This window comes from Flavivirga rizhaonensis, from assembly GCF_004791695.1.
Taxonomy (GTDB): Bacteria; Bacteroidota; Bacteroidia; order Flavobacteriales; family Flavobacteriaceae; genus Flavivirga; species Flavivirga rizhaonensis.
This window is the reverse complement of the sequence record NZ_SRSO01000020.1, coordinates 1-57671: the sequence shown is the minus strand read 5'-3', so window position 1 is coordinate 57671 and position 57671 is coordinate 1. Positions and strand designations below refer to the sequence as shown.

General features: G+C 31.9%; 60 protein-coding genes and 1 tRNA gene (1 of these 61 running past the window's edge). 15 read left to right on the top strand and 46 right to left on the bottom strand.

The window, feature by feature from the left end; translation table 11 throughout:
• The 4 genes from EM932_RS14030 to EM932_RS14015 all read right to left on the bottom strand — a co-directional run.
• Window positions 1-412: the 5' portion of an arsenate reductase ArsC gene (locus EM932_RS14030; protein WP_135877822.1), read on the bottom strand. Its footprint begins 14 nt before the window's first position; the window shows 412 of its 426 coding nt (coding positions 1-412); the start codon lies at window positions 410-412; its stop codon lies off the left edge, out of view.
• A 137-nt stretch (window positions 413-549) separates the two neighbouring features.
• Entirely contained in the window at window positions 550-1041 is a 492-nt protein-coding gene (locus EM932_RS14025; protein ID WP_135877821.1) for a GNAT family N-acetyltransferase, read from the bottom strand.
• Window positions 1025-1522 carry a DUF6428 family protein gene (locus EM932_RS14020; protein ID WP_135877820.1) on the bottom strand — a complete coding sequence of 166 codons (498 nt, stop codon included), beginning with the start codon at window positions 1520-1522 and terminating at the stop codon, window positions 1025-1027. Before EM932_RS14020 ends, EM932_RS14025 begins: the two co-directional genes overlap by 17 nt.
• 137 nt (window positions 1523-1659) lie before the next feature.
• Window positions 1660-1983 carry an ArsR/SmtB family transcription factor gene (locus EM932_RS14015; RefSeq protein ID WP_135877860.1) on the bottom strand — a complete coding sequence of 108 codons (324 nt, stop codon included), beginning with the start codon at window positions 1981-1983 and terminating at the stop codon, window positions 1660-1662.
• A 99-nt stretch (window positions 1984-2082) separates the two neighbouring features.
• Here EM932_RS14015 and EM932_RS14010 point away from each other — a divergent pair, with 99 nt between their 5' ends.
• Window positions 2083-2445, top strand: a complete 363-nt coding sequence (locus EM932_RS14010) for a DUF805 domain-containing protein (protein ID WP_135877819.1) — start codon at window positions 2083-2085, stop codon at window positions 2443-2445.
• A gap of 150 nt (window positions 2446-2595) precedes the next feature.
• Here the strand turns inward: EM932_RS14010 and EM932_RS14005 are convergent, their stop codons facing one another.
• The 17 genes from EM932_RS14005 to EM932_RS13925 form a co-directional block, all read right to left on the bottom strand.
• Window positions 2596-3048: an NINE protein gene (locus EM932_RS14005; protein WP_135877818.1), complete on the bottom strand. Its 453-nt coding sequence runs from the start codon at window positions 3046-3048 to the stop codon at window positions 2596-2598.
• Between the two features lie 255 nt (window positions 3049-3303).
• Entirely contained in the window at window positions 3304-3759 is a 456-nt protein-coding gene (locus EM932_RS14000; protein WP_135877817.1) for a YtxH domain-containing protein, read from the bottom strand.
• Window positions 3760-3824: 65 nt separating this feature from the next.
• Window positions 3825-4583, bottom strand: coding sequence for a sulfite exporter TauE/SafE family protein (locus tag EM932_RS13995; protein ID WP_135877816.1), 759 nt, complete (start codon window positions 4581-4583; stop codon window positions 3825-3827).
• A 205-nt stretch (window positions 4584-4788) separates the two neighbouring features.
• The gene (locus EM932_RS13990; RefSeq protein ID WP_135877815.1) at window positions 4789-5175 is read right to left on the bottom strand and encodes a VOC family protein; all 387 of its coding nucleotides are present in this window, start codon (window positions 5173-5175) and stop codon (window positions 4789-4791) included.
• On the bottom strand, window positions 5172-5636 hold the full coding sequence (locus tag EM932_RS13985) for a DUF1801 domain-containing protein (RefSeq protein WP_135877814.1): 465 nt from the start codon (window positions 5634-5636) through the stop codon (window positions 5172-5174). The genes EM932_RS13990 and EM932_RS13985 overlap by 4 nt, the downstream gene beginning before the upstream one ends.
• A 4-nt stretch (window positions 5637-5640) precedes the next feature.
• Window positions 5641-6150 (bottom strand): DUF4199 domain-containing protein, encoded by a 510-nt coding sequence (locus tag EM932_RS13980; RefSeq protein ID WP_135877813.1) that lies wholly within the window; start codon window positions 6148-6150, stop codon window positions 5641-5643.
• A gap of 15 nt (window positions 6151-6165) precedes the next feature.
• The gene (locus EM932_RS13975) at window positions 6166-6537 is read right to left on the bottom strand and encodes a VOC family protein (RefSeq protein ID WP_135877812.1); all 372 of its coding nucleotides are present in this window, start codon (window positions 6535-6537) and stop codon (window positions 6166-6168) included.
• A 110-nt stretch (window positions 6538-6647) separates the two neighbouring features.
• Window positions 6648-7058, bottom strand: coding sequence for a response regulator transcription factor (locus EM932_RS13970; protein WP_135877811.1), 411 nt, complete (start codon window positions 7056-7058; stop codon window positions 6648-6650).
• A gap of 211 nt (window positions 7059-7269) precedes the next feature.
• The gene (locus EM932_RS13965) at window positions 7270-8226 is read right to left on the bottom strand and encodes a 2-hydroxyacid dehydrogenase (RefSeq protein ID WP_135877810.1); all 957 of its coding nucleotides are present in this window, start codon (window positions 8224-8226) and stop codon (window positions 7270-7272) included.
• Between the two features lie 115 nt (window positions 8227-8341).
• A complete protein-coding gene (gene mgtE / locus EM932_RS13960) occupies window positions 8342-9718 on the bottom strand; it encodes a magnesium transporter (protein WP_211344296.1) in 1377 nt (458 codons plus the stop codon).
• Between the two features lie 21 nt (window positions 9719-9739).
• Entirely contained in the window at window positions 9740-10534 is a 795-nt protein-coding gene (rsmA, locus tag EM932_RS13955) for a 16S rRNA (adenine(1518)-N(6)/adenine(1519)-N(6))-dimethyltransferase RsmA (protein WP_135877809.1), read from the bottom strand.
• Between the two features lie 165 nt (window positions 10535-10699).
• Entirely contained in the window at window positions 10700-11023 is a 324-nt protein-coding gene (locus EM932_RS13950; protein ID WP_135877808.1) for a DUF4286 family protein, read from the bottom strand.
• A gap of 3 nt (window positions 11024-11026) precedes the next feature.
• Window positions 11027-11539, bottom strand: a complete 513-nt coding sequence (locus EM932_RS13945) for a GNAT family N-acetyltransferase (protein WP_135877807.1) — start codon at window positions 11537-11539, stop codon at window positions 11027-11029.
• A gap of 2 nt (window positions 11540-11541) precedes the next feature.
• Entirely contained in the window at window positions 11542-13317 is a 1776-nt protein-coding gene (locus EM932_RS13940; protein WP_135877806.1) for a tetratricopeptide repeat protein, read from the bottom strand.
• 558 nt (window positions 13318-13875) lie between these two features.
• Window positions 13876-15147, bottom strand: a complete 1272-nt coding sequence (gene serS / locus EM932_RS13935; protein WP_135877805.1) for a serine--tRNA ligase — start codon at window positions 15145-15147, stop codon at window positions 13876-13878.
• A gap of 254 nt (window positions 15148-15401) precedes the next feature.
• Window positions 15402-16718, bottom strand: a complete 1317-nt coding sequence (locus tag EM932_RS13930) for an HTTM domain-containing protein (protein WP_135877804.1) — start codon at window positions 16716-16718, stop codon at window positions 15402-15404.
• Complete coding sequence (locus EM932_RS13925) at window positions 16711-17646, bottom strand: bifunctional riboflavin kinase/FAD synthetase (RefSeq protein WP_135877803.1); 936 nt, start codon at window positions 17644-17646, stop codon at window positions 16711-16713. The genes EM932_RS13930 and EM932_RS13925 overlap by 8 nt, the downstream gene beginning before the upstream one ends.
• Window positions 17647-17729: 83 nt before the next feature.
• Here EM932_RS13925 and EM932_RS13920 point away from each other — a divergent pair, with 83 nt between their 5' ends.
• The gene (locus tag EM932_RS13920; protein WP_135877802.1) at window positions 17730-21233 is read left to right on the top strand and encodes a zinc-dependent metalloprotease; all 3504 of its coding nucleotides are present in this window, start codon (window positions 17730-17732) and stop codon (window positions 21231-21233) included.
• A 122-nt stretch (window positions 21234-21355) separates the two neighbouring features.
• Here the strand turns inward: EM932_RS13920 and pth are convergent, their stop codons facing one another.
• From pth to EM932_RS13905, 3 genes are all read right to left on the bottom strand, one after another.
• Window positions 21356-21982, bottom strand: coding sequence for an aminoacyl-tRNA hydrolase (pth, locus tag EM932_RS13915; RefSeq protein WP_135877801.1), 627 nt, complete (start codon window positions 21980-21982; stop codon window positions 21356-21358).
• Between the two features lie 77 nt (window positions 21983-22059).
• Window positions 22060-22704, bottom strand: a complete 645-nt coding sequence (locus tag EM932_RS13910; protein ID WP_135877800.1) for a 50S ribosomal protein L25/general stress protein Ctc — start codon at window positions 22702-22704, stop codon at window positions 22060-22062.
• Window positions 22705-22772: 68 nt separating this feature from the next.
• Window positions 22773-23714 carry a ribose-phosphate pyrophosphokinase gene (locus tag EM932_RS13905; RefSeq protein WP_135877799.1) on the bottom strand — a complete coding sequence of 314 codons (942 nt, stop codon included), beginning with the start codon at window positions 23712-23714 and terminating at the stop codon, window positions 22773-22775.
• Window positions 23715-23921: 207 nt separating this feature from the next.
• On the opposite strand from EM932_RS13905, the gene EM932_RS13900 reads away from it, so the two are divergent.
• The 6 genes from EM932_RS13900 to EM932_RS13875 all read left to right on the top strand — a co-directional run bounded on the left by EM932_RS13900 (window position 23922) and on the right by EM932_RS13875 (window position 28011).
• Window positions 23922-24167 carry a GIY-YIG nuclease family protein gene (locus tag EM932_RS13900; protein ID WP_135877798.1) on the top strand — a complete coding sequence of 82 codons (246 nt, stop codon included), beginning with the start codon at window positions 23922-23924 and terminating at the stop codon, window positions 24165-24167.
• A gap of 28 nt (window positions 24168-24195) precedes the next feature.
• Window positions 24196-24277 (top strand) — tRNA-Leu (locus tag EM932_RS13895).
• Between the two features lie 592 nt (window positions 24278-24869).
• Entirely contained in the window at window positions 24870-25727 is an 858-nt protein-coding gene (locus EM932_RS13890; protein WP_135877797.1) for a YicC/YloC family endoribonuclease, read from the top strand.
• 23 nt (window positions 25728-25750) lie between these two features.
• A complete protein-coding gene (gene gmk / locus EM932_RS13885) occupies window positions 25751-26323 on the top strand; it encodes a guanylate kinase (RefSeq protein ID WP_135877796.1) in 573 nt (190 codons plus the stop codon).
• Between the two features lie 10 nt (window positions 26324-26333).
• Window positions 26334-26912, top strand: a complete 579-nt coding sequence (gene nadD / locus EM932_RS13880; protein ID WP_135877795.1) for a nicotinate (nicotinamide) nucleotide adenylyltransferase — start codon at window positions 26334-26336, stop codon at window positions 26910-26912.
• Window positions 26913-27081: 169 nt separating this feature from the next.
• Complete coding sequence (locus EM932_RS13875; RefSeq protein ID WP_135877794.1) at window positions 27082-28011, top strand: hypothetical protein; 930 nt, start codon at window positions 27082-27084, stop codon at window positions 28009-28011.
• 141 nt (window positions 28012-28152) lie between these two features.
• Here the strand turns inward: EM932_RS13875 and lysM are convergent, their stop codons facing one another.
• Both lysM and EM932_RS13865 read right to left on the bottom strand, forming a co-directional pair.
• Window positions 28153-28638, bottom strand: coding sequence for a peptidoglycan-binding protein LysM (gene lysM, locus EM932_RS13870; protein ID WP_135877793.1), 486 nt, complete (start codon window positions 28636-28638; stop codon window positions 28153-28155).
• A gap of 222 nt (window positions 28639-28860) precedes the next feature.
• Window positions 28861-29802: a nicotinic acid mononucleotide adenyltransferase gene (locus EM932_RS13865; RefSeq protein WP_135877792.1), complete on the bottom strand. Its 942-nt coding sequence runs from the start codon at window positions 29800-29802 to the stop codon at window positions 28861-28863.
• Between the two features lie 130 nt (window positions 29803-29932).
• Between EM932_RS13865 and EM932_RS13860 the strand changes: the two genes are divergently transcribed.
• Window positions 29933-30934, top strand: coding sequence for an NAD(P)H-dependent glycerol-3-phosphate dehydrogenase (locus EM932_RS13860; protein ID WP_135877791.1), 1002 nt, complete (start codon window positions 29933-29935; stop codon window positions 30932-30934).
• A gap of 124 nt (window positions 30935-31058) precedes the next feature.
• On the opposite strand, the gene EM932_RS13855 is transcribed toward EM932_RS13860, so the two are convergent.
• The 3 genes from EM932_RS13855 to EM932_RS13845 form a co-directional block, all read right to left on the bottom strand.
• On the bottom strand, window positions 31059-31454 hold the full coding sequence (locus tag EM932_RS13855; RefSeq protein WP_135877790.1) for a hypothetical protein: 396 nt from the start codon (window positions 31452-31454) through the stop codon (window positions 31059-31061).
• Window positions 31455-31567: 113 nt separating this feature from the next.
• Window positions 31568-32587, bottom strand: a complete 1020-nt coding sequence (pheS, locus tag EM932_RS13850; protein ID WP_135877789.1) for a phenylalanine--tRNA ligase subunit alpha — start codon at window positions 32585-32587, stop codon at window positions 31568-31570.
• Between the two features lie 151 nt (window positions 32588-32738).
• Entirely contained in the window at window positions 32739-33095 is a 357-nt protein-coding gene (locus tag EM932_RS13845) for a hypothetical protein (protein WP_135877788.1), read from the bottom strand.
• Between the two features lie 76 nt (window positions 33096-33171).
• On the opposite strand from EM932_RS13845, the gene EM932_RS13840 reads away from it, so the two are divergent.
• Entirely contained in the window at window positions 33172-33696 is a 525-nt protein-coding gene (locus tag EM932_RS13840) for a CvpA family protein (RefSeq protein ID WP_135877787.1), read from the top strand.
• Window position 33697: 1 nt separating this feature from the next.
• Here EM932_RS13840 and EM932_RS13835 read toward each other — a convergent pair whose 3' ends face one another.
• Entirely contained in the window at window positions 33698-34054 is a 357-nt protein-coding gene (locus EM932_RS13835; protein ID WP_135877786.1) for a hypothetical protein, read from the bottom strand.
• Between the two features lie 31 nt (window positions 34055-34085).
• Complete coding sequence (locus EM932_RS13830; RefSeq protein ID WP_135877785.1) at window positions 34086-34976, bottom strand: DUF6607 family protein; 891 nt, start codon at window positions 34974-34976, stop codon at window positions 34086-34088.
• A 104-nt stretch (window positions 34977-35080) separates the two neighbouring features.
• On the opposite strand from EM932_RS13830, the gene EM932_RS13825 reads away from it, so the two are divergent.
• The gene (locus EM932_RS13825; protein ID WP_135877784.1) at window positions 35081-37165 is read left to right on the top strand and encodes a TonB-dependent receptor plug domain-containing protein; all 2085 of its coding nucleotides are present in this window, start codon (window positions 35081-35083) and stop codon (window positions 37163-37165) included.
• Between the two features lie 13 nt (window positions 37166-37178).
• On the top strand, window positions 37179-37805 hold the full coding sequence (locus tag EM932_RS13820) for an HmuY family protein (RefSeq protein ID WP_135877783.1): 627 nt from the start codon (window positions 37179-37181) through the stop codon (window positions 37803-37805).
• A gap of 203 nt (window positions 37806-38008) precedes the next feature.
• Here the strand turns inward: EM932_RS13820 and EM932_RS13815 are convergent, their stop codons facing one another.
• The 15 genes from EM932_RS13815 to EM932_RS13745 form a co-directional block, all read right to left on the bottom strand.
• On the bottom strand, window positions 38009-39877 hold the full coding sequence (locus tag EM932_RS13815; protein ID WP_135877782.1) for a SulP family inorganic anion transporter: 1869 nt from the start codon (window positions 39875-39877) through the stop codon (window positions 38009-38011).
• Between the two features lie 96 nt (window positions 39878-39973).
• Window positions 39974-40657, bottom strand: a complete 684-nt coding sequence (locus EM932_RS13810) for a DUF2490 domain-containing protein (protein WP_135877781.1) — start codon at window positions 40655-40657, stop codon at window positions 39974-39976.
• 11 nt (window positions 40658-40668) lie between these two features.
• A complete protein-coding gene (locus EM932_RS13805) occupies window positions 40669-41298 on the bottom strand; it encodes a carbonic anhydrase family protein (RefSeq protein ID WP_135877780.1) in 630 nt (209 codons plus the stop codon).
• A gap of 30 nt (window positions 41299-41328) precedes the next feature.
• Window positions 41329-42162, bottom strand: coding sequence for a universal stress protein (locus EM932_RS13800; protein ID WP_135877779.1), 834 nt, complete (start codon window positions 42160-42162; stop codon window positions 41329-41331).
• Window positions 42163-42173: 11 nt separating this feature from the next.
• Complete coding sequence (locus EM932_RS13795; protein ID WP_135877778.1) at window positions 42174-43754, bottom strand: SulP family inorganic anion transporter; 1581 nt, start codon at window positions 43752-43754, stop codon at window positions 42174-42176.
• 82 nt (window positions 43755-43836) lie between these two features.
• Window positions 43837-44139 (bottom strand): hypothetical protein, encoded by a 303-nt coding sequence (locus EM932_RS13790; RefSeq protein WP_135877777.1) that lies wholly within the window; start codon window positions 44137-44139, stop codon window positions 43837-43839.
• A gap of 53 nt (window positions 44140-44192) precedes the next feature.
• Window positions 44193-44951 (bottom strand): SH3 domain-containing protein, encoded by a 759-nt coding sequence (locus EM932_RS13785; RefSeq protein WP_135877776.1) that lies wholly within the window; start codon window positions 44949-44951, stop codon window positions 44193-44195.
• 1 nt (window position 44952) lies between these two features.
• A complete protein-coding gene (locus EM932_RS13780) occupies window positions 44953-46731 on the bottom strand; it encodes a BatD family protein (RefSeq protein WP_135877775.1) in 1779 nt (592 codons plus the stop codon).
• Window positions 46732-46823: 92 nt separating this feature from the next.
• Complete coding sequence (locus EM932_RS13775; RefSeq protein ID WP_135877774.1) at window positions 46824-47657, bottom strand: tetratricopeptide repeat protein; 834 nt, start codon at window positions 47655-47657, stop codon at window positions 46824-46826.
• 88 nt (window positions 47658-47745) lie between these two features.
• Entirely contained in the window at window positions 47746-48783 is a 1038-nt protein-coding gene (locus tag EM932_RS13770) for a vWA domain-containing protein (RefSeq protein ID WP_135877773.1), read from the bottom strand.
• Between the two features lie 57 nt (window positions 48784-48840).
• A complete protein-coding gene (locus tag EM932_RS13765; RefSeq protein ID WP_135877772.1) occupies window positions 48841-49845 on the bottom strand; it encodes a vWA domain-containing protein in 1005 nt (334 codons plus the stop codon).
• Window positions 49845-51524 carry a BatD family protein gene (locus EM932_RS13760; RefSeq protein ID WP_135877771.1) on the bottom strand — a complete coding sequence of 560 codons (1680 nt, stop codon included), beginning with the start codon at window positions 51522-51524 and terminating at the stop codon, window positions 49845-49847. The genes EM932_RS13765 and EM932_RS13760 overlap by 1 nt, the downstream gene beginning before the upstream one ends.
• 43 nt (window positions 51525-51567) lie before the next feature.
• Window positions 51568-52434: a DUF58 domain-containing protein gene (locus tag EM932_RS13755; RefSeq protein WP_135877770.1), complete on the bottom strand. Its 867-nt coding sequence runs from the start codon at window positions 52432-52434 to the stop codon at window positions 51568-51570.
• Window positions 52435-52537: 103 nt separating this feature from the next.
• Window positions 52538-53539 carry an AAA family ATPase gene (locus tag EM932_RS13750; protein ID WP_135877769.1) on the bottom strand — a complete coding sequence of 334 codons (1002 nt, stop codon included), beginning with the start codon at window positions 53537-53539 and terminating at the stop codon, window positions 52538-52540.
• 189 nt (window positions 53540-53728) lie between these two features.
• Window positions 53729-54838, bottom strand: a complete 1110-nt coding sequence (locus EM932_RS13745; protein ID WP_135877768.1) for a DUF4382 domain-containing protein — start codon at window positions 54836-54838, stop codon at window positions 53729-53731.
• A 229-nt stretch (window positions 54839-55067) separates the two neighbouring features.
• On the opposite strand from EM932_RS13745, the gene EM932_RS13740 reads away from it, so the two are divergent.
• The 3 genes from EM932_RS13740 (at window position 55068) to EM932_RS13730 (ending at window position 57433) form a co-directional block, all read left to right on the top strand.
• Window positions 55068-55820, top strand: coding sequence for an SDR family NAD(P)-dependent oxidoreductase (locus EM932_RS13740; protein ID WP_135877767.1), 753 nt, complete (start codon window positions 55068-55070; stop codon window positions 55818-55820).
• A 61-nt stretch (window positions 55821-55881) separates the two neighbouring features.
• A complete protein-coding gene (locus EM932_RS13735; RefSeq protein ID WP_135877766.1) occupies window positions 55882-56271 on the top strand; it encodes a four helix bundle protein in 390 nt (129 codons plus the stop codon).
• 28 nt (window positions 56272-56299) lie between these two features.
• The gene (locus EM932_RS13730) at window positions 56300-57433 is read left to right on the top strand and encodes an ATP-binding protein (RefSeq protein ID WP_135877765.1); all 1134 of its coding nucleotides are present in this window, start codon (window positions 56300-56302) and stop codon (window positions 57431-57433) included.
• The last annotated feature ends 238 nt before the right edge of the window (window positions 57434-57671 follow it).

Below are 57671 nucleotides of genomic sequence, written 5' to 3'. Positions count from 1 at the left end.
ATTGCTCCACAAACTTCTTAAAATAGGTTTTTATTTCTTCTCGTGCTTTTAAAAATGCAGCATGCTTTTCATCATCTGTTCCTACTACTTTTGATGGATCGAAAAAATTATGATGCAAACGTAATGCCTTTTTACTTGGAATATAAGGGCAGTTTTCATTGGCATGATCGCATACCGTAACAATATAATCAAAATCTATATCGGCATATTCATCTACATGATTAGAGGTATGGTGATCGATATTTAATCCATCTTCTTTCATTATGGCTAAAGCTCCTGGGTTTAAACCATGGGTTTCTATCCCTGCACTATAAACGTTTACTGTTCTATTATCTAAAAAATGATTTAAATATCCATGTGCCATCTGGCTTCTACATGAATTCCCTGTGCACAATACTAAAATGTTTTTCATTCCTCTCTGTCTTTCAGACACCTCTCCAAAGGAGAGAAATCATAATTACTAATTAAATTTTTATTTAAAAATAAGTCTTTGTTCTCAGGTCTAATAGCGAAGCGGTCTTAAACCTTTTGTACTGTCTCGACCTAACATTAATCTATCTTACTACTTCTTCTTTCCAGAAAATGGTTGTCGTACCATTTTCCATTTAATTGTCCAACTTTTTCACGAATACCAATGACTCTAAACCCGCATTTTAAATGCAAATTGATACTGGCTATGTTCTCCGAAAAAATACTTGCTTGCAAGGTCCAAAACCCACTAGCTTCACTTTCTTCGATCAGTTTTTTTAGCAAGGTTTCACCTATATGGTTTCCTTTAAATGCCTTTGAAACATACACGCTTACCTCAGCAACCCCTTTATAAACATGTCGCTTTGAAACTGGCGATAATACTGCAAACCCTACAACACTTGTTTTCACTAAAGCAACTAATCTACAAACCGAAACATACTTTGCATCCCATTGTTGCCAATTAGGAACTTTCGTTTCAAAAGTAGCTATTCCGGTATTAATACCTTCTTGATAAATTTTTGAAACGGAATTCCAATCGCTTTTTGTTAATGGTCTAACAACAATTTCCATCTGGCGAACAACAAACTTCGGTCTCTTTCGACGCTGCTTCTGTAGGCTCTGGAACACCACATAGTTCTTTAGCTTTACAATCCGTTTTTTCGATGGCTAACTTAACTAATAAATTGTTTCCCCTTATTTCGAAATCGTTAACAAATAATTGTGCTGTATGAAATGTTGCATTACTATATTCAAACTTTACCTCAGCATCTAAATCATAGGACTTCATTTTTCCAACTTTGTTTAAAATAGCCAAGGCTTTATAAACAGACATGTATTCTGTTTTCCCTAATTCGTTTGGACTTTCCCAAAGTTGAATAATGGTTTCTTTCCAAGTATCAACTTGAGCTCCGCAATCAACAGAATCGATTGCCAAATGCTTCACTTCTGTTATATGGTAATTAGCTCCAACTAATAGGTTTGGTGCATATTCGAACAATAATGATTTATCCTGATTTTGCTCCAGTACTTTAAATAATTCTTGTGTTTTCATTTTTATTTAGATTTAGATTCCGTTTTATTCATTATCTCTCATTTTTATAATACTGAATTCATGAGTCTTATGGTTTTACGGGAATGCCGATTTCAACGAAAGTCTTGAGAAAAACCCCAAGAAACTATCCTTATTATTTAACAACAGTTTGATTTTGTTGTGTTAAAAAATAAATTTAACTGATTTTGAATGGTAGTCCATCGCTCAACATTAATACAATAGCACATGCTTTTACCTTCAACCTCGCCTTTTAACAATCCAATACTTTTCAGTTCCTTTAAATGCTGAGAAATAGTGGCTTGTGCTAATCCTATTTCTTCAACTAAATCGTTACATATACACGCGTTTTGATTGCTTATGTATTGTAAAATAGCCACTCTTGCAGGATGGCCTAAGACTTTAAAGAACTGAGCCAGATCGTTTTGTTTTTCGGTAAACATTTGAGTTTTGGTAATTCCCATTATTTTATTCATTTTATTTACATATTGCAATATTACGATAATATATTTAAATAAAAAAACTATATTTGAGACTTATTAACCCCAAAATCAACTATTATCATGAATTGGTATTTAAAAGTATTGAAGCAGTACGCAGATTTTTCTGGAAGAGCCAGACGAAAAGAATATTGGATGTTTTCCTTATTCAATCTAATTATTACTTACGGAATTATCTTTATATCAATAGGTTTAGAAATGCCTTCTTTATCTATTCTTAGTTCTATTTATTCTTTAGCAGTTTTAATTCCTTCAATCGCCGTTGGCGTAAGGAGAATGCATGATGCAGGTAAAAGCGGCTGGTTTTTACTAATTCCTATTTACAATTTAATTTTAGCTTGTACAGACAGTGAAGCTGGATCAAACAAATGGGGAGCAAATCCAAAGTCTGATGCTGAAGAAATTGACTTAATCGGTCAAGAATAATTTATTCAACTTGAGTCTTCCTGAATATAGGTTGACTGATTATAATAGATTAAAAAAAGCCTTCAAATTAAATTTGAAGGCTTTTTCTGTTATATATAAAAATTAGAGTTTATTTCTTACGAAACAAACTCTAATTATAAGTTTTTTCGATTAAAACCAAGGCTTTTGCCCTACTTGATAGGTGTTATAAAATTCTTCATCAGACTTAGTTAGGTATATAATACCTTCTATCAATCCTATAAGACCTGTTAACCCAGCTCCTAATCCGCAAGTTATAAATCCAAGAACAAATGTAACAACCAACATAATAATTCCTTCTTTATTATATCCTAAAATAAATTTATGTATTCCTAAAGGACCTAAAATAATAGCTAAAATACCAGCTAATACTTTTTTGTTTTCTCCTGTTACGTTATCAAAAGTTTCTTTAGCCCCATCAGCAAACTCAGAAGCAGATTCTTTAACATCTTCAAATGTTTCTTTGGCTTTTTCTTTGGCATCTTCTGCAAATTCTCCCGCTTTATCGGCTGCTTTTTTTGCACCGTCTTTAGCATCCCCTAACATATCGTTTAGATCATCGCTTAAATTTTTTTCGTCAGACATAATGTTTAATAATTTTTGGTTATGAACTCATTTAGACTTTTTCAATTTGCTAAAAAATTGCTATTTTCAGCTCTGTTTTTGTCTTTTTTTCCTTCCGTAGCTCTGCTATGCAACTCAAAAAAGTCTTCAACAGAGGCAAAAACTTCTAATTTTCGCTTAAATCCAAAAAGTCTAAATGAGTTCTATAAGATAAAGGTAATAAAAAAATAAATTCATTTATAAAATTGTTGTTTCAACTAACAATGTGTTTGTTACTTAATTGTTGTCAAAAATCTTTTTTATAAACCCTTTTGTTTTTTTAGATACTTCTGATAATGTTTCTTTTGTCTCTTCAGCAAATCCTTCCAATTTCTCACTAGTTTCATCTACAAATACTGTCGTTTTTTCAGCAACCTTCTCTAATGTCTCTCCAGCTTCTTCTGCAAATTCTTTGGCTTTAACCTTTGCCTCTGCATATTTTTCTTTGACTTCAATAGAGAGTTTTGCGCCTTTTTCTTTGGCTACTTCAGTAAAATCTTCTAATTTTTCGTTGGCTTCTTCCAAAAAATCATTCGTCTTTTCTTTTGTTTTATGGTAAATTTCTTTGGCTTCTGCTTTTAGTTTTTCGGCTTTATCGTTTACAGAGTCTTTACTATTATACGAATCGTCTTTTATAATTTCAGCTTCATAAACTTTATCTTTGGTTTGATTTTTTTTAGGCTCTTGAGACATAACTATTCATTTTTAATGTACGCTATCTATATGTCTGTCAACCTATAATAATGTTACAAGAAAGACTATCTAAATAACATAACAGCACCTCCCAGTGCAGTGACAATTAATATAAAACGTCTATAATTTATATTAGAAATTAATTTCACAATAGCAACACCTACAAAAAAACCAATGATTATTGCTGGAATTAAAACCGTGTTTAAAACAAGTGTTTCTTTGGTAACTGTTTTCCAGACAAAAAAGTGAAAGGGCAATTTAAATACGTTTATAATAAAAAACAGCCATGCAGCTGTTCCTATAAATTCATTTTTTGGTAAACGCATCGCCAAAAAATAAATATTAGAAATGGGCCCTGCTAAATTCCCAACCATGGTTGTAAAACCTGCTAAAAATCCAGCTCCAGTAGAAAACAATTTGTTTTTTGGAATATCTTTAGATGCTCTATTTTCTGTATAAAACATAATTATAACGGACACAATTATAATAACGGCCATGATTCTTTTGAATAGCACTTCAGAGATATCATTACCTACCCAAACACCAACTAAAACACCTATAATCATCCATGGCATCAATTTTTTTATATAACCCCATTGCGCATGCCTGTTATAATAGATTACTGCAAAAATATCTGCTACGATAAGCATAGGAAGTAAAACTCCTGTAGAGGCTTTCTCTCCAAAAACAAAAGCTAGTATGATTACGATTAAAATCCCAATCCCTTTAATTCCAGACTTGGATAAGCCTAATAAAAAAACTGCAAAACAAATAGCTATCCATTGTAATGCAGTTAAATTGTATGCTTCTAGTATTGAACTCATTTTGACTTTTTCTATTTCCTAAAAAATGGCTAAAATTCGTCCATATTTCGTTACTTTTTTTATATTTAGCAATACTACACCTTGCAAAAAGTGCCTCGTCTGAACAAATTTTATCTCATTTTCGGTTAAAAACAAAAAATCAAAATGAGTTCATTTCTAAATAAGTCAATTACTTATAATTAAGTTTATTCGGATGAGCGCTAAATTACAAAAATGCTGAGTCGATTGGTTCCCAAAGTTCTATTTTATTACCTTCTGGGTCAACAATCCATCCAAATTTGCCATATTCATACGCTTCAACTTTTCCTATAATAGTAACACCTTCTTCTTTTAAAACTTTTAATAGCTCAAGTAAATCTTCTACTCTAAAATTCATCATAAATTGTTTCTCGCTTGGCTCAAAATAAGATGTGTCTTCCTTAAAAGGAGACCATTGTGTAGTCCCTTCGCCTTCTATATCGTCTTTCCACTTAAATGTCCAACCATAGCTGTCTACCGGAATTCCTAGATGTTTACCATACCATGCTTTAAGCTTATCAGGATCTTTCGATTTAAAGAAAAATCCACCTAATCCTGTGACACGTTTTTTCATTTTTTTCTATTCTTTATGGCTGTTTCGTAAATATTAATCCATTCGTCTGCTTCAATTTTACCGGTTAGCTCTCCAATGAGTTCAAAAGGAATATCATTTATTTTTTTAAAACGAATACAGCTTTTTCCCATGTCCAGCTTATACTTACATTGTTTTGCGTACTCTGAAGTAAACCAATCCATCAGTTCTTTTTTTGAATAAAGCGCCATACTATAAACAGCTATAAAATTCTTTTGTGACGCTAAATTCATGAATGGTAAAGGTAATTTAGGATCACAATGGTAGCCATCTGGATATACTGAATGTGGGATAACATAACCTAGCATGCCATAATTCATTTGTTCTTCCATACCTTTTGGGAGGTTTTCTAAAATTTGTTGTCTTAATTTATTGATCGGTTCTTTTCTCTCTTCTGGTAATTCATCTAAATATTGTTGCGGCGTAGTGGCTTTTGATTGCATATTATTAGTTTTTGCGCTGTAAAATTAAGGATGATAATAAAGATATGATGATTCCAATTGCGAATACTATTGTAAACATAATTGCCCAAGTAAATATTGGATTTGCAAATAGTTCCATTTGCTCTTCTAATGCTGCTTTTTTTAATTCGAATTCATTTGCTGACAAAGTATTTTTCATGCCTTCCAAAGCATATGTTTTGTATTCAACAACAAAGTCAGGGTTTATCACAGTGACATAAACAACATCTAAAAGGCCTATTACTATGCCGGAAATTGCTGAAATCACCAATCCAATGAGCAATGCTCTTTTAAATGAAATAATACCACTATTTATTTGATCTCTAAAATGTTTTATTCCAAAAAACACGAAAGATAATGAGACCAAAATAGCTAGGTAACCGAGAATCTCTAAGATCGTAAAATCAACATTCCAATCGAAAAAATGTCCACCAATAAAAATGAACCCTCCTGTTATAGCCGAATAACCTCCAAATTTTTTAATTGTACTTAGCATAATTTCTATATTATATTAAACATGTTGATCGATTAAAACGGTATTACCATCTGGATCCATTATAACAAAACTTGCTGGTCCTTTAGTATTTTCATCTGCTTCGTTTTCAAATTTGATGTTTTTACTTTTTAAGTGTTTTTGAATATCTCGGACATCTGTAAACTCATCTAATTTATTCGCATTTTCATCCCACCCAGGGTTAAAGGTTAAGATATTATTCTCAAACATGCCTTGAAAAAGCCCTACTAAAGCATTCCCGTTTTTCATAATGAGATAATTTCTTTCTAAATCGCCAGCGAAAACCTTAAATCCAAGATTCTCATAAAATACTTTAGATACGTTGATATCTTTAACGCTTAAACTTACCGAAAATGCTCCTAATGTCATATTGTTGATTTTAAAAATTAATATTTGATCCTACAGGTATAAAATTACCAGCGATTGCTATAATCGGCCTCATACTAAAGTACCAAACACCTTATACTTTAGTCCTAAAGCTATAAAATCTTATGGTCTTTTGCAATTTGAATAGCTTGTGTACGTCTTTTTGCATTAAGTTTTACTAATAAATTGGAAACATGAGTTTTGATTGTACTTTCTGATAAAAATAATTTTTCCGCAATTTCTTTATTAGATAAACCTTCTGAAATGGCTTGAAGCACCTCATACTCGCGAGGGGTTATCTCCAATTCTTTAATTTTTTGATAATTTATGTTTTCTGAAGTATTTTGTGGCTTGTGCAGGCTTTTTTTATTAATATAAATACCAACAATAAAAAACACAATGGCAATAGCTATTATAATAAACTCTATTGAAGTTCCTCCCAGAATTAAAGAGTATTTACTAATTCTAAAAATGGTATAGAGCGCAACAATTAAAAGTGTAAAAACTAAAATAGTTTTTTTCATATACTAAATTTAACGAGTTAGATTTAAAAAATTGCTCATATTAAATTATTTGTATCTGATGAATACTTATCGACACCTTAAGTACTTCGGTTACGCTTAGCATAAACTAAAGTCGAAAGGTCATTAAAATCTATAAATTTAAATAGGTTTCGACTGCGCTCAACCTGACACTCAGTCTAAAATTAAAAGTTATTACTATAACCCGTTAAATTTAGCAAAAATTCACTTTAATTTTATCTACGATGGTTTGTGCTAATTTCTCTTTACTTTCAATAGTCCAGCCAGCTACATGTGGTGATAAAATAACGTTTTTCGAATCAATTAAATATTGAAAGGCTTCTGGCATTTCTGTAAGGTTTGATGTAGTATCTTTTTTAAATAGATTTTCAAATGAAGCTTTTTCGTATTCTAAAACATCAAGGCCTGCTCCTAGTATTTTTCCAGATTTTAAAGCTGAAACTAAATCTTTGGTTACTACGCTTTTGCCTCGTGCTGTATTTATTAACCAAAACGATTTTTTAAATTGATTGATAAATGCATTATCAATCATATTTATAGTTAATGGTGTTTCTGGCGTGTGCAAGCTTACTACATCTACTTTGTCTTGAAATTCTGCTAGTGATGCTTGTTTTGCATTTGCATCTCCTACACGCTCTTTAATATCGTAGCAAAGCACCTCTACATCAAAACCCCGTAACTTTTTGGAAAAAGCTTTTCCCATATTCCCGTATCCAATAATCCCTACCGTTTTTCCATCGAGTTCTATACCTCGGTTATCTTCACGTAACCATTCACCCTGTCTAACTTCTAAGTCTGCTTTGTTAAGCTTGTTAAATAATGATAATAACATCCCCAATGTGTGTTCTCCAACGGCATTTCTATTTCCTTCTGGTGCCGAAATTAGAGTTATTCCTTTTTTTTCGGCATAATTACAATCAATATTTTCTAATCCTGCACCTACTCTGCCTATAAATTTAAGGTTTGTTGCTGCATCTAAAAACTGTTTGTCTATAGTAAACCTACTTCGTAAAACAATCCCATCATAATCTTTAATCTTTGCTTCAATCGCTTCTTTTGATGATGTGTAATCTTCGTGATTTACAAATCCTAGATCGGTAAGCTGGTCGATCATTAATTCGTGATTGGTGTCTAAGTGAAGTATTTTCAAAATCTATTTTTTTGAATTTATTATTTAAGTGATTTCTCTCTGTATTTGAAAAGGATACACCAATTTAATTTACCAATAATTAAATATTTACGTTTTTGAGGCTTATGTTGGAATTTTAATTATAGATATTTATTATTAATTCAGCTATCCAAAAATAAAGAAGAATTCCTAAAATATCATTACTGGTTGTTATAAATGGTCCCGTTGCAATAGCAGGATCTACACCACGTTTGTTTAAGAATAACGGTACAAAAGTTCCTATTAAACCTGCTACAATTATGACAACTATTAATGAAATCGATATTGCTAATGCTTTGTCTAATTCTCCTTTGTAAAACCAAACAAATAAAAATAAAAAAATGGCTAGTATAACGCCATTTAGCGCGGCTAAAAGCATTTCCTTTATCAACCTACTGTTAATACTTCCTCTCAAATCATCATTAGCTAATCCCTGCACAATAATCGCGCTAGATTGTACACCAACATTACCTGCCATTGCTGCTATTAAAGGTGTAAAAAAGAAAAGGATGGCTTTTTCTTTAAATGATTCTTGAAAGCCTTCCATAATTAAAAAAGCCCCTACGCCTCCAACTAAGCCTAAAACTAGCCATGGTAAGCGCGCTCTGGTAAGTTCTAAAATACTGTCATCGGCTTCTACATCTTGTGTAATACCTGCTGCTAATTGATAATCTTTATCGGCTTCTTCTTTTAAAACATCTACAATATCATCAATGGTTATTCTTCCTAATAATGTTTGATTTTCGTCAACAACCGGAATGGCTTCTAAATCGTATTTTGCCATGACTTTAGCAACATCTTCAACATCTTCGTTTACTTCTACATAATCTACATTAGATATGTAGATATCTGCAATTTTTTTCTCGTTTTTGGCAACAATAAGATCTTTTAAGGAAAGGCGGCCTATGAGTTTATCTTGTTTATCAACGACATAAATAGAATGTACTCTGGTTACTTCTTTGGCTTGTCCTCTAATACGTCGTAAACAGCCTGCAACGGTCCAGGTTTCATAAACTTTTACGAGCTCTTTAGCCATAAGTCCACCTGCGGTATCTTCATCATAAGCCAAAAGTTCTGTGATTTCCGCCTTATGTTCTTCATCTTCAATTTTCGAGATAACTTCTTGTTGGCGTTCTTCCGGTAACTCAGAAATAATATCTGCTGCATCATCGGTATCTAACTCTTCAATTTCTTCAGCAATTTCTTTAGCAGAAAGATTTTTTAATACCTTTTCTCGATTGTCCTCGTCCAGTTCCATCAAGACATCTGAAGTCGTTTCAGAATCTAGAAGCTTTATAACATATACTGCGTCTTCTAAATTTAATTCATCTAAAACTTCAGCAATATCTGCGTAGTGAAACTCTTTTAAAAGCTTTTGTAGTTCTTTATCGTTTTGGTTTTCGACTAAACGTTCTACTTGCTCAATGAGTTCATCTGTAAGCTGAAATTGTATGTTTTCTTTTTCTTCTAACAAAAAAGGAAAATTTAAAAGGTTCTACACGTCTTTTTCAATCAATTGTGTGAGTTCGATAAATTCTTGAACATTTAATTGTTCTGGACGTTTGCCAAATATAACATTTGCTTTTAAATTATCGGATAAATTGAATGTTTTTAAACTGTTACGAAGTGTTTTTCTGCGTTGTTGGAATGCGGTTTTTACGACTCTAAAAAATAATGCATCGTCACAAGGTAACGTATAATCCTTTTTTCTGATAAGTCTTAATACGCCTGATTCTACTTTTGGCGGCGGATTAAAAACATCTGGTGGCACTGTAAATAAATATTCGGCATCATAATACGCTTGTGCTAAAACGGATAGAATTCCATAAACTTTACTGCCTTCTTTAGAGCAAATGCGCTGTGCTACTTCTTTTTGAAACATCCCTGAAAATTCGGGGATTTGGTCACGCATTTCTAAAGTTTTAAAAACTATTTGCGTAGAAATATTATATGGAAAGTTACCTATGATAGCAAAGGGTTCCTGATTAAAAACAGTGTTTAAATCGTACTTTAAGAAATCCTTTTCTATGATTCTCGGAGCCAGATTTAAGTAACTGGCTTGTAAATATTCTACAGACTCGGTATCAATTTCTATCACATATGTTGTAATATCTTTTTTTAGCAAATACTTAGTTAACACCCCCATTCCTGGGCCAATCTCTAAAACATTTTTATAACCTTTTAAAGTAAGTGTATCGGCAATTTTTTGTGCAACAGATTCATCATTTAAAAAATGTTGCCCTAAATATTTTTTTGCTTTTACCTGATGTTGGTTTGGATTGTACGCCACGAATTACAGATGTTTATGAATACAAAAGTAAGTTATATAAATGGATTCTTGATTCGACTAAGCTCAGCGACTACGCACAGACTATTTAAAACTCTAGCTCATCAAGTTAGATTCACTATTTAGACCTGACAGGTTTTAAAAACCTGTCAGGTCTTTGTATTATAATTATTTAAAAGTTACTGAGTATTCATCAATAATTTCCAGTTCTGTTCTAAACGCTAACATCTTATCTGCGAATTTTTTCATCCCATCAGCTCGTAATTTTTCGGCGTCTTCTCTATAATAAGCATCTAAGGCTTCTCGCGAATACGATCGATATTGAATGGAATAGGTAACTCCTCCCATATCTTCTTCTACTAAAACCCTACTTAAAGTCGCTTTTTCAAATTTTCCTGTAGATAATACTTGTGGAATATGTTCTTTTATCCATGTTAACCATTCGTCATGAATAGATTCGTCTATGTTTGCTGTTACGTTGTATATAATCATAACTTATATATTTTTTGCAAATAACAGGAGTTCTTCATCATCTTCAAAAGGTTTTACTGTTTTTTCACAAGCAAAGCCTAACTTTTCTAATAACTTAATTGAGTTTTTATTATAGGGCACTGTTATCGCTATAAGTTTGTTTAATTTAAAAGTTTGTTTTGCTAATGTCATGACTCCTTTTGAGGCTTCATAACCAAAACCTCTACCTTCATATTCAGGAAGAAACGCAAATCCAAGATCTACATCATCCAGTTCTTTTCGTTTTGCAAGTCCGCAAGTTCCAATAGGTTTGTTCTTCTCTTCTTTTAACTCAAGCTTGTAAAATCCGAACTTAAAATCATGGTAGCTTTTAATAGTCTTGTTTGTAAGGTACTTTTCTGCATCTTCTACACTCTTTAGATTTTTATCACCAATATATTTAAGCGCATTAGGCGTATTTGTTAATTCTAAAAAAAATGATGCGTCTTCAATTGTGAATTTTGAAATAATTAAGCGCTCGGTTTCTGTTATTATCATGGCTAGTTTATAGCATCACCCCGCAGTGCTCTATAGCGTTTTCTGGCATCTACAAAATAAATACTATCGGCATGATTAAAGATTATTAACTCATATAGCGTTTTTGCTTTTTCGGGTAAATTCAGTTGTTTTTCATAAATCTCTGCTAATTTAAAGTAGGCATCATCTATTAAAATACCATCTCTATGATTAGCTATAATAGCCTCGTAATTGGATACGGCTTTCTCATATTGCTTTTTAGCTTCAAATAATTGAGCTTGTTTATATAATGCCTGAGCAATTATAGGTTCGGTTTTATGTTCATTTAAAATCTTATTTAATAATGAAATAGATTCTTCATTTCTATTTTGAAAAGCTAGCAAATCTGCTTTGGAATAAAGTTTTAGAGCTGTTTGTAACGAATCTTCATATTTATTATCAGAAATAAGTAGTTTTAAATCTAATGCATCATTAGCAATAAGTTGAGAGGTTGAAGCTTTTAAAATTTTAAGTTGCGACTCCGCCCATTTAAAATCGCCCTTATAATAGCTTGCTTTTGCCACTTTATAGCGTGCCTCTTGAGAAATGGTACTATTTTTTAAATTACGCTGAATTTGTGTATAGTAGATTAAAGCTTTGTTGAACTTTTCTTGTAATATGAGAATATCTCCTAGCTCTAATTTAACCTCTGCTTTCTGTAATTTAGTTATTGGTAATTTTAATGCATTTTCTAAAAACGCTGTTGCTTTGTTGGTTTCATTCATATAGAATGCTAAAAAGTGAGCATACGCTATTTGCAATTTTAAGGTTTGTGAAAATGTTCCAAATTCCTTAAAAAGCTCTAAATATTTAGTATTAATATTGGCATAATTTTCTTTTACACTTTCTTTAGTCTCTAATTGAAGTAAATTATAATGTGCTTTTAATTTCGTACCTGAGTCTTGTGCCGTTTCAATTATGTATGCAAAAACGTCTTTAGCGACGTCATTTTCGTTTTCATTAGAGGCTATTAATGCTAGCTCTTCTATCCTGTTTAAGTTGTCTGGTTGTCTATTAAAAATAGCCTTTTCTTGAATGAATGCTTTGTTAAAGTCTTTTTGTTGAATGAATAACCAACTTAACAACTCATTCCAAAGCAAATTAGGTTCTAACTGATTTTTTTTTAGTAAAACTTTTCGAAATATTATATTGTTTTCATTCGCACTATTCTCACTTATAAAATCACTAATAGCTCTTTTAATATTATTCAAACTTACGGGATTAGATTCTGCAAAATGAATGTAGCTATTAAACATTTTTTCTATATTTCCTTGCTCTCCATATATTTTAGCTAATTGTAGATTAAAATTAAAATCTGGGTTTAATAGCATCGCTTTTTCATAAGATACAACTGCTTCGTTTAAAAGTGTATGACTCTGAAAACTTCTTGCTACAGAGAACACGTTACTTGCTCTTTCATCTATAGCCGCTATGGCTTTATTATAATTAATTGTAGCATTTTCCAAATCATTTTTAAGCTGATAATTATAACCTAATTCTACTAAAAATGCAGGATAATTAATCCTTTCCATTAATTTTAAAAGAAATATTTCTACTTCATCATACTGCTCTAATTGCTGATGTGTAATTACAATTTGATTGATATAATTAATATTGGAGGGCGATTTGGCATATAACTTTTTATATTCATACAATGCCTTTTCAAAGTCCCCTTTTTTGAAATATTCCTTTGCAAGAATATCATTTTGAGAAAACGTGATTGTACAAACTAATAAGAATAAAGTATAGATATATCTCATAACGTAAATATAAGAAATGTAACATGTAGATATTGTAATATTCGCGAATTTTTGAACTCATATAGAAATTACAAAGTAAAAATTATAACATCACACCATATACTGGGAATTAGATCAACTTATTATTTTGAATATGTTTTAAAAACTCTTCAAAGCTGGGTTTTGTTAAAAAAAATGCCCGAATAAAAATTCGGGCACTAACCAACCAAAATAAATGTTCCATTAACTACCGTTAATATTAAAAACGATGTAATATATGATTGGGGACAGTTTTTATAAATGAAAAAAATCTCTATTTATTTACGACTGCAGTAACTTCATTTTCAGACTTAGAAATTTCGAAATCTGAAAATAAAACTTTGCTTGCAAAAAAGATTAATGTAATTAATATTACTATGCGTTTAAAGTTCTTCATGGTTAGGTAAGTTTGGTCTAGCTAACATCCAAAATATATACCTTAACACAAAAATAATCGTAGCTTAATCGTTAAACAGCATGCCAAAAATGTATTTCATCGATTTTATAATCAAAACACTTACATGATGCAGGATTTAACTTTCAATCAATAATACTGAACCCTGTATAAGCTTGTAGTACCTCTGGTATTACTATACCATCTTTGGTTTGATAATTTTCTAAAATTCCTGCAAGCACTCTAGGTAGTGCTAAAGAACTTCCGTTTAACGTATGTGCTAATTCGTTTTTACCATCACTATTTTTAAAACGTAACTTTAAGCGGTTTGCTTGAAAAGTCTCAAAATTGGATACTGAAGAAATTTCTAACCATCTGTCTTGTGCTGTAGAAAATACTTCAAAATCGTATGTTAGTGCTGATGTAAATCCTAAATCTCCTCCACAGAGTCTTAAAATTCTATATGGTAATTTTAATTCCTGAAGAATCGTCTTGACATGATTTACCATACCATCTAGAGCTTCATAAGATTTACTTGGGTGCTCTACTCGTAATATTTCAACTTTATCGAATTGATGCAATCTGTTCAGGCCTCTTACGTGGGCGCCATAACTCCCTGCTTCACGGCGAAAACATGGCGTATAACCAGTAATGCCAATAGGGAGTTCTCTCTCATTTAAGACTACGTCTCTAAAAATATTGGTTCCAGGCACCTCTGCCGTTGGTATTAAATACAAATTATCTTCGGTTACGTGATACATTTGACCCTCTTTATCTGGCAACTGCCCTGTACCGAAACCAGATGCTTCGTTTACTAAGTGTGGTAACTGATATTCTGTATAACCTGCCGCTGTATTTTTATCTAAAAAATAGGCAATCAGTGCGCGTTGTAGCCTAGCTCCTTTACCTTTAAAAACTGGAAAACCTGCCCCTGTAATTTTGTTTCCAAGTTCAAAATCTATAATGTCGTATTTCTTAGCAAGCTCCCAATGTGGCAGAGCGCCTTCGTATAAAACAGGAATGTCTCCTTCTTTAAAAACTTCTTGATTGTCTTCATCTGAATTTCCTGAAGGCACAATCTCATTTGGAACGTTAGGAATTTTATAGAGTAATTCCTTTAACGCATCTGACTTATTATTAAGGGTTTCGGCAAGTTCTTTTGAAGTTTCTCTTAACTGTGTTGCTTTTTCTTTTAAAAGATTTGCTTTTTGAGCTTCTCCAGATTTAAACAAGTTCCCTATTTCTTTAGATAATGAATTAGATTCTGCTAATGTATTATCTAATTCTGTTTGGATACGTCTTCTATCTTCATCAAAGGAAATAACATCGTTTACCATTTGAGTAGCATCTAAATTTCTTTTTGCTAATCGTTCAATTACTAAATCTTTGTTTTCTCTAATAAAAGGGACTTGTAACATGTCTTGAAAATTTAAGCGACAAATTTAGGAAATTGAATACATTTTATTGCATTTTAAGGTAGTATTTAAAGAAATAAGTGGGTGCATAGAGCTTTTAGGGTAACATAATAATAGTCACAGTCATCAGTAGCAGTTTGCAGTTACATAGATCAAACGTTAATTTATGAAAATCGACACTTAGGGTGTTTTTTAGTCTCTAAAAAACGAATCAGAAAGCCCTTCTATTTACTAAAAATTTGTGTCTTTGTGAGAAACTAATCCTCTTTTGAAGGTAAAATCCAATCGTTATGTTTAAACGTATTCCATTCAACACTTGATAAATCTACTTCTGGGTTTATTAATGTTTTATATGGTTTTCCGTTTACGCTTACTTTGCAATCAACATAAACCGCCACCTCTTGATTATCTTCTTTAAACTTTTGTTTTAAATGCTGTGCAAATTGCCAGATGACATCTGGTTTTGTACTCGCAGAACGTCTTTGCTTTGGAGCTAAATAGTCACTCAAATTAACTATAAGGTTTTTTCCGGATTCTTTATTTTCAACCCTATAATTTGTTCTACCGCTTTTCGATCTAAGCATCATACGCCACGAAAGCCTATGCCCTTCTTCTGTCCAAAGTACATCGTCTTCAATAAAATGATGCCGTAGTGGTAATCCTATTTGAGTTAAAAAATAAACGGATAAAATAACTAGTAAAGGCGTTTTCATCTTTGGAATTACAACCTTTTCTAAATTATAAAAAGGTTTCTTTTTCAAAAACAACTTTTGAATTTTTTCAGCTTCAAAAAAGAACAATGAAAAGGCTAACGACAAGTACGGGAAAATACCTATTTGAAATACAATCGAATTAAACAAATGAAAGAAAATAGAAGCCATAAAGGCATATTTTCTTGTTGGTTTAAATAATAATAATGGAACTATTAATCCATCAAACACAATACCCCCGTAAGCTAGAATATAATGTAGCCATTTCTGTTGAAGTATGTCGCCTATTAAAATATAATCTTGCTTACTTCGCATAAGTATCTCCATAACGCTGGTGTCTAACCAATCTGGATATAATTTTGCTATTGAAGCATATGTATAAACAATAAAAAGTTGTAATATAATAACCAAACGACACCATTGAGGCATTGATAAACTTTTTAATTTAGGATTTAGTTTTACATCTACTGAAGCGTATTTATGTGCTGGAAGAAAGACCATAATACTACTTAAAAGCATCAATAAATAATAGTGATTATTATAGGACGATTTCTGCATTAAATAAGTTGCAGCCCACATGAGAGCAAAACATAAAGCGCTCAACCTATATTTGTAACCCACCATAATGAATAATGCAAACAGACCCATAATGGCATAGTAGTAATACATCCCACCCCCTGGAAGAGGTTGTAACCATTCAAACCCAATAAAAGAAAAGGTGAATTCTGGTTCTACTAACGTTTTCCTTATCCAACCAGTAAAAATAGCGCCAGCCGATTCTAAAAAACAAAGTAATCCAAAAATAATTCGGAAAACTATCAATGCAGAATTATCAATATTTTTAAATAGCCATTTATTAAACATGATGTGTTGCAATATATGTAAGTGCCATTTCTTTATCTTTTTTTAATTGCATTTTTAAGGCTTCAACAGATTCAAACTTTTCTTCATCGCGAATACGATGTAGTAATTCAATTTGAATTTCTTCTCCATAAATATCCTTATTAAAATTAAAAAAGTGAACTTCAATAGTTTCTTTTTTACCATTAACAGTTGGATTTACGCCTATATTCATCATACCATAAATTGGTGTATTATCAATAACAGCCTTTACGATATAAGATCCTTGTTTTGGGATTAATTTGTAATCTTCTTCTACTTTAACATTGGCTGTTGGAAAATTTAATTGCCTCCCTAATCCTTTACCTTTTGTTACTATTCCTGTTATGGAGAAGTTATATCCTAAATAAGTATTGGCTTTAATAATATCACCCTCTTTTAACGCTTTCCTAATTTTAGTAGAACTAACTGCGACATCATTTACATCTTGTGCTGATATTTCTTCAACCTCGAATCCATAAATATCTCCAAACTTTTTTAAATCATCGATATTTGCATTTCTATTTCTTCCAAACCTATGATCGTAGCCAATAATTACCTTTTTTGCATTTAATTTATCGACCAAAATTTGTTTTACAAAATCTTCTGCAGAAAGTCGTGAAAATTCTTTGGTAAATTCTTTAACAAGTAAGTAATCCAAACCTAAATCGCCTAAAATACTTCGTCGTTCGTTAATCGTATTAATTAATTTTATATTAAAATCTTTCTGCAAAACTATTCGAGGGTGTGGAAAAAAAGTTAGAATTACAGATTTTAACCCATTTATTTTCCCACTGGTAATTAACCGCTTAACTATTTTTTGATGCCCAATATGGACGCCGTCAAAAGTACCAATTGTAACCACTGTATCTCCTACAGATTTATAAGTTTTGATGTCTTTTACCTTACCCATTTAATAAGTTAAATTGCTAATTCCACCTAAAAAAGCTAGATTTGTTCATAGATCGCTTAATAAAAACGCCCTAAATATTTTTTATGAAAACAAAACTACATTATGTTTTTTCAATAACAATGCTTTTGTTTGCATTTTCAGCTATTGCTCAAAATTCTTCATGGAAACAGGTCGAAAATTTAAAAAATCCTGAAAAACTATCTAAATTTCACTTAGATAAAAATCAAGTTCATCTATTTGAACTTGATATAAAATCGTTTAAAAAAAGTACGGCTTCAACAACTTTAAGGAGTGCTAAAAATAAAAAAGAAACGATCATTTCTTTACCTGGAATTAACGGACAAATTGAAAGCTTCAAAATTTATGAAGCGCCTGTTTTTTCACCCGAACTCGCTTCTAAATACCCAAACATTAAATCATATGTAGGTATTAGTATAAATAATTCTGGAACACGTTTAAGAATGAGTATGTCTCCTCAAGGTGTACAAACCATGATTTCTTATGTTAACAACTCTAATGTATTTATGCAACCTTTAACAAAAGGTTCTAATAAATATGTTGTTTATGATAAACGTTCTAAAAACTCTTTTGCCGATAAATTTGAATGCAAAACTCTAGATAAATTAAATAAATCATTTAATAAAAGTACAGAAACAGCAAAGGTTAATGAGGGAGGTGCTAATAACCAAACACTACAAAAATTTAGAATTGCGATTTCTACGACATCAGAATACACAGCTTATCATGATGATGGAAATGCTGGTAATGGGGATGCTATTGCTGATGCACTTGCGGCAATAAATACAACTTTAGGTAGAGTTAATGAAATCTTTGAGACGGATATGGGTGTGACGTTTGAGCTTGTTAATGCTACGCAATTAATATATAATAATGCTGCCACAGACCCTTACTCTGATGCTTCTGAGGGAACAAGTAATGATAATTCAAATAATACTAATGGGTGGAGTCTTCAATTACAAAATACGTTGACTACCGAACTTGGTAATGCTGCTTATGATATTGGACATCTCTTGGGGGCTACAGGTGGTGGTGGAAATGCTGGCTGTATTGGATGTGTTTGTAGAAATGATAACGCAGGAAACTCCTTAGACAAAAACAAAGGTAGTGGGTATACATCTCCTAGTAATTCGACTCCTGAAGGTGATACTTTTGATTTGGATTTTGTAGCTCATGAAATTGGACACCAAATGGGAGCTAATCACACTTGGGCTTTTGAAAGCGAAGGAACAGGTGTGAATTCTGAACCTGGGAGCGGGTCAACCATAATGGGATATGCTGGTATTGAAGGGGCTAATAATGTAGAACTAAATGGTGATGACTATTTCCATTATCATAGTATTAAACAAATATTAGATAATTTAAGTACTAAAAGTTGTCAAACAACTGAAGCTATCTCAAATAATCCGCCAAGTGCTGATGCTGGAAACAATTACAACATCCCTAAAGGTACTGCTTATGTTTTAAATGGTGCTGCTACCGATTTAGACGGAGGAGACAATCTAACATATTGTTGGGAACAAATCGACGACGGAATTTCCAATTTCCAGAATTTTGGTTCTACATTAACTTCTGGTTCAATGAATAGATCACTTCCTCCCTCAAACTCTCCGGATAGATATATACCTAAATTTGCCAGTGTCATTGCGGGTAATACTATACAAACCGCCCCTACATTAGGTAGTGATTGGGAAACAGTGTCAACTGTGGCAAGGACTTTAAATTGGGCATTAACAGTTAGAGATCGGGCTCCAATTGCTTCTACTGGTGGACAAAGTAGTTTTGACACCATGCAAATCATAGTTGAAGATGTGACTCCCTTTACTATGACCAATCCTGTTTCCTGGGCGCAAGGGTCTATGCAAACCATTGAATGGGAAATAGGACAAACAACTAACGCCACAATAAATTGCCAAAATGTAAACATAAAACTATCAACTGATGGAGGTGTTACATTCCCTATAACCATAGCATCAAACACGCCCAACGATGGCTCTTTTGATTATACTGTGCCTGCCATTCCCGATACTTCTGCAGCACGACTATTAATTGAAGCCGCTGACAACATTTTTTATGATGTTTCTAACTTTAATTTTTCTATTTCTCCTACTCCTAGTTTTTTCATAGTTGAAGAAACTTTAAATCCAATTGATTGTGGAGCAACTACAGCAACATTTAATTTTGATTATGTTACGGCGAATGGTTTTTCAGAAAATACTGTTTTTAGCGTTTCAGGAAACCCAGCAGGTTCTACGGTTACTTTTTTACCAACAAATTTGAGTGATTCTGGAACTGTCACAATGACTATTAATGATTTAGATGGCATTGCTCAAGCTGACTATCCTTTAATAATTACAGGAACTTCAACATCTATTACAAAAAATAATAATGTTACATTTCCTTTTTTCAATGGAATTTGTTCTTCCGCTGGAAACACAACGTATAACACAAGTACAACGTTAGTTCAATTTAATACAATTAATAATGCCTCTGCCAAACCTTCTGGCTACTCAGATTACACCTCTATAATTACAGATTTAAATAGAAATATTTCATATGATTTAACTGTGAATGTTAATACTGACGGAGATTTTATCACGGCAACTAAAGTCTGGATAGATTGGAATCAAAACTGTAGTTTTAATGATGCAGGTGAAGAATACGATTTGGGGGATGCTTCTAACATTGCCAATGGAGCAACAGCTAATTCTCCAATTTCAATCACCGTCCCTTTAAATGCTGTTCCAGGGAATACTACGATGCGAGTTTCAACAAAATTTAAAGATGATGGATTACCAACTTCTTGTGATAATGGTTTTGATGGTGAGGTTGAAGATTACACAATCAATATATTACCAGATGATTTTGAATATGATACCTCAATAACTTTAGTTCAATTTAATACTATCAATCAAATTTCTGAAAAACCTTCCAGTTATTCCGATTTCTCATCTATTATTACTGAAGTAAATAGGGATAGTTCATACGATTTAACCGTAAATGTTAATACCGAAGGAAATTTTACTACAGCAACAAAAGTATGGATGGATTGGAACCAAAATTCCAGTTTTGATGACCCAGGTGAAGCATATGATTTAGGGGATGCTACCAATGTTTCAAATGAAGCTACTAATAATTCACCACTTTCTATTAGTATTCCAATTGACGCTGTTTTAGGAAATACTATCATGAGAATAGCTACAAGATATATAGGAGACTCTGGTAATCAGGAACCAATTCCTTCGGAAAACGGTTTTGATGGAGAGGTTGAAGACTATACTATTACAATAATACCAACCCTAGCTATTGAAGAATCTGGTTACGACAACCTGATAATATACCCTAATGCCAACAACGGGAAATTCAATGTTAAACTAAACGGCGCTTTAAATAGAGGTATTACCGTTGAAGTTTTTGATGCAAGAGGACAATTTATTTATAAAAATATATTTGAAGGTACTGGTGACTTTAACCAAAGTATCGATTTAAACAATGTACAATCTGGCTTGTATATTTTAAGAATAAATGATGGTCTTAGAGAGTCTACTAAAAAAATTATTATTAAATAACATTGTCTAAAAAGCTTAGAAATTGTCATTTTGAGCGCAGTCGAAAAATCTCAAATTGATATGTTTAATTTTAAAAAGATTCTTCATTTTCATTCAGAATGACACTTTATAAACATCTTTTTTTATTTACCATTAAAAGTATTCATAGTAATATTCATTCCTGCTAAAACAAAGGATTTTATAAGCTCAACTGATTTATCTAAACGCTCTTTAAGCTTGTCTAATTCTTCTTGATTCCATTCTCCCAAAACATAATCAATTTGTCTTCCTTTAGAAAAAGCATCACTAATTCCAAATCTATAGCGATTGTATTTAGTTGTATTTAATTTTTCCTGTATGTCCTTCAACCCATTATGCCCTCCATCACTTCCTTTTGCTTTCAATCGAATACTCCCAAAGGGCAGATTTAAATCATCTGTAATTACTAATACGTTTTCTAAAGGAATTTTTTCTTTTGTTAACCAGTACAATATCGCTTTACCACTTAAATTCATATAGGTATTAGGTTTTAAAAAAATAAACGTTCTCCCTTTTAATTTATACGTAGTAATGTCTCCTAATTTTTGAGTTTCGAAAGTTAATGCTTCTTTTTTAGCAAAATAGTCTAATATTTTAAAGCCTATATTGTGGCGTGTGTTTGCATATTTCTCACCAATATTCCCTAAACCTACTATTAAATATTTCTTCATTATATCTTGGCCTTCTTTTTCCTTTTTTCTCTTAAATAGTCTGAGTAAAAACCGATACATTCTTATTATATTTCTGTAAAAATAAAAAAGCATCCTGAATAATACAGAATGCTTTTAATATTTAAGTTAAGAATAATCTATTCTTGAGCTGCTGGTGCTGCTTCTGCTCCCTCAGCTGCTGGTGCCTCTGCCCCTTCTGCTCCTTCTTCTTCTTCATCTTCTTCATCTTCAATCGCTACTCTAGAAGTCTTAATTTGACATACTACAGTGTTGTCTGTATGTAAAAACGAATACTTGTCATTTAATAAATCTCCTACTGCAACTTTATCTCCAATTTTTAGAGGTGTAATATCTATCTCTATAAAATCTGGTAAGTTCACTGGAAGTGCTTTAATACGTAACTTTCTGTTATTTCTTCTTAGAACACCACCATTTTTAACACCTTTTGAGTTCCCTACAAGCTGTACCGGAATATTTAAAGCAATTTCTTTATCTTCAAATAATTGATAAAAGTCTACATGTAAAATTCTATCTGTAACTGGGTGAAATTGAATATCTTGAAGTACCGCATTAAAAGTTTCTCCATTATCTAAAGCAATCACAACTGTATGCGCATTTGGTGTGTATACAAGTTTAGAGAATGCTAATTCTGCTGCTGCGAAATGAACTGGCTTATCTCCTCCGTATAATACGCAAGGAACCTGACCAGCATTACGTAAGGCTTTTGTCGCTTTTTTGCCCACGCTTTCTCTTTGAGATCCGTTGATTGTAATTGATTTCATTTTTCTATTTATATATTAATTAATAATTATTCTTATCTAGCACTCCTTACCTTGGGGGTTGGGAGGGATTACATTACAAATTTCGAACTAATAGATTGGTTGTTGTGAACTTTATTCATAACCTCTGCAAACAAGTCTGCACAACTTAACACTCTAATTTTATCATTGTCTTGTGATAATGGTATAGAATCGGTCACTATCAATTCTTCTAATTTTGAATTTTCTAAATTTTCATAAGCTTTTCCAGATAATATGGGGTGCGTACAAATAGCTCTAACACTTAATGCACCACGTTCTATCATTAAATCTGCAGCTTTTGTTAAAGTACCAGCTGTATCAACCATATCGTCAACTAATACTACATTTTTACCTGTAACATCTCCAATTAATTCCATATGCGAAATTATATTTGCCTTGGCACGTTGCTTGTAACAAATAACTACATCACTTCCTAATGCTTTAGAATAGGCATACGCTCTTTTTGATCCTCCCATGTCTGGAGAAGCAATCGTTAAATTATCTAAATTCAAGCTTTTTAAATAAGGCAGAAAAATAGTAGATGCAAATAAATGATCTACAGGTCTTTCAAAAAAGCCTTGTATTTGATCGGCATGTAAATCCATCGTGATAATACGAGTCGCTCCTGCGGCCTCTAACATTTTAGCAACTAATTTTGCTGCAATCGGCACACGAGGTTTATCCTTCCTGTCCTGTCTTGCCCATCCAAAATACGGCAATACTGCAGTAATATGTCTTGCTGAAGCACGCTTAGCGGCATCTATCATCAATAACATCTCCATCAAGTTTTCCGGACCTGGATTTGTCGAACCAATAATAAAAATTCTAGTTCCACGAATAGATTCTTCATACGACGGTTGAAACTCTCCATCACTGTAAGTAGAAGTAATTACATTACCCAAATCTGCTCCAAACGCCTTAGCTATTTTTTCACCAAGAACTTTACTTTGTGTACATGCAAAAATTTTAGCTTCGGTCTTTACAATTGGCATAGTTAACTTGTTGTTTTGCAGCACCAATACAGCGCTTTATTTTAAACGAGGTGCAAATTTATACATTTATTTTAACCTAAAAAGTATATTGACTAGTATTTTTATGTTTAATATCGAAAAAATCTATACTTTTGCTATCCGAAATGCTCAAGTGGCGGAATTGGTAGACCTGTCTGCCGACAGGCAGGCGCGCTGAAATTTTGAAAGATGTATTATGTTTATGCTATTTCAAGTTTGTCAAGGAATTATATTTATGTAGGAATGACTATTAATATTCCTAATAGATTAGAAAGACATAATCAGGGTCGTGAGAAAACAACTAGAGCATATTGTCCTTTTAAGCTAATATATTCTGAAACATTGGATACTAGAGTTGAAGCTAGAAAAAGAGAGAAATATTGGAAATCTGGAGTCGGAAAAGAAAAGCTCCGTTTAATTAGAGATAATTTGTAATTTTGAATTGTCTTTTTAGTTTATTAATGCTCAAGTGGCGGAATTGGTAGACGCGCTGGATTCAAAATCCAGTTTCTTCGGAAGTGTGGGTTCGATTCCCACCTTGAGTACATATAAAATCCGTAATGCAATTGATTATCAATTGTTTACGGATTTTTTGATTACTTAGCTTCTTTAATCTTTTGTGCAATCAATTCTTTGATTTTTTGTTTTGCACTCATTCATAATAGTTACGTTTATAGCAATTTGAATCTTCTATAATAAAACATTTATTATAGAAGAAAAACTATGCTCTACATACACTTTTTACATCACAAACAAGAATTTCAACTAACACCTCAATGCTCAGTATTTATTAGCAGTCTCAAAAAAATCACATAAACCAGATACGAATATGCCGTTAATGAACGTTTTAAAATTATATAAGTTAGCAGTTAAACAACAACAAGTTAATACAAATCAATTATATAGATTGATTTAAAAAATAGTGTTTTCTAGGCTAGTTAACACTATGCAAACTCTTTTTAGAGTGTTTTTGCGAATACCCCGAGATTAGTAGGTTTTCTAGGGGTATTCAAAAAAACTGTAGTCATTGAAACGACTCATTTCAAAATGTAAAACTACAGATTAGTTTAAAGTACTTATTATCTATTTCCTATCCTTTTGGTTTTAATTACCTTTGCAAAACTTAATACGTACATTATGATATATTCAATGACAGGCTATGGAAAGTCTGTATTGCAATTACCCACAAAAAAAATAACAATAGAGCTTAAATCTCTTAATAGTAAAAATTTAGATTTAAATGTAAGGATGCCCTCTATTTATAGAGAAAAGGAATTGTCTATTCGAAAACTTCTTGCCGCAAAAATACAAAGAGGTAAAGTTGATTTTTCTATTTATGTGGAAGCCACTGCTGAAGATACATCTACCCAAATAAATACACCTGTTGTTAAACAATATATAGAACAATTAAAACATGTAGTGGATGGAGACGCCATTGAACTTCTTAAAATGGCTGTTCGTTTTCCAGACGCTTTAAATACAGTTCGCGAAGAAATTGATGATGATGAATGGAACACTATCGAAGCACAAATCAATACTGCTGTAAATGATTTAATCAATCATAGGTTAGATGAAGGAAAAGTACTTGAGCAGGATTTTAATAAACGTATTATTGTAATTAGGAATACCCTTGAAGAGGTTATTGCTATGGACCCAGAACGCGTTGAAGGGGTTCGCGAACGATTACTTAAAGGTGTAGAGGATTTAAAAGAAAAGTATGACGAAAATCGCTTTGAGCAAGAGTTAGTATATTATATAGAAAAGTTTGATATTACCGAAGAAAAAGTACGTTTAAATAATCACTTAAATTACTTTATAGAATGTATAAATTCTAAAGACTCTAACGGGAAAAAATTAGGGTTTATTAGTCAGGAAATGGGTAGAGAAATAAACACCATTGGCTCTAAAAGTAATTATGCTCCAATGCAGCAATTAGTGGTTCAAATGAAAGATGAACTGGAGAAAATTAAAGAACAATTATTAAACGTACTGTAATAAACGTTAAAAACGCATTGAAATTGAACAAAGGTAAACTCATAGTATTTTCTGCGCCTTCTGGCTCTGGAAAAACAACTATTGTAAGACATTTATTGGGAATTGAAGATTTGAATTTAGAGTTCTCTATATCTGCAACTTCTCGAGAAAAACGAGGAGAAGAAATAGATGCAAAAGATTATTATTTTTTATCTGCTAAAGAATTTAAATCTAAAATTAAAAATGATGAATTTTTAGAATGGGAAGAAGTCTATCGCGATAATTTTTATGGTACTCTAAAAACTGAAGTAGAGCGTATTTGGGCCATGGGTAAACATGTTATTTTTGATATTGATGTATCTGGAGGTTTACGTATAAAGCGAAAATTTCCAGAGGAAACTTTAGCTATTTTTGTAAAGCCACCAAGCATTGATGAGTTAAAAATTAGATTAAAAAAACGTAAAACAGAAAGCGAAGACAAAATAAACATGCGTGTTGCAAAAGCATCAGCAGAATTAGCAACAGCGCCTTTATTTGATGTTATCGTTGTAAATGACGATTTAAACAAAGCACTTGAAAAGGCACATAAATTAGTCAGTGATTTTCTAAACTCCTAAAACATTCAGAATGAAAATTGGGCTATATTTTGGTTCTTTTAATCCTATTCATATTGGACATTTAGTTATTGCTAATCATTTAGCCGAACATAGTGATTTAGACCAAATTTGGTTTGTTGTGACCCCTCATAATCCATTCAAAAAAAAGCGTAGTTTACTAGATAACTACCAACGTTTAGAAATGGTATATCGCGCCACTAAAGATTATACAAAGCTTAAACCAAGCGATATAGAATTTAACTTACCACAACCAAATTACACTATAAATACGCTTGCTTACTTACAGGAAAAATATCCTGATAATGAATTCTCTTTAATAATGGGTGAAGACAATTTAAAGAGCTTTCATAAATGGAGAAATTATGAATTAATCCTTGAAAATCACCATATATACGTTTATCCCCGCATTTCTGAAAACAAGGTAGAAACGCAATTTGAAGGTCATAAAAAAATACATCACATTGACGCTCCTATTATGGAGTTATCCTCAACACTAATACGCAATGGGATTAAAGCTGGTAAAAATGTAAAACCTATGCTTCCGGAATTTGTTTGGGAGTATTTGGATGAAATGAACTTTTATAAATGAAACCCTAATATGTTATAAAAATCAGCTTGATTTTATAAGATAATAATAATAACTTCGTTTAACAACCGATATAACTCATTAAAACGCTACTATATCTAGGTACTATGAAGTTATAATCAATTTTCACTGAAAATGAGGATAACGTAAGCATTTAAAAATATCGATTCATATGCAAAAAACAGTAATAACGAAAAAAGAAATTAATACATCAAATGTATCTGATGATTATAAAGAAGCTATATTAAACGCATATGAATATGCGCAAGAAGATGAAAAAGGTTACTTTTTTGATGCTGCTTGCAAAGTATTCAAATATATACTGGAATTAACTGATGAGATTCCCAATGATAAATCTAATGGTATTGATTATAATAAACTAGTTGATAATTCTGCCCCTTGGTCTGAAATTGATACACGAATTATAAAAGTAATTATTCACCGCACAAAAAAAGATGATGATGAATATCTAGATTTGTTTAAGTTATCTTCTTGGCTTTTTCATCGACTAGAAAAAGTTTCTGGTGATGATTTTGCGTCATATATATTCAAGATTCTACAAGAACAAAAACTTATTACTTCAGAAAAAGACATGATTTTAAGTTTGATTTTAAGTTACTCTGCTATTCTAATTCGAAACAAACAAATCACCAGTTTTGGAAAAATTGCCCTGTCTTATGTAGATGATATTCTTACACTAGTCAAAAAAGAGGAAGAAAGTGAGGCTATACTTGAAATGTACAACCTTCTCAAAAAAGAAGCTCCCGAACAATTTAAAAATCGCTTTGAAACTCTTTTGGAAGATATGATAAATTCAGGAACAAATGGGCGCTATTATGCAATCAAGGCCACAGAACGGGACCATCCAGAAAGAGCATTACAATATGCCAAAGAAAAGAGTCTAGATAAATATATAAGTACAGCATACAGAGTTTGTTTTTATGCTAAAGACAAGGTTAAAGAACACTACAAAAAACTTTTATTTGACCTCTACAAAGAGTATGGAATAGATTCTGGACGCTCAAAACGTGTTATGGACATATGGGGAGAACACGAAGGTCAAAAAATACTTAAGCTTCTTAGCGAAAAAAACAATCAATAGCAAAGTGCTATTAAGACCCTTCTTTATAATTCATAAATTACATACTTCATAACACCAAATAAAAAGCATTAAACAAAACTCACAAGTATAGCCAACTAAATTTAGTTGGCTATAAAAACTATTTATGCTATTAAATAGATTCTAGCCCAGAACTGGGATACGTAATAACTGTCCTGGGTATATCTTATCTGGGTCTGAAAGCATTGGTTTATTAGCTTCAAAAATAACTGGGTATTTCATAGCATCATTATAAAATTCCTTTGCAATTTTCCCTAAAGTATCACCACTAATTACAGTGTGGAATTGCGCTTCAGGTTCTGTTTGCTCTACTTCCATTTGATCATCAACAATAGCTATGCCTTTAGAGTTTCCAACAACCAATACTACTTTTTCTTTAGTAGTCTGATCGTAAGCTAATCCTTTAATAATTGCAATATCATCGTCGATAAAAATATCCAAATTTTCTACTTGTAATTGTAAATCTACAATTGTTTCCTTAAGTTTTTCGGCGGCAGCCTTTTCTAATTTAAGTTCTTCTGCAACTGCTTCGGCGGTATCTTCTTCAGTTGTTGTACCAATCCCAAATATTTTAGCACCAGCATCTTTAATAAATGAAAACAATCCCATAATTTTTAATATGTTTTTGAGGGTTTATGTTTTTTAGACACTAAAAAAAAGAGAAAGTCACATACTATATGTTTTTTTAATAAAGAATTTCCTGAAACGAATAATTTCAGTGGAAACCTCTCTGTAAGCCTCGAGAAAATTCGTTTAGATCAAAACAAAAAAGAAACCGCCTAAAGAATAATTCTTTAAACGGTTTCTAAACTAAATAACCAACCAAAATTTTTATTTAACCCTAGTATTTTCTCTTGGGTTTTCTACTTTATTTTTTCTAAACTTACGCTTTTTATCAACCGTAGTTTTTCCTTTTGCTTTTGTATCTCCATTTTTCAGGTATTGTATATAACCTCTACCTTCAAATTCATAAACTGTTTCAGACGATGGGTGAAACAACTCTATCTTTCCATCATTTATAACGCTCAATTCAAAGTATTCATTGTTGAAGAAATCATAATCTAATGTTAAAGTTTTTAAATACATATCTCCATTAACATCTCCTACACCATATATTCCTGTATAATCCCATATAAGATTATTTGTAGAAGTCCCATTTTCATCTTGTGAACTTTGGAATGTTGAGTCGTTTCCTCCTGCTAAAAACTGTAAATAATTTTCATTATCAAATTCATTTATAGCTCCAAACTCACTCGTATATGTCTTTTCCCAGGCTTCATATTCTTGTAAGAAATAATGAATGTTATCATAGAAAACAAAATCGTAATCAAAATTACTACGTTGATAACCTTCCAGAAAATAAGACGTATCGTTATTAGGATTATAAAGCTCAATCGTATTGCTATCTATTTGAAAAACATCAAAAGTTTCAAATCCGTCAATATCATGAGAAACATCTAAAACCATATCATAAGCATCATATTCTCCAACATCAATACCAAAACCATTTCCATTTTCACCTAATCCAACGATATTATTATTTGCATATATCACACCATTTCTAAAAGATATTGTAAATGCTTTTTGTAAAAAAGGTGTTTCACCAAATCCTTTAGTGCTATTAATATCAACATACCATAATTCATGTGAATTTAATAATTGATTTATAGATATTCCTGGTTCTAGTCCGTCTTCAATATTTACTTCTGTATAGCACGATGTAAACAATGTTGCTGTTATAGCAAAGCTTAAAAGTAATTTTACTGTCCTCATAATCAAACATTTTTATGTTTTATACTTTTATGTTTTCAAAACGCGTGCCAAAAAACAATTTCTTAATCTTTTTTGACTAAGTAATGATTATTATTTTGTGTATTTTTGAACCGAAACTGATTAGTTATTTATGGATAAACCTTTAAAATATGCAGTGTTTGGAGCTGGAAGTTGGGCTACAGCAATTGTGAAAATGCTTTGCGAAAATTTAGATGAAGTTGGTTGGTATATGCGAAGTGTTTACACTAAAGAGCATTTATTAAAAGAGCAGCATAACCCTAATTATTTAAGCTCGGTTGAATTTCACTTAGAACAACTAAAAATTAGTAACGACATTAACGAGATAGCTGCTTATGCAGATGTTTTATTTTTTGTAATTCCTTCTGCTTTTATTCATGGTGAGTTAGAAAAACTAAATATCGACATTTCTAATAAAACAATAGTATCTGCCGTAAAAGGTATTATGCCCGAAACAGGACTTTTGGTTGGCGAACATTTTCATGAGGCTTATAATATTCCTTATGATAATATTGCGGTTATTGCTGGTCCTTGCCACGCAGAAGAGGTTGCTTTAGAGCGATTATCTTACCTAACTATCTCATGTTCGGATACAGGAAAAGCAAAAACGATTGCTAATAAATTATCCAGTGACTATATAAAAACTAAGGTGAGCGATGATATTATAGGTGTAGAATACGCCGTTATGTTAAAAAACATATATGCTATTGCCGCCGGAATTGCTCATGGTTTAGGTTATGGTGATAACTTCCAAAGTGTGTTAATGAGTAATGCCATACGTGAAATGAAACGTTTTATTAAAAAAATGCACAAAATGAAGCGTAACATTAATAACTCTGCTTATTTGGGTGATTTGTTAGTAACCGGCTATTCGGTTTTCTCTAGAAATCGCATGTTTGGTAATATGATTGGTAAAGGCTATACTGTAAAATCTGCTCAAATGGAAATGAATATGGTAGCTGAAGGCTATTATGCGACAAAAAGTGCTCATTTACTCAATCTGAAAAACACTAAAAAAACACAACTTCCTATTATTAATGCGGTTTACCAGATTTTATATGAAAACAAAAATCCTAAAAAAGTGTTTAAAAAATTAACTGAGAAGTTGGATTAAAAAGGTCTTTTACTGGAACTTAATATATTTCTTTAAAACTTAAAATAAAACCCGACTAAATCCTTCCCTTCTTTTAAGGAAAAACGGATTTAATTCCAACAAAAAGAATTAAAGACGGAAGGGTTTATTTCATCAAAACCCCTTTTACATCCATTAAAGGCACTGGTTGTAACGCTTTTAAATTAATGGTGTTCTTTCTAAATAAATAGGTTTTGTCAAACATAGCATTACCTTCAAAAAAAGAGACTTTAAAAGTGTTATTGAGAGCGAATAACTCTTCTTGCATCAGTTCTATTTTTGCATAACTTTTTTTTGGAAGCTTATCTAGTTTCTTTCTGAATATAGAAGTCATTTTTTTCTCAGAATAACCACTGGTAACAATAAGAATCATTTCTAAATCAATGTCTTTATCGTTGATTATGTAAGCATTCCAATCTTGAGTTTTATAAATGTCATTGTATTCATTTACAATGGCTATGTAAACACCTTCAACTTTAGGAATATGGATGTCTTTTTTCATTTCTTGTTATTACTACGAAAGCAGAAGTCCTCTTTATCGTCATTCGGTTTCTATTTTTAAGATCCTACCTTACTGAATCAAGTTCAGTATAAACAGCAGGAATGACAAAACAATTATAAAGCACTCTTAAACTGCTCCAAGAAACGCACATCATTCTCACTCAATAAACGAATGTCTCCTATTTGATGTAATAACATCGCTATACGATCTATACCTACTCCAAATGCGAACCCAGAATATTCTGTTGGGTCTATTTTGCAGTTTTCTAAAACATTAGGATCTACCATACCACAACCTCCTATTTCCAGCCAACCTGTACCTTTGGTAATCTTATAATCAGTTTCGGTTTCTAATCCCCAATACACATCTATTTCTGCGCTTGGTTCTGTAAAAGGAAAGTACGATGGACGTAATCGTATTTTAGATTTTCCAAACATTTCGGTAGTAAAGTGCTGAAGGGTTTGTTTTAAATCTGCAAAACTCACATCTTTATCTATATATAAGCCTTCTACTTGATGGAAAAAACAGTGTGATCGTGCAGATATGGCTTCATTTCTATAAACTCTACCGGGAGAAATAGTACGTATAGGCGGTTTATTATTTTCCATGTAACGCACTTGCACAGAACTTGTATGTGTACGTAATAAAATATCTGGATCTGTTTGAATAAAAAACGTATCCTGCATATCACGTGCCGGATGATACTCTGGTAAGTTTAAGGCTGTAAAATTATGCCAATCATCTTCTATTTCGGGACCTTCACTAACATTAAAACCGATACGAGAAAAGATATCTATAATTTGATTTTTCACAATAGAAATTGGATGACGTGCACCAATCTGAACAGGCTCGCCCGGACGTGATAAATCACCATAAACACCTTTTATGTCTTCTTTGCTTTCAAGCTCATCTTTTAAGGCATTTACCTTATCTTCAGCTGTCTTTTTAAGCTTATTAATAGTTTGACCAAACTCTTTTTTCTGATCGTTTGCTACATTTTTAAACTCAGCAAAAAAGTCATTTAACAATCCCTTTTTGCCTAAATATTTTATACGAAATGCTTCTACTTCTTCTTTAGATTGTGTTTTAAAGGCTTCAGCTTCAGCTATGAGTTCTTTTATTTTATCTATCATGGTGTCATTTCAAAAATGAATGCAAATTTAATCAATTTATCGAGATCTGCGTTAAGGATTCAGCCTTAGACTTCACTTAGGGTAAACTTATCCTATTTAATTTTTTGTGAAAAGCTTAATTTTTTGTTTTCTTAAAAGTAACGACTAAAAACTAATTAATATATTCAGTTTCTAAAAAATAGTTCACGATGGCTTCTTTCATTAAAACACTTTGTTCACCTGCTTTTAAATGAGGTAACGCTTCCAGGGTTTTATAATGTGGCCAACCTTCTTCATCTACAAAGTCAAGTTCGTAATACCCATAGGGCATCAGCAACTTACAGATTGCAATATGCATAAGATCTAACTTCTGATCTTTTTTAAAGCTTCTATCTAGTTGACCAAGTTCTTGAACACCTATTAAATAGATAATAGCATCTAGATCTAAGGCCTCGCCATCTGCAAATTGATCGGATAGTTTTTTTACTACCAATTGCCAACGTTCTTTTAATTGTTCGTCTCTAGACATAATAATTTACAAAGAGACAAAGTTAATAAACCTAAGTGTGACTATTATTTTATATTTGTTTAAATTCTAATTAATCATGGGTATTATAGACATTGTTTTAGGAGCTTTAATTTTATTCGGACTTATTCGCGGTTTTATGAAAGGGCTTTTTGTTGAAGTTGCCTCTTTAGTTGCCTTAATTGCCGGAGTTTATGGCGCGATACATTTTAGCAATTTTGCTGGTGAATTTTTAGAAAGTAAAGTAGATTGGAATGAAAAAACCATTAATATTGCTGCTTTTATAATAACTTTTGTAATCATTGTTTTAGCTATTGCATTAGCAGGAAAGGCTCTAACTAAACTAGCAAATTTTGCTGCCCTGGGTATTATAAATAAAATCCTTGGCGGTCTTTTTGGAGGTCTTAAAATTGCATTGATTTTAAGTGTGGTTTTAATCATTTTTGATAAAATGAATAGTGCAATACCGTTTGCAAATGAAGATGACTTAGAAGCTGCAGTATTCTATAACCCCGTAAAATCTTTGGTTCCTATGATCCTTCCAAACATTTTAGATTCTGATGAAAATGAGGAGGAGGATACTACAGAAGCAGGTAAAGTTTAAACTATTTAATTGTATTATCATTAAGTATTTTATTTAATCCCATTTGAAATAAAGTTCCTTTTACTAAATCCTGTATGTCCTTTATTTCTGTGTAAGTCATAGCGAAAGTAGTTTGCTGGTTTGGAGCCTCTACCAATATAGATTTACACGTTTTATATTCCATACAATCTATACATGAACAATTACTATTTAATGATTTATCAATGTTTTTAGAGAATACCATCAATTCATTGGACGTTAGTAATAACCCTGTGCCTCTAAAGACTAATTGAATCTTCTTAAAATCTTTAACAGCACATCTTTTCCATTGAAAAGCTATTCCAAAGTTATTATAGTAAATAGTGTTTATATCTTCCATGATAAAAATATGCTGTTAAACTGAATGAATACTAATTTAAAAACTGGTTAATAATTGCTTCAATGTCTTTTTTGTTTGCATTATTCTCTAAAGCAAATAAATATTGATACAGCTTTTTATCATCTACTTTCTCTTTTAATTTTATTTCTTTATTTTTTGCAAGAACATGATCCCATTCTTGTCTTACTTTTTTCCAAATTTTATTGTTTTTTTTCCACCAATCTTTCGCAAGTTTACATTTTTCATCCGCAATTTTCCTATAAATATTATATCCTTTTTCTTGTACTAATAACTCATCTTTTTCTCCATCAACACGAATAATCTTGTCATTATCCTGTTCATGTAACCATCCATAGCCTGTAAGCTGCACATTATTACCTCTGTTCATAATATTATAATCATCTCGTTTAGAGTATTCTCTCCTTGGTAATGGTGCATCTGTTTTGTTTGCCCAATAACTTTTTCCATCGACATGAACCCATGTTGCTGAACCTGAATAACGAGGACTATCATCTACCTGATATGCTTTTTGCGTCCATTGACCACTAACATCTTCTTTCGAAAACTTTTTTATACCCCAAGTATTTTTAGATTTATAATTAAACACATATTGGTTTTGAAATTCCCAGTCTTGACGCCAATGCTTAATAACCATCGTATCATTCACAATCAACAAATGCTGAATGCCTATTTTGTTTTCTTTATCAACTACTAATTCAGCCCATTCTAAGGCAGATGCTCTATAATCATACGCTTTTTCATAAGCAATATCTGGTGAAAATGTTTCAGCATATTTAAACTTTACTTCATAACAGCCACACATATCTTTTATAGCTTTTTGGTCTTTAGTTTTTTTCTCTTGTGTATTTCCAACTGATGAAAATGTTAAAATCAATAATGATAGTAGTGTTAATTGTTTCATTTTTAAAGGTTTGTTTTTAATAATTAAAAAAAGTTAAAAAATTAATTGTTCTTATTTAGACTAAATTAAAATAACTTATATATTTGTGGCAAATTTAATTAAGAATGATTCTAAATAAAAAATATTTTTGCATTTATTTTTCGCTTTTTTTGGGGAGCACTTTATTTTCTCAAGAATCTAAAGCGATTACAAAGGATTCTACAAAAACAGAATATTTAGATGATGTTATAATTACAGCCACACGGACCATTAGACAATTATCTTCCTTACCTCTTCCAGCTCAAATTGTTTCTAAAGAAGACATAAAACAATCTAATTCTATTCGTTTAAATGATATCCTGAATGAGCAAACAGGTCTAATTACTATCCCTGATTTTGGAGGTGGTGAAGGTATTCAACTTCAAGGCTTAGATTCTCAATACACTTTAATTCTTATAGATGGTGTTCCTCTTGTTGGGCGCTCTGCTGGTACTTTAAACCTTAGCAGGATTACGGTTGGCAATATAAAACAGATTGAAATTGTTAAAGGCGCCTCTTCTAGTCTTTACGGAAGCGAAGCTTTAGGCGGTGTTATAAATATTATAACCGAAAATATTAAAAAGGGCTTCAGTGGAAATGTGAATTATAGATTAGGATCCTTTGGCAGCCATGATTTAAGTTCGACAATACATTATAAAAAACAAAAATTAGGGATTAGTGCATTTTTTAATAGATATAGTAGTGATGGTTATGATTTAATTGATGGTGACGATCTAAACACCGTCGACCCTTTTAGCAATTACACATTCAACTCAAAAATCACCTATGATTTTTCAGAGGCAACTAATCTTTTTATTTCCAGCAAGTATTATAATCAAAATCAAGATTATGTAGCCTCAACTGAATTAAAAGGAGAAAGTGATATAAACGAATGGAATACGCATTTAAAATTAAGCCATGTTTATGATAAAAAATGGCGTAGTTATTTTGAATTTTATGCTACTCGATATATTGCAAAAGATTATTTAGACAATGAAGATGGTACTCAATTTAGTAATAGCCACTACAATCAATTATTAATTCGTCCAGAAATTAGAGCAACATATAACCCGAATGATAAAGAGGCTTTTATAGGAGGAGCTGGGTTTAATCATGAAACATTGAACAGAACATATTTTTCCTTAAAACCTATATTTAATTCTCCTTACCTCTATCTTCAATATGATAGTACACCTATTGAAAAGCTCAATATTATTTTAGGAGCTCGATTTGACAACCATAACAAATACAAATCTCAATTTAGTCCAAAGGCTGCCATCCGCTATGGATTAAATGATAAACTGGCAATAAAAGGTGCTATTGGTTATGGGTTTAAGGCTCCCGATTTTAGGCAATTATATTTCGATTTTACAAATACAACCGTTGGTTATACTGTTTTAGGATATAATGCCGTTACAACTGCTATACCCGCATTAGAATCTCAAGGGCAATTAGCTAATATTATTGTACCTGCTTCTGATTTTGAAGATGCTTTAAATCCTGAAAACTCTATCAGCATTAACATTGGAATTGATTATAGTTTATCTCCTAAATTAAAATTTGGTTTAAACTTTTTCAGAAATAGCATTAATGATCTTATTGATCTAAGAGTAATAGCTAATAAAACTAATGGTCAAAATGTATTCAGTTATTACAATGTCAATAAAGTATATACGAAAGGCTTAGAGTTTAATTCTACCTGGAATCCTACAGATCAGTTTAAAATTTCAGGCGGTTATCAACTTTTGTTTGCTAAGGATACAGATGCAGAAGAAGCTTTTGAAAACGGAAGCGTTTTTGCCAGAGAACATCCAAGTGCTCCTTCTTTTCAACTCAAAAAAAACGACTATTTCGGGTTGTATAACAGATCCCGACACATGGCTAATTTAAAAGTCTTTTATAAAATTCCTAACTGGAATCTAGACACCAATATTAGAGGAACGTATCGAAGTAAATATGGTTTATTAGACACTAATGGAAACACCTATTTAGACACGTATGATGAGTTTGTCAATGGGTATTCTATTATCGATTTTGCTGTAAATAAAACCTTTTACAAAAACTATGGATTGAGTTTCGGAATTGATAATCTATTCGGCTTCACAGACACACAAAACATCAGCAACATTGCTGGTCGTATTATATATGGAAAACTTAACATTAAATTTTAATACAACAAATACCATGAAAACAATCAATTTTTTAACATTAGTAACCTTATTTATAGCTTTCTCTTCTTGTAGCAGCGATAATGATTCTAAACCTTTATTAAATATAGAGTCTAAAACTATTTCAAATTTATACGCACCACAATCTGGAGGACAAGGACAACCAGTGTCTGGACTTTTTACAAAGTTTGATTTTATATTAGGTAAAACAACAACACATGAAACTGATTGGGATATTGCTTTTAGGGGTACTTCAATTATTGTTAATGGTGGAACTTCTTTAGGGACTACAGATGAACCAAATAGAACAGGTGATGCTGCTGTTTATATTGCTAACGGAACTATGGCTTCTATTACAAATGTTGATACGGCATTATTTGTTCAAGACTCTAGTACGGGCTACGCCATTGCTTCTGGTAGTGGAAATGGATGGTATACTTATGCTGGACCTCCAACACATTTAATTATGCCTATTCCTGGGAAAGTATTAGTGTTTAAAACGAGAGATGGTACTTATGCCAAGGTAGAAATCTTAAGCTATTATGAAAATGCTCCCTCCAACCCCGATGCCTTTACTGATGGTACACCTTATTATACATTTAATTATGTTTATCAACCAAATACGGATATTACAACATTTTAACTATTAGTAAATATTGACGTACGTTATTTATAAAGATTTTTTATAATATTGGCGTTAGAAGTTTAAAACAACTCCAAAACTTATATAATAGAGGTCTAAAAAGTCTAATTTTTGTCCGTTCGAGCCTATCGATTTCGTTCAAGACATTCAATTTTATTTACTTTTTAGACCTCTATTAACTTTAATGATAAATCTCTATAACTTTAACTTGGATGTATGTCTTTTACATTTGTTTTAATCCATTCCATACAGTGTTCAAAATCATCAAATATATGTTCTCTTGGAATTAAATCTGGTATAATATCTATTCGTTCCATCATATACTTCGGCTGTCTTAACAACCCAACAAACAAGACTTCAATACCTTTTTTATTTAAGTCCTGAAGCATATCTTCCATAGCGTATAAGCCAGATTGGTCCATATATTGCATACGCCCTAACCTTATAACAACAGTTTTAGCAGTATCAGGAATTTGTGCTGTTAATTGCTGAAAATCACTTGTTGATCCAAAGAACAATGGTCCCTTTAAGTGTTTTATAAAAACTTCTTCTTTTAAGTTATCGGGGAAGTTAGCTTCATCTGCCCAAGCTTCTTCTTTAAGTGGTTTTACATCTGAACGTTCTGCGGTTAAATCCCCTATTTTCTTCATAAACATTAAAGACGCTATTACAAGCCCAATACCAACAGCATAAATTAAGTCCCAAAAAGTAGAAAGTAACAGAACAACAAGCATAATCAATACTTCTGAGCTTAGTTTTAACGGCCCCAATTTTATATCTCTTGGTAAACTTGGAATTGCCTTTAAGCCTTTGTAATCCATAACACCGATACCAACTGTTATTAAAATACCAGCTAGGACTGCCGCAGGAATTTTTGACGCTACAGGTCCTAAGGCTAACAATATTATTAATAATAGAACGCCAGCAATCATCCCTGATAATTTTGTTTTACCACCAGAGGTAATATTTACTACCGTTCTAATAGTTGCTCCTGCTCCTGGAATACCTCCAAAGATTGCAGCAATACTATTACCTATACCTTGACCTACCAGTTCCTTATTTGGCTTATGTTTCGTTTTTGTCATATTATCGGCAACAACACTAGTTAGCAGTGAATCTATCGCTCCTAATAAAGCCAATGTTAATGCAGTAAAAACATATGGAGTTACACTACTTAACTTAAAACTTGTGAAAATTTCTAAATTTGGAATAGGTAATCCGCTCGGAATTTCTTCAATGGGTCTATAGTTTAACCCAAAACCAACCGCAATTCCAGACATAACTATTAAAGCGACTAATGTACTCGGTACTGCTTTAGTAATACGTTTAAAACCATAAATGATAAAAATAGTCCCTAAGGCTAATATTAATTCTAACCAATTAATCTTTTGTAATGCTCTTGGAAGAATCTTTATTATTCCGAAAGCTTTTTTACTTTCATTTTTAGCTAATGTTTGAGATTCCCTTAAAATATCGTCTTGCGAAATGGCTTCAGATCTGGATATCGTTTCTTTAAAATTCTCCAATACTAAAATACCTTCACTTTTTTCTTCTTCGATAATATTTCTAAGAATAACATTTTCTGCTTGTGCTTTAAATGTGTTAACAAACTCCATATCTTCTTTTGGGTAATACCCTATAGAAGGTAAAATTTGAGTTAGTAATATAATAACTCCAATAGCAGTCATAAAACCTGAAACTACAGGGTAAGGAATGTACCTTATGTACTTTCCTAAACCTAAAATGCCTAACCCAACTTGCATTAATCCTGTTAACAAAAATACAGTAAGAATTACTGGTAGTGCCTTATTAACATCGCCATCATTAGTTGCAATTATACCTGCTATAACAAGCATACTAACCGCCGTCATTGGTGCTGTTGGCCCAGAAATCTGAGTGTTAGTTCCTCCAAAAAGAGCAGCAAAAAAACTAATAAAAATAGCACCATATAATCCTGCTGTAGGACCTAACCCAGAAGACACTCCAAAAGCAAGCGCTAAGGGTAATGCGACTATGCCCGCAGTAATACCACCAAAAGCATCTCCTCTTATGTTTGAAAAAAGATTTTTCATGTTTTAAGTAAAAGTTTAGAAGTTCTAAGTTAATTCATTTTGACCCAAAAAAAAACCCAACACTCAAAGGTATTGGTTTTTTTAACTAAAATTTACTTAAAATGTAACGAAAGTGATAATATTGAATTGATCTCTGCTACTGGTTTCGAAAAATTGATTCATGTAGCCTGCTTCTAGTCTTATACTCTTATTGATATTATAACCAATACCTGCATACACCCTATTTCTATCAAAAATAGCAGTTTTGGTATTTAAAAATATTTCATTGTATGCAGAAAAATAATATTTACTATTTTGATTCTCTCTGTTAAAGAAAGGGATATTTAACGCTAAAAAATAACGAAATCGTAATTTAAAATCATCTTCAACAAAACGTTGTTCAAATCTATATCGATGATTTAATTTTACACGCCCTATCTTTTGTTTTGATGTAAACTGCTGAAAAATTCTATGTTCATTAACAGACACTTTATCATCCGAATTTCCTATATAGTTTTCCGAAAGGATATAGCCATAACCTAGTAATACGTTATTCTTGCTTTCATTAAAGGTATACCCCAAACCTGTTCTTAAAAGCAGTTGTTCAAGGTCTCCAATAGCATTATAGTTTCTGTATTGAATCTCGTTATGGATATTCCACTTCGGGTTAAGTTTTTTGTTACCTATGTATATTAGCCAATTACCAAAATCACTATCTTGACTTTGCATAAGTAAGGGAGACATTAATGCCATGATTAATGCTACCATACTTACTTTTATTTTCATAATATTGTTTTTCATCTATAAGTTTTTTACTCATAGAATGTCACGGCACCTGAATGAATATCGTACATAGCTCCAATGATCATAATCTCGCCATTATTTTGCATGTCTGCTAATACTTCACTTTCTTTCATAATTCTTTCAATAGTTAACTCAACATTTTTCTTAGAAACATTATCTACAAATTCTATGTTTTTTGAATTTCGTAAACTTGCATCTTGAGGCTCAGAAACGGCATTTACTGCTGGTGTAATTTTTTCAATAAGTTTGGTTAAGTTCCCCATTTTAGCATTGTCACAAGCTCCTTTTACAGCTCCACAACTTGTATGCCCTAACACAACTACGAGCTTGGTTCCTGCCAGTTTACAGGCAAATTCCATACTTCCTAAAATATCTTCATTTACAAAATTCCCTGCTACTCTGGCGCTAAAAATATCACCTATACCTTGATCAAAAATTAATTCTGAAGACACTCTGGAATCTATACAGCTTAAAATAGTTGCAAATGGGTATTGCCCATTGCTCGTGTCTTTAACCTGATCCAATAAATTTCTATCTGCTTTTAAATTATCCTGAAATCTTTGATTTCCTTCTTTTAAATATTCCAATGACTTGTTAGGTGTCATTGCTGCTTGTGTTTCTTTTGTATGTGCTTTCATAATTTTTTAATTAAATTTATTTTTATAAAATTATTGTACTGATAGTCTTTGTCCTCCCGTAACTAGGAATGAAACATTGAGCTTCCCTATAAAAGTCTTAATATCGGAAGCTGATGTGTTTTCGTTTTTCACGGTACTTTTCTTTTCTCTATTTACGCATAATAAGTTAATATTATTTTTTGATACATAATTAGAAAGATTATCAGTGGTATTGTCACTTGCTTCAAAGACATATTCAATCACTTTTTTATTGATATGCTTATTCGTTTTTGTACTTGTATCTGAATCGCTTTTACCAATTTTAAAAGATTTCAAAGGCTTTTGTGTTTGATTTATCAAGTCTTCAATAAACTCTAAATTAAATGATTCTTCAACCCCGTTTAGCAAACCAAGTGATATGTCTTTATTTGGTTCCAATACATTATCATTATCTGCTAGCATTATTACACCATCATGTTCTTTAAGAATAAAATTTGTAATACCATACATAAAATTAAGTGGTTTAGATTTTCTTTTACCTAAAACAATTATGTCGGGTTTATTAAGTTTAATGTATTTACGCATTTCATCCTTTACATTTCCATAGGTAAATGAATAATTTATGTTTACTCCGTAATCTTTGGAAATAGGTGTTATCAAGTCTTGTATTTCCTTTTCAATTGCAAAATGCCCCTTATTTATAGTACGCATAGCTGATAATTGGCTTTCTTTTTCTACAACGTCACTGGGCTTTTTAACATGGAAAAATTCTATGCTTCCATTTATCATTTTAGCTAAACTGACTGTGCTTTTTAATGTTGCATTTGTAGATTTTTTTAAATCTGAAAGGACTAATATCTTATATTTATTTGTATTATTTTTCATGATTTTTAGGTTTAAGTTGTTTTGGGCCTCAATTTAAAAAACTCAATAAAGCTTGATGGGTTTTCAACAATACCACGTTCTGAAATCAATTTAATATCAATGTTTCTTTCATTTGCTTTAAATGCAAAATCTTCTAAAATCTCAATAATATCATTATCTAAATATCTTGTTTTCCTAACATCTAATTCTAAATAGGTATCCCTTGGTAGGCTATCTAATTCTTTAAGGATTGCTCCTTTATTAAAAAACGTAACTTCTTCGGCAAATGTCATTTTTATTTTATGCTTTCCATTACTTTTATCTTCAATATGTAGAAAATGTGAGTTTTGATAACTTTTAATAAGGATAACAATAATACCTATTCCTAGTCCTAGTCCAATTCCGTATAGAAGATCTATAAATACAATACCTAAAACAGTTACTGTAAATGGAATGGATTGTTTCCACCCTAACTTAGCCATTTTTTTAAATAACGAAGGTTTTGCCAACTTATAACCAACAACTAATAATATAGCAGCTAGAACAGATAATGGAATCATGTTCAGTAATCTAGGGATTAAAATAACCGATATTATTAAGAAAAACCCATGAATAATTGCTGACATTTTTGATACACCTCCTGATTGAATATTTGCCGAACTCCTAACAATTACTTGTGTTATTGGTAAACCTCCAACTAGCCCAGAAAGAATATTACCTGTACCTTGAGCTAACAATTCTCTATTAGTAGGTGTTACATTTTTGTTAGGATCTAACTTATCGGTTGCTTCTACGCACAGTAAGGTTTCTAAACTTGCTACTAATGCAATAGTAAATGCAACAATCCATACATCTGGTTTAGTGATAACATTAAAATTAGGAAAACTAAATTGACCGAAAAACGATGAAGCATCTTCAGGAACTGGTACACTCACTAAATGTGATTGCGATATTGCCAACGCTTCATTTGACTGTGTCATAATAAAAAAGATAATCCCAATCACAACAGCGACTAATGGTCCTTGTACTAATTGAAATATCTTTCCTTTTTTAGATAATACTTTATCCCAAAGTATTAAAATAGCTAATCCTATTATACCAATTAAAGCAGAGCCTAGCTTTATATGGTTTATAGTACCTATTAGTTCTGAAAAAGTCCCTTTACTGTCTACTTCAAAGAAAAATAAATCACCCTCAGGATTGGCATCATATCCAAAAAAATGAGGTATTTGTTTTAAAATAATAATAATTCCAATACCTGTTAACATCCCCTTAATTACTGAAGATGGGAAATAGTATCCAATAATCCCTGCTTTTAAAACCCCAAATAACAATTGAATAATACCTCCTAATACAACAGCTACTAAAAAGTTTTGATATCCTCCTAAGGTTCCTATAGCTGTTAAAACAATTGCTGCTAAACCTGCAGCTGGTCCACTAACTCCAATTTTTGAGCCACTTAAAGATCCAACAACAACACCTCCTATAATTCCTGCTATTAATCCTGAAAAAAGGGGGGCACCACTTGCTAATGCAATACCTAAACATAATGGTAGTGCAACAAAAAATACGACTATACTCGCTGGTAAGTCATTCTTAATAGTTTTAAACATATTACAATAAATTTTTCTCCTTGATGAAAATCAAAGAGTGATTAATTTGATACAATGGCTTTTAAAGCCAACAAAATTTAAATTATAATATGTGTAATTCTGGGGGAGGAGAAATAAGATTTAAATGAGGTTTAGGATAGTTTTTGAAATAATATTCTAAATTATTTTCCGATTCGTTTGAAGCGAACTCTAATTCGTTCATATTAAGATCAAAAACCAAAATCTCTACATCTTTATCTTTTTTACCGCCTTTTTCTTCTTCTTCAGATGAAGCAAAAAAGAAAGAGACATCAATAGAATCGTCTACCATAGTAATAACCGTTGGTGCTGATAAAAACACCAAAAAGATTATTGAAAAGCATACGGAAACTATATTTCTAAACATTCTATTAAAAAAATATGAAAAACAAATATATACTATTTTTTGTTAGGGAAAAGTTAAATATTATTCAACAACTTTATGTCTTCTGATTTTACCCAACCCATTTTACCATCAGGAAGTTTAATTTTTTCCCAATTGTTATACGACTCTAACACCTGTATTTTAGTGCCTTCATGCAGTCTAAAAGACTCTTCACTTTTAGAGTTTGGGTCACTTTTTACTTTACTTTCCTGTACAAAAATAATTGCAGGATTATCTTTTTTATCTAAGTTGTATTTATGAAGTGCAAATGCAAGTGATACACATAATAAAACTAACGAGGCTAAACTTCCCATGAATGCTAAACGTTTCCTTAACGTTGAATAAGCAAAGTAATAAATGAGAAATAAAACGACAAAACAAAACACTAGACCTACAGCCGTTCTTGCCCAATTATCAAAACTCATCATATTAGTCATACTTTTTACGAGTTTAGAAAATCCAGCTTCTGGAATAACATCAATAGCATCAATGGTCATGTTTTGAGCAAATGATAGGTTGTTCTTAATATCATCGTCATTAGGTGCTAATTGTAGTGCTTTTTCGTAAAAATAGATACTTGGTGCAATGTTGTTTAATTTATAATGTGCATTTGCCAAATTAAAATACAAATCGGCTGAATGGTTCTCTGTATCTAAAATAGCATTATAATTATCTATTGCTTCGGCATATTTGCCTTCATTATATAAGGCATTGGCCTTTTCAAATAATGTTTGATTTTGAGAAAAAGCGGTTAAGCTCAACAAAAACGATACTATGTAAAAAACTTTTTTCATCTTAACGTGCTTGTTTATCTATTAAAGAAATTGTTTTTGCTGCTTTATCATAATCTTCCTGCATCGTAACAATATCTATTGGTGTATATCTAGCTAATTCACAATTTTTTACAATAGCAATAAAATCTTTTATGACTCTGTCATCAACCTGCTTTTCTTTTAGTAAACTATTAATTTTATCTTTACTTAAGTCGTTAGTTTCTATATGTAATCTGGCCTTTAAATAATTGTGTAATGCTTTCTCCAAGGCTATATAAAAGGCTTCTTTTTTGCCAAGTGATTTTTTAGCATTGCTTAAATATTTCTTTGCTAATTTATCTGCTTTTCTAATTCTATTTCCATAGACATCGGCATCTCTGCTTGCCTTTTTCCTGCGGACAATTATGGCTAAAGGGATTAGTAAAAAAGGGGATAACAACAGACTCCAAAACAAATTTGTTTTAAAGAAATAAGTTGATTTAGTGCTAACAAAATCTGTCTTGGTTTTAATAAAAGCAAATTGATCGTTGTTTAAAACCACACGTTGTTTAACATTGCTTATTGGATTTCCATCAGAAGTTCCGCTGGTGGTATTATTTGTAGGTCCATTTAAAACATCTATTATAATTTCGTCGGATGATAATCGCTTATAAGTTTCTGTTTTTAAATCGAAATATGAAAAAGAAATACTAGGTATTGGATACTTGCCTTTGTATTGCGGCACAACGGTATAACTATCTGAAATACTTCCTCTCATTCCAGATAGATTTGTTTTTACTTGCTCTTTATGCTCTGGCTCATAAACTTCTAAAGAGCTTGGCAATGATATTTTAGGCAACTTAAAAAGCTTTAGATTCCCATTTCCTTCAACAGCTACTTTCACTTGAAATGACTCCGAGGCGTCCAATACTCTTTTTGAGGCTATTACATCGAGCTTAAAATCGCCAACAGCTCCTGCAAAATCTACTGGTTTGCCTGCTTCTGGTAAAGGCTTAACATGAATCGTTTTATTACCCGCGGAAACCGTTTTATTAACACGTGTCATTAAAAGACTTCCAAAAATATCTCGTCTATTAGAAGGCACACGTAAAGAGATATCTAAAGTTAATGGCTCAATATTTAGCTTCCCTGTTTTTTGAGGATATAATACTGCTTTCCGTAAAATTAAAAAGCGATAATCTTTACCATTATAGGTACCGTTTTGAACTTTTTGTCCTTGTGTATTTATATTCTGGCTCCAAAAATCATTATACCTTGGACTATCTATTTCATTCCAATTATCAACGGCTATAGTAGGCGATACATATAACTTATAAACAACCGTAATGGCTTCATTTAAATAGGGGGTTGTTTTTGAAACTTCTGCTACTAAATGAATGTTTTCTGAAGCTATAAAATTGGCATCATTAGGATCTTTTGGTTTGTCTACTGCTGCAGTAACCTGAATATTTAAAGGTAATGTTTTATAGGTTTCACCATCAATAGTAATAGTAGCTTGTTTAATCGTGAAATTACCTCGCTTTTTTGGCGCTAAAAAATAGCTATAGGTTTTCTTATAAGTTCTTACACCATTAATCCAAGAATTACTTACTGATTGATTCGGGCCACCTACTACTGTGAAATTTGAAAAATTTGGAGGATTAAAGTTATCTCCATCTTTATTCATTTCAAAGTCAATACGCAAACGCTCGTTTATGCCTAATTTTTGTTTACTTACTTTCGCTTCAAACTTAACTTGTGCTAAAGTTATACTTGTTGTAAGTAGTAATAATATTATTGATATATGTTTGATAATTTTCATGATGATTAACGAACAACGATTAGCGATTTTTGATGTTTGAATTATTGCTTTTCGACGTTTTAATACTAATAACAAAATCAGATTTCTTTAGCTTACCAGTCTTTTTCAGTTTTTATTTTTGCACCTTTTTCTTTTACTGCATTCATTTTTTCCTGAACCTTTTGTTCTTGATTATTCATGGCTTCCAGTAAATTCTTTATTTGTTGTGGCGACATTTGTCCAGGTTGAGGCTTAGGTTTTTGCTGTTCTTTTTTCTTATCTTCATCTCCTTTACCTTTATCTTCTTTAGGGTTTCCTTTATCATCCTTTTCGTCGTCGCCCTCTTTTTTCTCCTCGTCGCCTTTATCTTTCTTATCTTCTTTATCGTCGCCCTCTTTATCTTTTTTGTCTTCGTTGTCTTTCTTATCCTTATCGTCCTTATTCTCGTCCTCTTTATTTTCGTCGTCTTTGTTTTCGTCTTCCTGCTTCTTTTGCTCTTCTGCACAAATTTTTGCTATACCTAGATTGTAACGGGTTTCATTATCTGTAGGGTCGTTTCTCAAAGCATTTTTAAAAGCTTCAACAGCTTCTTTACACTTTTTATTCTGCATTAATATATTGCCAATATTATGATATGCTTTATGCTTCTCTGACTTAGAATTAGTTGCCTTTGCGGCTTGTTCGTGACGGTAAAGCGCTTCTTCTAAATTACCTTCTTTATAATAGGCATTCCCTAAGTTATAAATTCCTGCTACCGTATTTGGTTGCTTTGAAATAGCTTGTCTATAAGCCATTTCTCCAGAAACAAAATCATCTTTTATTAAACTATTTCCTTCATAAACAAAACCATTAGCCTTTTTAAGTGCTAATACTTGCTCTTTATCTTCTTGTTGAGCAAAAGATATTGAGACGATACATGTTAATAGAATTAATGCTATACGTTTCATTTTTTTTATTTCTAAGATATAAAACCTTAACACTTTTGTTCGTTAAAAATTTTATAAAAATTTTAAATCAAATCGTTTCACTCGAAAGTTAAAGATTTTCATTAAATAGATTCAACTTCTTTAACCATGACGTTTTACGCTCTAACAAGAAAACATCTAAAAGCAAAAAGAAAATGCCAAAACCTAAAAACCATTGAAATTGATCTTTAAAATCGGCAAATTGTTTGGCTTCAAATTCTGTTTTATCCATGCTATTTAAAATTTCACGAATATTCTCAACAACATCATTGGTATTTTTTCCATTTATATAAGCTCCATTGGCTTCTTCTGCAATAGCTATAAGCGTTTCTTCATTTAAACGTGTAATAACCGTTTCTCCTTGATTATCCTTTTTGTAGTTTAAAACAATGCCATTTCGTTTTTCTGGAATGGGTCCTCCTTTTATATCTCCTACACCTATCGTAAATATTCGAATGCCTTCTTCATTAGCTTCCTCTGCTATCGCTGCTGCTTCTTCACTATGATCTTCACCATCCGAAATAATAACAAGCACACGGTTGGTTTGTTCTTCATCATCAAAATATGTTTTAGCCAGTTTAATGGCTTCGTTTATAGCCGTTCCTTGTGATGACAGCATGTCTGTATTCATGCTTTGCAAAAACATCTTAGCTGATGCATAATCTGTTGTTATAGGTAATTGCGGAAACGCTTTTCCTGCATAAGCTATGATACCTACACGGTCACTTGCCAGATTATTGATAATTTGTGTAACGAGTTGTTTTGATTTTTCTAATCTGTTTGGTGCGATGTCTTCTGCCAACATACTTTTAGATACATCGACTGCAAAAACAATATCTACACCTTCTCGTTTAACTGTTTCTAGTTTTGTTCCTATTTTAGGATTCACCAAGGCTATTGCCAGACATGCAAACGCTAAGCTCAAAACACCTATCTTTAATATTGATTTAAACAAGGATGTATTGGGGCTTAATTTTTTAAGTAATCTTTTATCAGCAAATTTACTTTGTGCTTTATATTTCCATAATTGAAGCACCAAAAAGAGTAGGATTATCACAGGGATAACGCCTAATACCCAAAACCATATTTTTTCTTCTAATTGATACATTGTGTCTATTTGTTCATCGTGAATTCGTTTATTTGTTTTGCAACAAATTCACCAATACTAATTGAAACTTCTAAAAACTGTAAAACGCAACAGTATTTCTATAAGGAGCAGTAATCCTGCAAATAATACCAATGATCGGTATTTCTCTTCGTAATTATAAAATTTAAACTCCTCTATTTCTGTTTTTTCCAGTTTATTAATTTCATCATAAATTTCTTCTAACTTTCTATTATTGGTGGCTCTAAAATATTTACCACCAGTAACGTTGGCTATTTCTTTAAGTAATTCTTCATCAATCTCTACTTGAATTCGCCCGTACTGAAATGTTCCATTTGGTAAGACTCTAACAGGAGACAGCGCCATTCCATTCGTTCCTAAACCAATTGTATAGGTTTTTATATCATATTCAACCGCTAATTCACTAGCAATTTTAGGGTCGATAAACCCTGAATTGTTTACACCATCGGTCAATAAAATAATGACTTTACTTGTTGCCTTACTATCTTTTAATCGGTTTACTGCTGTTGCTAAGCCCATACCTATAGCAGTTCCTCCTTCAATGATATTATTATATTTTATACTTTTTAAAGAACGTATTACAATTGCTTTATCGCTTGTAATTGGGGTTTTTGTGTAACTTTCTCCTGCGTATTCTACCAAACCAATTCTATCGTTTGGTCTGCCTTTAATAAATTCTGCTGCTACTTTTTTTAATGCTTCTAATCTATTTGGTGACAAATCTTTAGCCAACATACTTGCAGATACGTCTATTGCCATAACAATATCTATCCCCCTTGTGGTTTTTGTTTTTGTTGAAACATCCACTGTTCGAGGTCTGGCTAATGCTGTAATTAACAACGCCAATGCTACTAAACGCAAAACAAACAATATGTGCTTTAATTTTGGCAACCATGAATTAGTAATCTTAAAACCTTTTAAACTTGATATCTTAAGTTCGGCTGTTTGTTTTTTATGCTTAAAGACATACCAGAGTATAGCTAATGGAAGCACTAATAGCAACCAGAATAGTTCTTTATTTAAAAATTCGATTCCCTCAAACATTATTCTTCTGCTTTTTTAAGTTCTACTGAATTTAAAATCCGCTCTACCATTTGATCTGCATAAACATCATTTTGCTTCCATAAAAGAAGTACTTGCTGTACAATGTTTTCTGAAACAAATGCTAAAGTAGCATACTTACCTTTGTCAAATTTATCCGAATTTAGCACCGGCATATCCAAAGTACCGTGAACTTTTAATCCTTCAGCACCGTTTGGAGTAACAAATTCTTCATTCTTTGTTATGATATTCTGTGCGCCAGTTCCTTCAAGAATTTTGAAACTTCCTTCTATAGATTGTTTTAGATCTATTTTATTTTCACCCAAGTTTTTATACTTAGAAGTAGCAACCACAACATTGAACTTATCAATTAAACTTCCATAGCCAAACATTGTAACTTCAACCTGTTGCGCCATTTCTTCTGGCACTCCAGAATCCATTCTTTTTAAAACTTTTGGTGTAGAAATGGTTATAGGAGGAAATCCGTATTCACTAGTAACCCAATCGCCCTCTAAAAGCTCAATACTATCATGACCAATAATGGTATCTTTCACATATTTAAAACCATATTTTATTGAAAAACCTACAATAGTAGCTATTATCAAAAAGACACTTATTGCTACGGTTATAATAATTTTTTTTCGAGTCTTTTTACGTTCTAATTCTTCTCGGTATTTTTCATCTAAAAGCTTCTCTTCTTCTGTTGGCTCTGGTAACACTTCTTTTACATGATCAATCTCACTATCAATGGTATCTCTATCTAATTCAGCTAATGCGATATCTGGTGCAGACTTTGCAAACTTTACCAAATCGGCCCGTTTTAGAATACTTTCAATATTTTTAATTGTTTCCTGACTTAAATCAATTTGGTTTCCTTCTTTAAGTAATCGAAGTCTACTAATAAGCTCATCAGTCGTACTTTCTAGAGAATGATCATATACCTTTTCATCTAAATATTTTCTAATGATCCCTGTTAACTCTGAATAATATTCTTTTATTTCTGAATGCTCTAAATAATGACTTTCATCTAATTTTTTAAGAGCTAATTTAGCCCTATCATATGGTGGAAGTAATGCAATTTCCTCTTCTTCGGTTAATGGTTTTTTTCTCCAAATAAACCAGAACAACAAAAATGCTACAACACCAATAATTAGAAGTGTTATCAACAGGTATTTCCACCAATTACTTGAAGGTTTTTTAACTTCAATGATAGGTTTTATGTCATACAAACCTTGTTTTGTAGTATCTACAACGATGTTATTAACCTCAACTTTTAGAGAATCGGTAAAAAAAGTTTTATCTCCAATAATTATTTTTTGTCTGGGAATGGTATAAGCTCCTGAATCAAATTGTGTTAAACCATACTTTTTGATAAGGTTGTATTTATCACTCTTTTTTAAAGTATCTATTTCGTAGGATTCAATCATTTCTAAAGGCTGAAATGTTTGCCCTTCTGGAAAAACAACCAGACTTGTAGTATCTGCCTCTACTTGAATATGATATGTAATTTGCTCTCCTATTTTTATAGATGTAGAATCGATTGCTGAAGTAACTTGACCGAAGGAGACAAAAGAATATAGAAAAAAGATGCAAGACAAGGTCTGCTTACCAAAAAGATAAGACAGACTTGATTCTTGGTTCTTGGTTCTTGGTTCCTTAATATTTAAATAACTTTTCTTCATTTTAAAGTAGGTTTCGACTGCGCTCAACCAGACATTACATTATTTACCCTCTTCTTTTAAAATACCCAAGAAGCTTTTTTACATAGCTTTCGTCAACACGACAATCGATCGCTCCTGCCCCAGATTTTGTAAAGCTCTCTTTATAATAAGCTACTTTTTCCTGGTAGAACTTGCCATAATTTAGTCTTACTTTTTTTGATGACGTATTTACTAACATCAATTCTCCCGTTTCTTCATCTTGCATTTGAACCATTCCTAAGTTTGGTATGCTTTCTTCATGTTTATCGTAAACTCGTATGCCTGTAACATCGTGTTTCCCAGAAACAATTTTCATTGTTTGATGATAATCACCTACCATAAAATCAGACAATACAAACACAATGGCTTTTTTCTTCATAACGTTTTGCATAAACTTCAATGCTTCTGCCAAATTCGTTTGTTTACTTTCTGGTTTAAATTCTATAAGTTCACGAATAATACGAAGTACATGCGATCGTCCTTTTTTAGGTGGAATATATAGTTCTACGCTATCAGAAAACAAGATAAGTCCAATTTTGTCATTGTTTTGAGTTGCTGAAAAAGCCAAGGTCGCTGCAATTTCTGTAACGACTTCGTTTTTAAATTGCTGCTCTGTTCCGAACAATTCAGAACCAGATACATCTACCATAAGCATCATGGTAAGTTCTCGTTCTTCTTCAAAAACTTTTACAAAAGGTTCACTGTAGCGTGCCGTTACGTTCCAATCTATATTACGAACGTCATCCCCAAATTGGTATTGGCGTACTTCACTAAAAGTCATACCCCTCCCCTTAAAGGTCGAATGGTATTCGCCTCCAAATATATGATCAGACAAACGACGTGTCTTAATCTCTATTTTTCGTACTTTTTTTAGTAATTCTTTAGTATCCATTTCTTTTTAGTAAACAGTTTACAGTCTCAGTTTGCAGTAAATTATATCCAGCTTTTAGTAATTAGAAAAACTGCTTACTGCCACTGAATACTGTGAACTAGTTTTATGGTACTTCTATTTCGTTTACAATTTTGTTAATGATATCTACTGAAGTTACATTTTCGGCTTCAGCTTCATAAGTAATACCTATTCTATGTCTTAACACATCATAAACAACTGCACGAACATCTTCTGGAATTACATAGCCTCGACGCTTAATAAAAGCATAACATTTAGCTGCGGTTGCTAAATTGATACTTCCACGTGGAGATGCTCCAAAAGAAATAAGAGGTTTTAAATCTGCAAGTTTATATTTCTCCGGATATCGTGTTGCGAATATAATATCCAGAATATACTTTTCAATTTTCTCATCCATGTACACTTCACGAACTGCTTCTTGAGCTTTTAGTATTTGAGATACAGAAACCACAGGGTTTACTTTATCCCAAGCACCTTTCAAATTAGCTCTCATGATCATTTGTTCTTCATCAATCTTCGGATAATCGATAACCGTTTTTAACATAAAACGGTCAACCTGAGCTTCCGGTAACGGATACGTTCCTTCTTGCTCCACCGGATTTTGTGTTGCCATAACTAAAAACGGTTTATCTAAAACAAATGTTTCATCACCAATAGTTACTTGCTTTTCCTGCATCGCTTCCAGTAAAGCCGACTGCACTTTAGCGGGCGCTCTGTTAATCTCATCTGCTAATACAAAATTAGCAAATATAGGACCTTTCTTTATAGAAAAGTCATTAACCTTCATGTTATAAATCAATGTTCCCGTAACATCGGCGGGTAGTAAATCGGGAGTAAACTGTATTCTGCTAAAGCTTCCGTCTACCGCTTGTGCCAGAGTATTTATCGCCAACGTTTTTGCTAATCCCGGAACACCTTCAAGTAAAATATGTCCTCGACCTAACAATCCAATAAGTAACCGTTCAACCATATGTTTTTGGCCTATTATTACTTTATTCATTTCTAGCATCAGTAAATCAACAAAAGCACTTTCCTTTTCAATTTTCTCGTTAATTGTCTTAATATCAATTGTACCTGTTTCTTGCATCTTCTTTATTTTTTTAAAGCCCGAATATAATAAGCTTATTTGAGCAATGCAAATTGTTAAAATTTTTCTTCTAAACCTGTTAAGGATTGGTTAAAATATTCAACAAACCTAGTTAAGAGTTGGTTAAAAATAAAAGAGCGGTTTCTTTCAAAACTGCTCTTAATATTTATACTTACATGGAATAAATATTTACGCTTCTGGTAAGGTAATATTCCCTAAATCATTTATTTGATCTTCTTTCACCTCTTCATTATTTAATTCTGTTACAGTTAACCCGAATCCATCTGCTGGTGTTAATGTAATTTTGTAGACTCCAATCGGAATATTCTCAAGAAGAAACACACCTTCCTGATTTGTATTTACCTGTACCTCTGCACCATCCACTATAACAGAAGCAGTTACTTCAACATTTTCATTAAGTATTTTACCTGTAATTGCCCCTACTTTTAATGCTAATTGTATGGCAGGTTCTATAACTGTAATTTCTCCATTAACCACTTCTACATCAGAAACAGTTGTTACCTTGTATTTAGAATTTGAATCTACTGGAGTTAGTACAACCTCATAGGTTCCAGTAGGAACTCCCCAGAGCGCAAAATCCCCTGTATAATTAGTGTATGCCGAAATAACTTCGTCATCTTCAATTTCAGATGTTCCTTTGGTGTCTATAACAGATGCTACAGCAGATTCATCAGCAGGAAGTACAGATCCTTCTATAATTCCAGAACTCACTTCTGTTGTTACTCTCATTACTGGTTTTAGATTAATATTTCCAGATTTTCCAGCAACTATAACAGATTTATCAACATCAAAATCTAAAACAAAATCATAAGTAAAGCCTTCTTCTATTAACGCATCTACTTTTAATTTCAAACCAGATTGCTGACCACTTGGCGTCTTTAAATCATGTGTCTCCCCAACATCCAAATCATTTTTAATAACTATCGTATTATTATCACCTAATACTAGTCTTATTTGTTTTAAGGTTCCTGTGGGGATAGGAAACCTATCTACTAAAACCTCATGAACTCCACCAGTGAGATCAAGTAAGTTTATAACTTTTTTATCTGAGTTAAGTGATATCCACCCATTATCATCATCGCTATTGTCATCCATTTTAATCAAAACATCGACAACTTCAACATTCACTTCTTCAAAGTCTCCAGACTCATCTACCAGTTTAATGGAAATAGTTGGAGCTAATAAGTTTGTATTATTTGATTCCGAACTATTACATCCAAAAACGAATATTAATATCAAGGAAAAGAGTGATAACTTTAGTTTATTTAAAGTTCTCATATTATCATTCTAATTTTTAAGCTACTAGTTATTCCAATGAATTTAGATGTAATTAAAAAACATCTTTCTTACCATTCGTAACAAACTTATAGTCTAGGGATTAATTATAATTTAAACTCAATAATACGATATTAAACTTGTTTTAAGTATTTTTATACGTGAATTGCTAAAAAAGGCATATAACCTGTAAAACAGCATAAAAAATTGTCTTTAAATTATAATTAAGAAAATGAAAAAAATAGCCCTGATTACTGGAGCATCAAGTGGTATTGGTAAGGCAACTGCCTATGAATTTGCAAAACATGGTATTAATTTGATTTTATGTGGCAGACGTTTAGAACGCCTAAACACCATCAAAAAAGCATTAGAACGGTTAACCGATGTACATTTATTAAACTTCGATGTTCGTGATAAAGCAAAAACACTTCAATCTATTGAATCACTTCCAGATACTTTTAAGAACATTGACATTTTAATAAACAATGCTGGTAATGCACATGGTTTAGATTCTATAAACGAAGGAAATATTGACGATTGGGATGCTATGATGGATATTAATGTAAAGGGATTACTTTATGTAAGCAAAGCCGTTATTCCACAGATGACGGCTCGTCAATCTGGACATATTATTAACATAGGATCCTCAGCAGGCAAAGAGGTTTACCCTAAAGGGAATGTGTATTGTGCTAGTAAGCATGCTGTTTTGGCTATTACAGAAGGTATGCGTATAGATTTAAACCCTTTTGGCATAAAAGTAGGTGCCATAAACCCTGGTTTGGTAGAAACTGAATTTTCTCAAGTTCGTTTTAAAGGTGATAAAATTGCTGACTCTGTTTACAAAGGTTTTAAAGCTTTACAGGCTAAAGACATTGCTGAGATTATTTACTTTGCAATTTCACGACCTCCTCATGTAAATATTGCCGATTTATTAGTATTTCCTACAGCGCAAGCTAGTTCCACCATAGTAAAGAAATTTAATTAGACTTCTTTACTATGGTGGAACATTATTTATTGTCAATTATTTATTTTTTTATTCAAGACCAATGGCACATTACAACTCATTTGAAGATTTGGAGATTTATAAACAATCTATCATTTTTTGTGACGAAGTATGGAATATCATTATAAATACGAGCTTGAGTAAGGACTATAAGTTACGAGAACAATTAAATGGTTCATCTGGCTCTGTAATGGATAATATTTCTGAAGGTTTTGGTAGGGGTGGCAATAAAGAGTTTATAATGTTCCTTGGTTTTTCTAGAGGTTCTTGTTGTGAAAGCAAATCACAATTATTGAGATGTTATAGAAGAAAGCATATTGATAAGGACACATATCAGAAATTAAATTCTCAAGCAGAAGAGTTGATTAATCAGCTTTCAAAATTCATTAACTATTTAAAATCTTCAAAAAGGAAAGGGTCTAAATTCGATTGAGTGAGAATAAAAAATAACAATAATATTAATGATCAACAAACGCCTTCTTATAAAACACCTCTTAGCTCATAACGATGAGAACAGTTTTTATGACAAAAAGCGAAAAATAGACATTAGTCATAAAGAAGGAAAAGCCAAGTTTTTAAAACATGTTTGTGCCCTCTCCAATAGCAATCCCAAAAACAACTCTTATATCGTTATTGGTGTTGAAGATGAAGACAATAATATTATAGGTGTTGATTTTTTTGATGATAGTAAAATACAAAACCTTATCAATGCTTACTTAAGTCATCCACCCATAGTACAATATGAAAACATTCCATTCCCACATCTTCCAGAAGACAAAGTAGTTGGGTTGGTAACTATTAGACCTACAGGGAAAATTACATCACTTCGAAAAAATATCTGGAAATACTATGGAGGCTCAGTGTTTTTTAGAGATGGTAGTATGAGTATGCCCAAAGTATTTGACATAGAAATAAAAGATGTTAATTCTAAAATCGTTGAAGCGATTGAGAATAACGCACAAAACAATATAGAACATACGCTTGATGGGGTTTTCGATTTTATGAATACCCGTAAAGACTATAACGCACAGTACAAAGTTTTTAAAGAATATTTTGTAGTCTGTTGGGCAGGTCAAAAAAAAACTGTAAAAGACGAAGTTTTCTTTTCCAGAGTAGATATTGAATTAATTAATGAGCAGGTGCGATTATTCTTTTCTGCTTTAGACGAAGTCTCTATTTCATTTGATGACGAAAGCTTTAAAATTATTGAGTACGTAGATCTGGGGCTTCAAAATTCCAGTAAATATTACCAATTAGAAGAAACAACTATTCACTTCGAAAACAATGCGAGTTATAATATAGAAACAACATTATTATTCGAACCTCCTCAATTTGATAAAAAGGCATTACATCATATTTATAACGCTAATAATGCCATTTTAGAGAAACTCAAAAAAGGGCTAACACTTACAAAAAGAGAAGAGGCAGATTTAAAAAATTTACCAGGAACTTATCTTATATGTTTCCTTAATTCGTTTCAAGAAGCTATAAACAAACTTAATGAGGCTAAACCTTATTTAAAAGTACATAGTCAAGAACTATATAACCTTTACAAAGAATCATTACGTATTTTAAGAAAGGTTAAATACAGCTAATAAAGAATTTTTGAAATGAGCTATCCTCGAGGTAGAGCTATAAAGGTTTTTTGCTCATTTCATTATGGCTTTTGAGTCAAAGAAATTCTGTATTTAGATTCCCGTCTTCACGCACTGCTGTCCGGAATAAATTTATTGAAAAAAGGCATATTGGTATTTAATTTTATTTTGTTGTCGTTTTCTAATTCTATTTTGATAATCCATTCTGTTTTTGACAGGTACAAACATTAAGGAACTG

Excerpts from the sequence above, each read along its gene's own strand:
- EM932_RS14000 (WP_135877817.1), bottom strand. The coding sequence starts at position 3,759 with ATGTCTCAAGAGCCTAAAAAAAATCAAACCAAAGATAAAGTTTATGAA.
- EM932_RS13755 (WP_135877770.1), bottom strand. The coding sequence starts at position 52,434 with ATGGATACTAAAGAATTACTAAAAAAAGTACGAAAAATAGAGATTAAG.
- EM932_RS13930 (WP_135877804.1), bottom strand. The coding sequence starts at position 16,718 with ATGTTTAATAAATGGCTATTTAAAAATATTGATAATTCTGCATTGATA.
- EM932_RS13730 (WP_135877765.1), top strand. The coding sequence starts at position 56,300 with ATGATCAACAAACGCCTTCTTATAAAACACCTCTTAGCTCATAACGAT.
- EM932_RS13805 (WP_135877780.1), bottom strand. The coding sequence starts at position 41,298 with ATGAAAGCACATACAAAAGAAACACAAGCAGCAATGACACCTAACAAG.
- EM932_RS13750 (WP_135877769.1), bottom strand. The coding sequence starts at position 53,539 with ATGCAAGAAACAGGTACAATTGATATTAAGACAATTAACGAGAAAATT.
- EM932_RS13945 (WP_135877807.1), bottom strand. The coding sequence starts at position 11,539 with ATGATAATAACAGAAACCGAGCGCTTAATTATTTCAAAATTCACAATT.
- EM932_RS13745 (WP_135877768.1), bottom strand. The coding sequence starts at position 54,838 with ATGAGAACTTTAAATAAACTAAAGTTATCACTCTTTTCCTTGATATTA.
- EM932_RS13980 (WP_135877813.1), bottom strand. The coding sequence starts at position 6,150 with ATGCTAAGTACAATTAAAAAATTTGGAGGTTATTCGGCTATAACAGGA.
- EM932_RS13795 (WP_135877778.1), bottom strand. The coding sequence starts at position 43,754 with ATGTTTAAAACTATTAAGAATGACTTACCAGCGAGTATAGTCGTATTT.
- EM932_RS13825 (WP_135877784.1), top strand. The coding sequence starts at position 35,081 with ATGATTCTAAATAAAAAATATTTTTGCATTTATTTTTCGCTTTTTTTG.
- EM932_RS14010 (WP_135877819.1), top strand. The coding sequence starts at position 2,083 with ATGAATTGGTATTTAAAAGTATTGAAGCAGTACGCAGATTTTTCTGGA.
- EM932_RS13940 (WP_135877806.1), bottom strand. The coding sequence starts at position 13,317 with ATGAGATATATCTATACTTTATTCTTATTAGTTTGTACAATCACGTTT.
- EM932_RS13780 (WP_135877775.1), bottom strand. The coding sequence starts at position 46,731 with ATGAAAATTATCAAACATATATCAATAATATTATTACTACTTACAACA.
- EM932_RS14025 (WP_135877821.1), bottom strand. The coding sequence starts at position 1,041 with ATGGAAATTGTTGTTAGACCATTAACAAAAAGCGATTGGAATTCCGTT.
- EM932_RS14015 (WP_135877860.1), bottom strand. The coding sequence starts at position 1,983 with ATGGGAATTACCAAAACTCAAATGTTTACCGAAAAACAAAACGATCTG.
- EM932_RS13990 (WP_135877815.1), bottom strand. The coding sequence starts at position 5,175 with ATGAAAAAACGTGTCACAGGATTAGGTGGATTTTTCTTTAAATCGAAA.
- EM932_RS13770 (WP_135877773.1), bottom strand. The coding sequence starts at position 48,783 with ATGTATCAATTAGAAGAAAAAATATGGTTTTGGGTATTAGGCGTTATC.
- pth (WP_135877801.1), bottom strand. The coding sequence starts at position 21,982 with ATGTATCGGTTTTTACTCAGACTATTTAAGAGAAAAAAGGAAAAAGAA.
- EM932_RS13925 (WP_135877803.1), bottom strand. The coding sequence starts at position 17,646 with ATGGGTAAGGTAAAAGACATCAAAACTTATAAATCTGTAGGAGATACA.
- EM932_RS13800 (WP_135877779.1), bottom strand. The coding sequence starts at position 42,162 with ATGAAAAATAATACAAATAAATATAAGATATTAGTCCTTTCAGATTTA.
- EM932_RS13920 (WP_135877802.1), top strand. The coding sequence starts at position 17,730 with ATGAAAACAAAACTACATTATGTTTTTTCAATAACAATGCTTTTGTTT.
- pheS (WP_135877789.1), bottom strand. The coding sequence starts at position 32,587 with ATGATAGATAAAATAAAAGAACTCATAGCTGAAGCTGAAGCCTTTAAA.
- EM932_RS13735 (WP_135877766.1), top strand. The coding sequence starts at position 55,882 with ATGGCACATTACAACTCATTTGAAGATTTGGAGATTTATAAACAATCT.
- EM932_RS13765 (WP_135877772.1), bottom strand. The coding sequence starts at position 49,845 with ATGTTTGAGGGAATCGAATTTTTAAATAAAGAACTATTCTGGTTGCTA.
- EM932_RS13975 (WP_135877812.1), bottom strand. The coding sequence starts at position 6,537 with ATGACATTAGGAGCATTTTCGGTAAGTTTAAGCGTTAAAGATATCAAC.
- EM932_RS13820 (WP_135877783.1), top strand. The coding sequence starts at position 37,179 with ATGAAAACAATCAATTTTTTAACATTAGTAACCTTATTTATAGCTTTC.
- EM932_RS13970 (WP_135877811.1), bottom strand. The coding sequence starts at position 7,058 with ATGAAAAAAACTATTTTAGTTTTTACACTTTTAATTGTTGCGCTCTAT.
- EM932_RS13890 (WP_135877797.1), top strand. The coding sequence starts at position 24,870 with ATGATATATTCAATGACAGGCTATGGAAAGTCTGTATTGCAATTACCC.
- EM932_RS13875 (WP_135877794.1), top strand. The coding sequence starts at position 27,082 with ATGCAAAAAACAGTAATAACGAAAAAAGAAATTAATACATCAAATGTA.
- EM932_RS13815 (WP_135877782.1), bottom strand. The coding sequence starts at position 39,877 with ATGAAAAATCTTTTTTCAAACATAAGAGGAGATGCTTTTGGTGGTATT.
- EM932_RS13905 (WP_135877799.1), bottom strand. The coding sequence starts at position 23,714 with ATGCCAATTGTAAAGACCGAAGCTAAAATTTTTGCATGTACACAAAGT.
- nadD (WP_135877795.1), top strand. The coding sequence starts at position 26,334 with ATGAAAATTGGGCTATATTTTGGTTCTTTTAATCCTATTCATATTGGA.
- EM932_RS13760 (WP_135877771.1), bottom strand. The coding sequence starts at position 51,524 with ATGAAGAAAAGTTATTTAAATATTAAGGAACCAAGAACCAAGAACCAA.
- EM932_RS13840 (WP_135877787.1), top strand. The coding sequence starts at position 33,172 with ATGGGTATTATAGACATTGTTTTAGGAGCTTTAATTTTATTCGGACTT.
- EM932_RS13985 (WP_135877814.1), bottom strand. The coding sequence starts at position 5,636 with ATGCAATCAAAAGCCACTACGCCGCAACAATATTTAGATGAATTACCA.
- serS (WP_135877805.1), bottom strand. The coding sequence starts at position 15,147 with ATGTTACAAGTCCCTTTTATTAGAGAAAACAAAGATTTAGTAATTGAA.
- EM932_RS13810 (WP_135877781.1), bottom strand. The coding sequence starts at position 40,657 with ATGAAAAACAATATTATGAAAATAAAAGTAAGTATGGTAGCATTAATC.
- EM932_RS13860 (WP_135877791.1), top strand. The coding sequence starts at position 29,933 with ATGGATAAACCTTTAAAATATGCAGTGTTTGGAGCTGGAAGTTGGGCT.
- EM932_RS13830 (WP_135877785.1), bottom strand. The coding sequence starts at position 34,976 with ATGAAACAATTAACACTACTATCATTATTGATTTTAACATTTTCATCA.
- EM932_RS13910 (WP_135877800.1), bottom strand. The coding sequence starts at position 22,704 with ATGAAATCAATTACAATCAACGGATCTCAAAGAGAAAGCGTGGGCAAA.
- EM932_RS13950 (WP_135877808.1), bottom strand. The coding sequence starts at position 11,023 with ATGATTATATACAACGTAACAGCAAACATAGACGAATCTATTCATGAC.
- EM932_RS13740 (WP_135877767.1), top strand. The coding sequence starts at position 55,068 with ATGAAAAAAATAGCCCTGATTACTGGAGCATCAAGTGGTATTGGTAAG.
- EM932_RS13995 (WP_135877816.1), bottom strand. The coding sequence starts at position 4,583 with ATGAGTTCAATACTAGAAGCATACAATTTAACTGCATTACAATGGATA.
- EM932_RS13785 (WP_135877776.1), bottom strand. The coding sequence starts at position 44,951 with ATGAAAAAAGTTTTTTACATAGTATCGTTTTTGTTGAGCTTAACCGCT.
- EM932_RS14005 (WP_135877818.1), bottom strand. The coding sequence starts at position 3,048 with ATGTCTGACGAAAAAAATTTAAGCGATGATCTAAACGATATGTTAGGG.
- EM932_RS13845 (WP_135877788.1), bottom strand. The coding sequence starts at position 33,095 with ATGTCTAGAGACGAACAATTAAAAGAACGTTGGCAATTGGTAGTAAAA.
- EM932_RS13835 (WP_135877786.1), bottom strand. The coding sequence starts at position 34,054 with ATGGAAGATATAAACACTATTTACTATAATAACTTTGGAATAGCTTTT.
- EM932_RS13865 (WP_135877792.1), bottom strand. The coding sequence starts at position 29,802 with ATGAGGACAGTAAAATTACTTTTAAGCTTTGCTATAACAGCAACATTG.
- EM932_RS13775 (WP_135877774.1), bottom strand. The coding sequence starts at position 47,657 with ATGAAACGTATAGCATTAATTCTATTAACATGTATCGTCTCAATATCT.
- lysM (WP_135877793.1), bottom strand. The coding sequence starts at position 28,638 with ATGGGATTGTTTTCATTTATTAAAGATGCTGGTGCTAAAATATTTGGG.
- EM932_RS13790 (WP_135877777.1), bottom strand. The coding sequence starts at position 44,139 with ATGTTTAGAAATATAGTTTCCGTATGCTTTTCAATAATCTTTTTGGTG.
- EM932_RS13900 (WP_135877798.1), top strand. The coding sequence starts at position 23,922 with ATGTATTATGTTTATGCTATTTCAAGTTTGTCAAGGAATTATATTTAT.
- EM932_RS13855 (WP_135877790.1), bottom strand. The coding sequence starts at position 31,454 with ATGAAAAAAGACATCCATATTCCTAAAGTTGAAGGTGTTTACATAGCC.
- EM932_RS14020 (WP_135877820.1), bottom strand. The coding sequence starts at position 1,522 with ATGAAAACACAAGAATTATTTAAAGTACTGGAGCAAAATCAGGATAAA.